This is a genomic window from Citricoccus sp. NPDC079358, assembly GCF_040702545.1.
Classification (GTDB): Bacteria; Actinomycetota; Actinomycetes; order Actinomycetales; family Micrococcaceae; genus Citricoccus.
In genome coordinates, this window is the sequence record NZ_JBFBLI010000005.1 from 227528 (window position 1) to 284224 (window position 56697).

53 protein-coding genes and 1 tRNA gene (2 of these 54 only partly in view) are annotated in these 56697 nt (G+C 70.2%); 26 read left to right on the plus strand and 28 right to left on the minus strand.

Annotation, left to right across the window (positions count from 1 at the left end; translation table 11 throughout):
* The 3 genes from purH to AB0333_RS08680 all read right to left on the minus strand — a co-directional run.
* Positions 1 to 1612: the 5' portion of a bifunctional phosphoribosylaminoimidazolecarboxamide formyltransferase/IMP cyclohydrolase gene (gene purH / locus AB0333_RS08670; RefSeq protein ID WP_366218280.1), read on the minus strand. The gene continues 92 nt to the left of window position 1, outside the view; the window shows 1612 of its 1704 coding nt (coding positions 1-1612); its start codon is at positions 1610 to 1612; the stop codon falls past the left edge of the window.
* Between the two features lie 147 nt (positions 1613 to 1759).
* Positions 1760 to 2470, minus strand: coding sequence for an FCD domain-containing protein (locus tag AB0333_RS08675; RefSeq protein WP_366218281.1), 711 nt, complete (start codon positions 2468 to 2470; stop codon positions 1760 to 1762).
* A gap of 54 nt (positions 2471 to 2524) precedes the next feature.
* Positions 2525 to 4195, minus strand: coding sequence for an L-lactate permease (locus tag AB0333_RS08680; protein ID WP_366218282.1), 1671 nt, complete (start codon positions 4193 to 4195; stop codon positions 2525 to 2527).
* 226 nt (positions 4196 to 4421) lie between these two features.
* On the opposite strand from AB0333_RS08680, the gene AB0333_RS08685 reads away from it, so the two are divergent.
* The 3 genes from AB0333_RS08685 to AB0333_RS08695 are packed head-to-tail and all read left to right on the plus strand — an operon-like array spanning position 4422 to position 7614.
* A complete protein-coding gene (locus AB0333_RS08685) occupies positions 4422 to 5297 on the plus strand; it encodes a (Fe-S)-binding protein (protein WP_366218283.1) in 876 nt (291 codons plus the stop codon).
* Positions 5297 to 6973 (plus strand): lactate utilization protein B, encoded by a 1677-nt coding sequence (locus AB0333_RS08690; protein ID WP_366218284.1) that lies wholly within the window; start codon positions 5297 to 5299, stop codon positions 6971 to 6973. The genes AB0333_RS08685 and AB0333_RS08690 overlap by 1 nt, the downstream gene beginning before the upstream one ends.
* On the plus strand, positions 6970 to 7614 hold the full coding sequence (locus tag AB0333_RS08695) for an LUD domain-containing protein (protein WP_366218285.1): 645 nt from the start codon (positions 6970 to 6972) through the stop codon (positions 7612 to 7614). The genes AB0333_RS08690 and AB0333_RS08695 overlap by 4 nt, the downstream gene beginning before the upstream one ends.
* Positions 7615 to 7662: 48 nt before the next feature.
* On the opposite strand, the gene AB0333_RS08700 is transcribed toward AB0333_RS08695, so the two are convergent.
* Entirely contained in the window at positions 7663 to 9342 is a 1680-nt protein-coding gene (locus AB0333_RS08700; protein ID WP_366218286.1) for a CYTH and CHAD domain-containing protein, read from the minus strand.
* A gap of 63 nt (positions 9343 to 9405) precedes the next feature.
* Between AB0333_RS08700 and AB0333_RS08705 the strand changes: the two genes are divergently transcribed.
* A complete protein-coding gene (locus AB0333_RS08705) occupies positions 9406 to 10800 on the plus strand; it encodes an MFS transporter (RefSeq protein ID WP_366218287.1) in 1395 nt (464 codons plus the stop codon).
* A 32-nt stretch (positions 10801 to 10832) separates the two neighbouring features.
* On the opposite strand, the gene AB0333_RS08710 is transcribed toward AB0333_RS08705, so the two are convergent.
* Together AB0333_RS08710 and purN are read right to left on the minus strand one after the other, a co-directional pair.
* Complete coding sequence (locus AB0333_RS08710) at positions 10833 to 12185, minus strand: MFS transporter (protein ID WP_366218288.1); 1353 nt, start codon at positions 12183 to 12185, stop codon at positions 10833 to 10835.
* 145 nt (positions 12186 to 12330) lie between these two features.
* On the minus strand, positions 12331 to 12933 hold the full coding sequence (gene purN / locus AB0333_RS08715; protein WP_366218289.1) for a phosphoribosylglycinamide formyltransferase: 603 nt from the start codon (positions 12931 to 12933) through the stop codon (positions 12331 to 12333).
* A gap of 53 nt (positions 12934 to 12986) precedes the next feature.
* On the opposite strand from purN, the gene AB0333_RS08720 reads away from it, so the two are divergent.
* The 5 genes from AB0333_RS08720 to AB0333_RS08740 are packed head-to-tail and all read left to right on the plus strand — an operon-like array spanning position 12987 to position 16634.
* A complete protein-coding gene (locus AB0333_RS08720; RefSeq protein ID WP_366218290.1) occupies positions 12987 to 13802 on the plus strand; it encodes an ATP-binding cassette domain-containing protein in 816 nt (271 codons plus the stop codon).
* Positions 13799 to 14533, plus strand: coding sequence for an ABC transporter permease subunit (locus AB0333_RS08725; RefSeq protein ID WP_366218291.1), 735 nt, complete (start codon positions 13799 to 13801; stop codon positions 14531 to 14533). Before AB0333_RS08720 ends, AB0333_RS08725 begins: the two co-directional genes overlap by 4 nt.
* Complete coding sequence (locus AB0333_RS08730) at positions 14530 to 15213, plus strand: ABC transporter permease (protein ID WP_366218292.1); 684 nt, start codon at positions 14530 to 14532, stop codon at positions 15211 to 15213. The genes AB0333_RS08725 and AB0333_RS08730 overlap by 4 nt, the downstream gene beginning before the upstream one ends.
* 10 nt (positions 15214 to 15223) lie before the next feature.
* Positions 15224 to 16183 (plus strand): ABC transporter substrate-binding protein, encoded by a 960-nt coding sequence (locus AB0333_RS08735; RefSeq protein WP_366218293.1) that lies wholly within the window; start codon positions 15224 to 15226, stop codon positions 16181 to 16183.
* A 19-nt stretch (positions 16184 to 16202) separates the two neighbouring features.
* On the plus strand, positions 16203 to 16634 hold the full coding sequence (locus AB0333_RS08740) for a hypothetical protein (protein ID WP_366218294.1): 432 nt from the start codon (positions 16203 to 16205) through the stop codon (positions 16632 to 16634).
* A 16-nt stretch (positions 16635 to 16650) separates the two neighbouring features.
* On the opposite strand, the gene AB0333_RS08745 is transcribed toward AB0333_RS08740, so the two are convergent.
* Positions 16651 to 18024 carry a DUF6350 family protein gene (locus AB0333_RS08745; RefSeq protein ID WP_366218295.1) on the minus strand — a complete coding sequence of 458 codons (1374 nt, stop codon included), beginning with the start codon at positions 18022 to 18024 and terminating at the stop codon, positions 16651 to 16653.
* Positions 18025 to 18170: 146 nt separating this feature from the next.
* On the opposite strand from AB0333_RS08745, the gene AB0333_RS08750 reads away from it, so the two are divergent.
* The 3 genes from AB0333_RS08750 (at position 18171) to gdhA (ending at position 21947) form a co-directional block, all read left to right on the plus strand.
* Positions 18171 to 19367, plus strand: coding sequence for a glycosyltransferase family 1 protein (locus AB0333_RS08750; RefSeq protein ID WP_366218296.1), 1197 nt, complete (start codon positions 18171 to 18173; stop codon positions 19365 to 19367).
* 27 nt (positions 19368 to 19394) lie between these two features.
* Complete coding sequence (locus AB0333_RS08755) at positions 19395 to 20432, plus strand: aldo/keto reductase (RefSeq protein WP_366218297.1); 1038 nt, start codon at positions 19395 to 19397, stop codon at positions 20430 to 20432.
* Positions 20433 to 20606: 174 nt separating this feature from the next.
* Positions 20607 to 21947: an NADP-specific glutamate dehydrogenase gene (gene gdhA, locus AB0333_RS08760; RefSeq protein ID WP_366218298.1), complete on the plus strand. Its 1341-nt coding sequence runs from the start codon at positions 20607 to 20609 to the stop codon at positions 21945 to 21947.
* On the opposite strand, the gene AB0333_RS08765 is transcribed toward gdhA, so the two are convergent.
* Together AB0333_RS08765 and AB0333_RS08770 are read right to left on the minus strand one after the other, a co-directional pair.
* Complete coding sequence (locus AB0333_RS08765) at positions 21940 to 22431, minus strand: thioesterase family protein (protein WP_366218299.1); 492 nt, start codon at positions 22429 to 22431, stop codon at positions 21940 to 21942. The genes gdhA and AB0333_RS08765 overlap by 8 nt on opposite strands.
* Positions 22421 to 23503, minus strand: coding sequence for a phosphatase domain-containing protein (locus AB0333_RS08770; protein ID WP_366218354.1), 1083 nt, complete (start codon positions 23501 to 23503; stop codon positions 22421 to 22423). Before AB0333_RS08770 ends, AB0333_RS08765 begins: the two co-directional genes overlap by 11 nt.
* 252 nt (positions 23504 to 23755) lie before the next feature.
* Between AB0333_RS08770 and AB0333_RS08775 the strand changes: the two genes are divergently transcribed.
* Both AB0333_RS08775 and AB0333_RS08780 read left to right on the plus strand, forming a co-directional pair.
* The gene (locus AB0333_RS08775; RefSeq protein WP_366218300.1) at positions 23756 to 24691 is read left to right on the plus strand and encodes an inositol monophosphatase; all 936 of its coding nucleotides are present in this window, start codon (positions 23756 to 23758) and stop codon (positions 24689 to 24691) included.
* A 126-nt stretch (positions 24692 to 24817) separates the two neighbouring features.
* Positions 24818 to 25252, plus strand: a complete 435-nt coding sequence (locus AB0333_RS08780) for a pyridoxamine 5'-phosphate oxidase family protein (protein WP_115933007.1) — start codon at positions 24818 to 24820, stop codon at positions 25250 to 25252.
* Positions 25253 to 25328: 76 nt separating this feature from the next.
* On the opposite strand, the gene AB0333_RS08785 is transcribed toward AB0333_RS08780, so the two are convergent.
* The 3 genes from AB0333_RS08785 to AB0333_RS08795 are packed head-to-tail and all read right to left on the minus strand — an operon-like array spanning position 25329 to position 28654.
* Positions 25329 to 27041, minus strand: a complete 1713-nt coding sequence (locus AB0333_RS08785) for a thiamine pyrophosphate-binding protein (RefSeq protein ID WP_366218301.1) — start codon at positions 27039 to 27041, stop codon at positions 25329 to 25331.
* Positions 27038 to 28018, minus strand: a complete 981-nt coding sequence (gene speB, locus AB0333_RS08790) for an agmatinase (protein WP_366218302.1) — start codon at positions 28016 to 28018, stop codon at positions 27038 to 27040. The genes AB0333_RS08785 and speB overlap by 4 nt, the downstream gene beginning before the upstream one ends.
* A 60-nt stretch (positions 28019 to 28078) precedes the next feature.
* Positions 28079 to 28654 carry a helix-turn-helix domain-containing protein gene (locus AB0333_RS08795; protein WP_366218303.1) on the minus strand — a complete coding sequence of 192 codons (576 nt, stop codon included), beginning with the start codon at positions 28652 to 28654 and terminating at the stop codon, positions 28079 to 28081.
* A gap of 106 nt (positions 28655 to 28760) precedes the next feature.
* Here AB0333_RS08795 and AB0333_RS08800 point away from each other — a divergent pair, with 106 nt between their 5' ends.
* The gene (locus tag AB0333_RS08800; RefSeq protein WP_366218304.1) at positions 28761 to 30335 is read left to right on the plus strand and encodes a sodium:solute symporter; all 1575 of its coding nucleotides are present in this window, start codon (positions 28761 to 28763) and stop codon (positions 30333 to 30335) included.
* 3 nt (positions 30336 to 30338) lie between these two features.
* On the opposite strand, the gene AB0333_RS08805 is transcribed toward AB0333_RS08800, so the two are convergent.
* Complete coding sequence (locus tag AB0333_RS08805; protein WP_366218305.1) at positions 30339 to 30686, minus strand: DUF202 domain-containing protein; 348 nt, start codon at positions 30684 to 30686, stop codon at positions 30339 to 30341.
* Between the two features lie 3 nt (positions 30687 to 30689).
* Positions 30690 to 31088: a DUF202 domain-containing protein gene (locus tag AB0333_RS08810; RefSeq protein WP_366218306.1), complete on the minus strand. Its 399-nt coding sequence runs from the start codon at positions 31086 to 31088 to the stop codon at positions 30690 to 30692.
* 304 nt (positions 31089 to 31392) lie between these two features.
* On the opposite strand from AB0333_RS08810, the gene AB0333_RS08815 reads away from it, so the two are divergent.
* Complete coding sequence (locus tag AB0333_RS08815) at positions 31393 to 32523, plus strand: VIT1/CCC1 transporter family protein (RefSeq protein ID WP_366218307.1); 1131 nt, start codon at positions 31393 to 31395, stop codon at positions 32521 to 32523.
* 276 nt (positions 32524 to 32799) lie between these two features.
* Here the strand turns inward: AB0333_RS08815 and sucD are convergent, their stop codons facing one another.
* The 6 genes from sucD to AB0333_RS08845 form a co-directional block, all read right to left on the minus strand.
* A complete protein-coding gene (sucD, locus tag AB0333_RS08820) occupies positions 32800 to 33714 on the minus strand; it encodes a succinate--CoA ligase subunit alpha (protein WP_366218308.1) in 915 nt (304 codons plus the stop codon).
* Positions 33715 to 33728: 14 nt separating this feature from the next.
* Positions 33729 to 34907 (minus strand): ADP-forming succinate--CoA ligase subunit beta, encoded by a 1179-nt coding sequence (sucC, locus tag AB0333_RS08825; RefSeq protein ID WP_366218309.1) that lies wholly within the window; start codon positions 34905 to 34907, stop codon positions 33729 to 33731.
* Between the two features lie 215 nt (positions 34908 to 35122).
* Positions 35123 to 37660, minus strand: coding sequence for a UvrD-helicase domain-containing protein (locus AB0333_RS08830; protein ID WP_366218310.1), 2538 nt, complete (start codon positions 37658 to 37660; stop codon positions 35123 to 35125).
* A gap of 87 nt (positions 37661 to 37747) precedes the next feature.
* Positions 37748 to 38467, minus strand: coding sequence for a sortase (locus tag AB0333_RS08835; protein ID WP_366218311.1), 720 nt, complete (start codon positions 38465 to 38467; stop codon positions 37748 to 37750).
* Positions 38468 to 38489: 22 nt separating this feature from the next.
* Positions 38490 to 38954 (minus strand): hypothetical protein, encoded by a 465-nt coding sequence (locus tag AB0333_RS08840; protein WP_366218312.1) that lies wholly within the window; start codon positions 38952 to 38954, stop codon positions 38490 to 38492.
* Positions 38951 to 39304, minus strand: a complete 354-nt coding sequence (locus tag AB0333_RS08845) for a hypothetical protein (protein ID WP_366218313.1) — start codon at positions 39302 to 39304, stop codon at positions 38951 to 38953. Before AB0333_RS08845 ends, AB0333_RS08840 begins: the two co-directional genes overlap by 4 nt.
* Before the next feature lie 150 nt (positions 39305 to 39454).
* On the opposite strand from AB0333_RS08845, the gene AB0333_RS08850 reads away from it, so the two are divergent.
* Both AB0333_RS08850 and AB0333_RS08855 read left to right on the plus strand, forming a co-directional pair.
* Positions 39455 to 40153 carry a hypothetical protein gene (locus AB0333_RS08850; RefSeq protein WP_366218314.1) on the plus strand — a complete coding sequence of 233 codons (699 nt, stop codon included), beginning with the start codon at positions 39455 to 39457 and terminating at the stop codon, positions 40151 to 40153.
* Positions 40154 to 40207: 54 nt separating this feature from the next.
* Positions 40208 to 40281: transfer RNA gene (locus tag AB0333_RS08855), tRNA-Arg, on the plus strand.
* A 5-nt stretch (positions 40282 to 40286) separates the two neighbouring features.
* Here the strand turns inward: AB0333_RS08855 and AB0333_RS08860 are convergent.
* The 5 genes from AB0333_RS08860 to AB0333_RS08880 form a co-directional block, all read right to left on the minus strand.
* Positions 40287 to 42170, minus strand: coding sequence for an ABC transporter ATP-binding protein (locus AB0333_RS08860; RefSeq protein WP_366218315.1), 1884 nt, complete (start codon positions 42168 to 42170; stop codon positions 40287 to 40289).
* Positions 42167 to 42466, minus strand: coding sequence for a DUF6457 domain-containing protein (locus AB0333_RS08865; RefSeq protein WP_366218316.1), 300 nt, complete (start codon positions 42464 to 42466; stop codon positions 42167 to 42169). Before AB0333_RS08865 ends, AB0333_RS08860 begins: the two co-directional genes overlap by 4 nt.
* A gap of 73 nt (positions 42467 to 42539) precedes the next feature.
* The gene (locus tag AB0333_RS08870; RefSeq protein ID WP_366218317.1) at positions 42540 to 43034 is read right to left on the minus strand and encodes an HNH endonuclease; all 495 of its coding nucleotides are present in this window, start codon (positions 43032 to 43034) and stop codon (positions 42540 to 42542) included.
* A 293-nt stretch (positions 43035 to 43327) separates the two neighbouring features.
* Positions 43328 to 44209: a C40 family peptidase gene (locus tag AB0333_RS08875; RefSeq protein WP_366218318.1), complete on the minus strand. Its 882-nt coding sequence runs from the start codon at positions 44207 to 44209 to the stop codon at positions 43328 to 43330.
* Between the two features lie 290 nt (positions 44210 to 44499).
* Positions 44500 to 45207 carry an iron dependent repressor, metal binding and dimerization domain protein gene (locus AB0333_RS08880; RefSeq protein ID WP_366218319.1) on the minus strand — a complete coding sequence of 236 codons (708 nt, stop codon included), beginning with the start codon at positions 45205 to 45207 and terminating at the stop codon, positions 44500 to 44502.
* A gap of 239 nt (positions 45208 to 45446) precedes the next feature.
* Between AB0333_RS08880 and serC the strand changes: the two genes are divergently transcribed.
* On the plus strand, positions 45447 to 46574 hold the full coding sequence (serC, locus tag AB0333_RS08885; protein WP_366218320.1) for a phosphoserine transaminase: 1128 nt from the start codon (positions 45447 to 45449) through the stop codon (positions 46572 to 46574).
* 97 nt (positions 46575 to 46671) lie between these two features.
* Here serC and AB0333_RS08890 read toward each other — a convergent pair whose 3' ends face one another.
* Both AB0333_RS08890 and AB0333_RS08895 read right to left on the minus strand, forming a co-directional pair.
* Complete coding sequence (locus AB0333_RS08890; RefSeq protein WP_366218321.1) at positions 46672 to 47196, minus strand: DUF3027 domain-containing protein; 525 nt, start codon at positions 47194 to 47196, stop codon at positions 46672 to 46674.
* Positions 47180 to 47563, minus strand: coding sequence for a cold shock domain-containing protein (locus AB0333_RS08895; RefSeq protein WP_366218322.1), 384 nt, complete (start codon positions 47561 to 47563; stop codon positions 47180 to 47182). Before AB0333_RS08895 ends, AB0333_RS08890 begins: the two co-directional genes overlap by 17 nt.
* Before the next feature lie 326 nt (positions 47564 to 47889).
* Here AB0333_RS08895 and AB0333_RS08900 point away from each other — a divergent pair, with 326 nt between their 5' ends.
* The 7 genes from AB0333_RS08900 (at position 47890) to AB0333_RS08930 (ending at position 56247) form a co-directional block, all read left to right on the plus strand.
* Positions 47890 to 48177 carry a hypothetical protein gene (locus tag AB0333_RS08900; protein ID WP_366218323.1) on the plus strand — a complete coding sequence of 96 codons (288 nt, stop codon included), beginning with the start codon at positions 47890 to 47892 and terminating at the stop codon, positions 48175 to 48177.
* 16 nt (positions 48178 to 48193) lie between these two features.
* A complete protein-coding gene (locus AB0333_RS08905) occupies positions 48194 to 50542 on the plus strand; it encodes a helicase-associated domain-containing protein (RefSeq protein WP_366218324.1) in 2349 nt (782 codons plus the stop codon).
* Between the two features lie 63 nt (positions 50543 to 50605).
* Positions 50606 to 52303, plus strand: coding sequence for a DNA repair helicase XPB (locus AB0333_RS08910; RefSeq protein ID WP_366218325.1), 1698 nt, complete (start codon positions 50606 to 50608; stop codon positions 52301 to 52303).
* 70 nt (positions 52304 to 52373) lie between these two features.
* Positions 52374 to 53081, plus strand: a complete 708-nt coding sequence (locus AB0333_RS08915) for a response regulator transcription factor (RefSeq protein WP_115932984.1) — start codon at positions 52374 to 52376, stop codon at positions 53079 to 53081.
* Between the two features lie 62 nt (positions 53082 to 53143).
* A complete protein-coding gene (locus AB0333_RS08920; RefSeq protein ID WP_366218326.1) occupies positions 53144 to 54856 on the plus strand; it encodes a HAMP domain-containing sensor histidine kinase in 1713 nt (570 codons plus the stop codon).
* A gap of 58 nt (positions 54857 to 54914) precedes the next feature.
* The gene (locus tag AB0333_RS08925) at positions 54915 to 55205 is read left to right on the plus strand and encodes a WXG100 family type VII secretion target (protein ID WP_366218327.1); all 291 of its coding nucleotides are present in this window, start codon (positions 54915 to 54917) and stop codon (positions 55203 to 55205) included.
* A gap of 109 nt (positions 55206 to 55314) precedes the next feature.
* A complete protein-coding gene (locus AB0333_RS08930; protein ID WP_366218328.1) occupies positions 55315 to 56247 on the plus strand; it encodes a DUF4031 domain-containing protein in 933 nt (310 codons plus the stop codon).
* Between the two features lie 134 nt (positions 56248 to 56381).
* Here the strand turns inward: AB0333_RS08930 and groL are convergent, their stop codons facing one another.
* A protein-coding gene (gene groL, locus AB0333_RS08935; RefSeq protein WP_366218329.1) for a chaperonin GroEL crosses the window boundary here: on the minus strand, positions 56382 to 56697 show its end. The gene runs 1322 nt beyond the window's last position; the window shows 316 of its 1638 coding nt (coding positions 1323-1638); its start codon lies off the right edge, out of view — the gene reads right to left on this strand; its stop codon occupies positions 56382 to 56384.

Genomic DNA, 56697 nt, shown 5'->3' on the forward strand with positions numbered 1-56697 from the left:
CACCCGGCTGCACGACGGCGCGCACGCCGGCGTCGATGAGGATCTGCAGGCCGTCTGCGAAGGGGAAGAAGGCGTCAGAGGCCGCGACGGCCCCGCGGGCCCGCTCCGGTGCACCGGTGCCGCTCACGTTCTCCGCGCCACCCGCCGTCGTGATCTCGGTGGTGATCTCCTGGGCGCCCGTGGAGGCGGCCCCCAGGGTGTTGGCCCGCTCCACGGCCAGGCGGCACGAGTCCAGGCGGTTGACCTGGCCCATGCCGATGCCGACCGTTGCCCCGCCGCTGGCCAGCAGCACGGCGTTGGACTTCGGCGCGCGCACGGCCCGCCACGCGAAGGCGAGGTCGGCCAGGGTCTCCGGGTCGGCGGCCGGGCCGGCCGCCAGGGTCCAGGTCTCGGGATCGTCACCGGCGGCGTCCACCGCGTCCCGGGCCTGCAGCAACATGCCGCCCGAGACCTGCTTGTACTCGATGCTCTCCCGTCCGGCGGCCCGGGCGAAGCCCTCCGGCAGGCGCAGCAGGCGGATGTTCTTCTTGGCCGAGAGGATCTCCAGGGCCTCGGCGGAGAAGGACGGAGCGATGACGACCTCGGTGAAGATGGCCTGGACGGTGTTCGCCATGCCGGCGGTGACCTCGCGGTTGGCGGCGATCACGCCACCGAAGGCGGAGACCGGGTCGCAGTCATGGGCCTTGCGGTGGGCCTCGGCGATCGCATCCTCCGCAGACTCGGCGGCGATGCCGACGCCGCAGGGATTGGCGTGCTTGACGATCGCCACGGCCGGCTGGCCAAAGTCGTAGGCCGCACGCACGGCTGCGTCAGCATCCGCGTAGTTGTTGTAGCTCATGGCCTTGCCGTGCAGGAGTTCGGCCTGGGCGATGCCAGGGGCGGCCCCGTCCTCGACGTAGAGGGCAGCCGCCTGATGCGGGTTCTCGCCATAGCGCAGGGTCTGCGCCCGCTGCAGGGTCACCCCGGCGTAGGGCGGGAAGAGGCTGGCTTCAGCGGTGTCATCGTCGGCCTCGAACTGGGCCGCCGTCCAGGCCGCCACCGCGTTGTCATACGCGGCGGTGTGGGCGAAGGCCAGGGCCGCGAGCCGGCGTCGTGCCGGGAGGTCGAAGCCACCCTGCTGGGCGGCGGAGACCACGTCGCCGTACTTCGCCGGGTCCACGACGACTGCCACGGACGGGTGGTTCTTGGCCGCGGCCCGCACCATGGAGGGTCCACCGATGTCGATTTGCTCGACGACCTCGTCCTGCCCAGCACCGGAGCGGACCGTGTCCACGAAGGGGTAGAGGTTCACCACGACCAGGTCGAAGGGCTGGACGTCCATCTGTTCGAGCTGCGCCACATGGTCCTCGCGGCGGCGGTCGGCGAGGATGCCGGCGTGGACCATCGGGTGGAGGGTCTTGACGCGGCCGTCCAGGCACTCCTGGAAACCGGTCACCTCGGACACCTCGGTGACGGGCACGCCAGCGCCCGCGATCCGCTGGGCCGTGGAGCCCGTGGAGACGATCTGCACGCCGGCGGCGTGCAGTCCGGCGGCCAGCTCCTCCAGACCGGTCTTGTCGTAGACGGAAATCAGGGCCCGCTTGAGCGGGACGCGGTCGAGCTGGATGGTCACGTCGGGAACTCCTGGGATCAGGTCGGGGCGGGGACGACGCCGGCCGGGCGCGTTGATCGTGCGGCCCGACGCCGGAACCAGTGTAGGCCGGTGGAGCGGCCCCGCGGTGGGGATGAACCGGAGGGGGCACCGAGGCGCCCCAGCGCCTCAGCGGTGGTCGCTCAACCCGTAGAACCAGGTGATGTGGTGGCGCAGCGCCTCCGCTGCGTCTTCCCCGCGCCGCTCTCGGACGGCCTGCAGGACCCCGCGGTGTTGTTCCTGGAGGGTACAGCTGACCTCCGGCCAGCGCTCGAGTCCGGACACGGTCTCCTGGACGTAGCCGATGGTGGCCTCACGCAGGGACGCCATCATGGTCTCCACCACCACATTGCCGGCCAAGGAGGTTAGCAGGATGTGAAACTGGGCATCGCTGGCGTGGAATCGGTCAGTCGGCAACCCGGGAGCGTCCATCTCGTCCAACAGCCGGGCGGCCTCCTCCAGGATCCGCCGCCGGTCCGGGGAGTCCGGTCGCTTCTCCGATTCCAGGGCCGCTTGGGTCTCCAGCAACAACCGCGCTTGAACGATGTCCCCGATCGGCAGGGCCTGCGTGGCGATGTGCATCCGCAACGCCCACGCGAGGGCCGTGGAGGGTTCGGAGATCACCACGGCCCCGGCTGACAGACCAGAGCCGGTGGTCGAGCGGACCAGGCCCATGGCATCCAGCACCCGGATCGCCTCACGCACCGAGGCCCGGGAGATCTCGAACTGTTCGGCTAGGTGGCGCTCGCCGGGGAGTTTCTCTCCCACGCTGATCACGCCCGTGCGCAGTTGGTCTTCAAGCCAGGCAAGGATCGCCGTATAGGCGCGGGGTGCGGGCACGGGGGTTCTTCTCCTGGGGTGACGGGGCTGCTGACCAGTCTAGGACTCAGGGACTCAGGCCCCGGGCAGCATCCACGCCAGCACATTGGACTGCAGGAACACGAGGGTGCACAGCAGCAGCAGGAGACCGACCGACCACCAGATCACGGACTTGAAGATGGCCGATTCCTTGCCCTCCATGCTCACCGCCGTGGCCGCGATGGCCAACGACTGCGGGGAGATCATCTTGCCGACCACGCCGCCGGAGGTGTTGGCCGCCGTCATCAGGTGCGGGTCCAAGCCTGCTTCAAGGGCCGCGGTCTTCTGCAGGTTGGCGAACAACGCATTGGCAGAGGTGTCCGAACCGGTCACAGCTGTGCCCATCCACCCCAGGACCGGAGAGAAGAAGGCGAACGCCGCACCGAGTCCGGCGACCCAGGTTCCCATGGCGATCGTCTGGCCGGAGAAGTTCATGACGTAGGCCAGAGACAGCACGGTCATGATGGTCAGGGCTGCGAACCGCATCTTCCAGAACGTCCGGCCGATCTCCATCACGGCGTTCCCCAAGGACAGCCGGAACCTGCCCTGGGCGTCGAAGACCGCATAGACCACGGCGACGATCAGACCGGCGATCAGCAGCAGCGTCCCCGGACTGGAGAGCCACTGGAAGTTGTAGACGGTGTTGGTGAGGGGCTCGCCCTCCGGGTTGAGCAGGCGGCCGTCCAGCCCGGGCCACGGGATCGCGACGTCCGTGTCCCCCAGGGCGGCCGGGATGTCCACGCCGGCCTTCCACAACTTGGCGATGCCGAAGACCGCGACCACCAGGATGTAGGGCAGGACCGCCATCCACACGCGGACCGGGGTCAGGTTCTCCGTTGCGGCGGGCTTCTCCACGCCCATGCGTTCGCGCACGGCATCGGCTCCCCGCGGCTTCCAGAAACGCAGGAGGACGACGGCGGCAGCCATTCCGGCCAACGCGGCGACGACGTCCGTCAGTTCATAGGAGAAATGTGTGGCGCTCCACCATTGGGCCAGGGCAAACGTGCCACCGATGGCCAGGGCAGCTGGCCAGGCCTCCCGCAGGCCACGGAATCCGTCGATGATGACGAGCAGGAAGAACGGGACCAGCAGGGCCAGGAACGGGGCCTGGTGTCCGACGACGGCTCCGATGTCGGCCGGGTCGAGGTTCGTCAGCACTCCAGCCGTGGTGATCGGGATGCCGATGGCACCGAAGGCCACGGGCGCGGTGTTCGCGATGAGCACCACGGTGGCGGTCTTCAGGGGCTTCAGGCCGAGGGCCAGGATCATGGTGGCGGTGATGGCCACGGGCGCTCCGAAGCCCGCCAACGCCTCCAGCAGGCCACCGAAGCAGAACGCGATGAGGATGGTCTGGATGCGCAGGTCTCCACCGCCGATCGTGTCGAAGATGGCGCGCATGTCCTCGAACCGCCCGCTGAGGACCGTCACCTGGTAGAACCACAGCGCCAGGACGACGATCCACACAATGGGGAACAGGCCGAAGACGGCACCCTGGGTGGCCGAGAGCAGAGTGAGGTCCCATGGCATGCCGAAGCCGATGACCGCGACGACGATGGCCACGGCCAGCGCGACGGCACCGGAGACGTGCGCCCGGGCCTTGGCCCCGAGCAGCATGACGAAGAAGGTGATGAGGGGCAGGGTGGCGACGAGTGCCGAGAGTGCCACGCTGCCTCCGATGGCATCGGTGGTCGCGGTGAAGGTGTCCACGCGTGTCTCCTGGAGTGGGCGGGTGCGGGAAGAGCCGCAGCAATGTGGTCTGACCACAGTGGTCAGGCCACAGAGGTTATATGGTGCACATCACAGTCGTCAATTCTTTCGAGCACACTTCCACCGGGCCTCACCACGCCGTTGTGTGACCCGCGTCATGGTGTTAGTGTGGTCTGACCACAGGCTCTCAGTCGTGCCTGCATACTCCCTCGTTCTCGGAGGTCCCATGAGAATCGCCCTGTTCGCCACCTGCATCGTGGATGCCCTGTATCCCAAGGTCGCCTTGGCCACCGTCCGCATCCTCGAACGGCTCGGCCACGAGGTGGTGTTCCCTTCCGGTCAGGGATGCTGTTCGCAGATGCACGTCAACAGCGGGTACCTGGATGACGCACTGCCGGTGGTCCGCAACCACGTCCGGGCCTTCACCGCCGCCGACTATGACGTCGCGGTGGCTCCGTCCGGTTCCTGCGTGGCGTCGCTAGGGCATCAGCAACCGATGGTCGCCCGGGCCGGTGGGGACGAGGACCTGGCACGGTTGGCCGAGTCCGTGGCCGGCAACACCTATGAGCTGTCCCAGCTGCTGGTGGACGTGCTCGGGGTGACCGATGCCGCCGGCCAGCTGGGCTCCTGGTTCCCCCACACCGTCACCTACCATCCCTCCTGTCATGGGATGCGATTGCTGCGTCTGGACGACCGGCAGAAGGACCTCGTCCGGAGTGTGGGAGGTCTGGAATTCATGGAGTTGCCGGACGCTGATGAGTGCTGCGGCTTTGGCGGCACCTTCTCGTTCAAGAACCCGGATGTCTCCGCCGCGATGGCCGAGGAGAAGATCGACAACATCGTGTCCACCGGTGCCGAGTTGTGCACGGGCGGCGATGCCTCGTGCCTGCTGCACCTGGGTGGGGCGATGTCACGGCGCGGCACGGAGGCGGCCACCGTGCACTTCGCCGAGATCCTAGCCTCCACGCAGCAGAACCCGTTGGAGATCTCCGGACCGGTGGAGTTGTCCATCCCGAACCCCTCGAGTCGGAGACGCTTCCTCCCGTCACGGACCTCCGCCCCGACCACCACCGCACCCACCGCCGATCAAGGAGTCCTCTGATGAGCCGGACCGCCCTGGGGATGCCCACCATTCGCCCCGTCCACGGACAGGGCAACCTGCACGCCGACGTCGATTTCCCCACCGCCGCCAAAGAGGAAATGGCCAACACCCAGATGCGGGCGAACATCCGCCATGCCACGCACACGATCCGCGGAAAACGGGCACGAGTGGTCGAGGAACTTCCGGACTGGCAGGAGCTGCGCACTGCCGGTTCCGTGCTCAAAGAGCAGGTCATGGCCAACCTGCCGGAGTTGCTGGAGCAGTTCGAGAAGAATTTCACCGCGCGCGGCGGGACCGTGCACTGGGCACGCGACGCCGCCGAGGCGAACCGGATCGTCACGGAACTGATCGAGGCCACCGGCAGCACCGAAGTCATCAAGGTCAAATCGATGGCCACGGCGGAGATCGACCTCGAGCGTCATCTCGCGGAGCACGGCATCACCGCCACCGAAACAGACTTGGCTGAGCTGATCGTGCAGTTGGGGCACGATCGGTCCTCGCACATCCTGGTCCCCGCGATCCACAAGAACCGCCACGAGATCCGGGACATCTTCCTGAGGGAGATGCCGGAGACCGACGACAGCCTGACTTCCGAGCCCCGCGACCTGGCCGAGGCCGCCCGGGCTCATCTGCGGGAGAAGTTCCTGTCCACTCGCGTGGCGGTGTCCGGAGCGAACTTCGGTGTGGCCGAGACCGGAACGCTGACCGTGGTCGAGTCCGAGGGCAACGGGCGGATGTGCCTGACCCTGCCGGACACCCTCATCACCGTCATGGGCATCGAGAAACTGGTCCCCACCTTTCAGGACCTGGAGGTGTACCTGCAGCTGCTGCCCCGCTCGTCCACGGGCGAGCGGATGAACCCCTACACCTCGATGTGGACGGGATCCACACCGGGAGACGGCCCGCAAGACGTGCACGTGGTCCTGCTGGACAACGGTCGCTCGGCCGTCCTGGCCGACCCCGCAGGCCGTTCGGCTTTGCACTGCATCCGCTGTTCTGCCTGCCTGAATGTCTGCCCGGTCTATGAGCAGGCGGGCGGCCACGCCTACGGTTCCACGTACCCGGGGCCGATCGGTGCGATCCTCTCCCCGCAGATGACCGGGATCACCGCCGCGGAGAACTCCTCCCTCCCGTACGCGTCCTCCCTGTGCGGGGCCTGCTATGACGTCTGCCCGGTGAAGATCAACATCCCGGAGATCCTGGTGCACCTGCGCGACGAAGACGTCCGCACCCGGCACGGGGAACGACCCGCCACAGAGGCGCAGTCCACGGATGAGGCCTCCACTGCTGCCCCGGAGACCTCCGCACAGAAGTCGTCCACCGGCCTCGCCGGGCGGCTCTTCCGGCGACTGCCGCGGGTGCCCTCCGAGATGGACGTGATGATGAAGGGAGCCTCCACCGTGATGTCGTCCGGCCGTCGCATGGCGCTGGCCGAGAAGGCCCTCCCCCTGGGCCGCGCCGTGGCCGGCCGGGACCGGGCCATCAGCTGGCTGCCGGGGATGGCCGGCGGCTGGACCGACGAACGGGACATCCCGGCCCCGCCCCGAGAGTCGTTCCGCAACTGGTGGGCCGACCACGCCGCGGAAACGGAGGATCGGGTCAACCAGGACGGCGGTTTCCGCGACGTTCCCGCGCCCGATCGGGCGGACGACACCGACGAGGAGGAGACCCCGTGAGCATCGAAGCGAAATCAGAGGTTCTGGCCCGGATCCGTGGGGCTCTACAGGACACCCCGGAGGCCCCGCAGGTCCGGAGGGCCTACCGCCGGACCTCGGGACGGCCGGCCGCCGAGATCCGGGAGATGTTCGAGGACCGGCTGGTCGACTACAAGGCCACCGTTCACCACGAGAACACCGCGACACTGCCCGAACGGATCGCGGAACTGCTGGGGACCTCGGCCCGCTATGTGATCCCCGAGGGGCTGGACCGGAGCTGGCTCCCCGGAGACACCACCGGGCGCCGGGTGCTGGTGGAATCCCAGACTGAACGTGCTGGGACGGTCCTGAGCGTCCGCGAACTCAACGAGGTGGATGCTGTGGTCACCTCGTCCACCGTGTCCTGCGCGGAGACGGGGACCATCTTCCTCAGCGGACGCCCCGAGGAGGGGCGCCGGGCGATCAGTCTGGTCCCCGACCACCACATCTGCGTCGTCCCCGCAGCATCGATCGTCGAGTTGATCCCGGAGGCGCTGGACCGGGTGGAACCCACCGCGCCGATCACCATGATCTCCGGGCCCTCGGCCACCTCGGACATCGAGCTCGAGCGCGTGGAGGGGGTCCACGGCCCCCGCCGGCTGGACGTCATCCTGCTCACCTAGAACCAACCTGCTCGCCTGGAACCTTGGGTGACCTGCGCAGCCGGTCGGTCAGGCCTCCGACGCGCCGTCTGCCGCGGCCTCAACGTCGCCCGCATGCCCGTGCGCCAGCTTCTCCACCAGACGCTCGGCCGCGGCCTCGGTGCGGGCCTGCAGGGCGAACTCGGCGGCGAACAGCAGCCCGTAGCCGAAGGTGTCCTCGCCCTTCCGGGCCGCGACCTTCGAGGTGGCCCGCACGTGCTCCTGGAACATCACCGAGTCCCGGTGGTCACCGAGGGCCTCCTGAAGCTTCTTGGCGGTCTTCATCCGGGCCACGAGCTCGGCGCCGAGATCCAGCCCGGTGGCGTCCTGGACCGCCTTGACGGCGTAACGCAGCCGCTTGGCCTCCTTACGCACCTCGTGCATGAGGTCGATGCGCCGTGCCCGATCCTGTTCACTGCCGACGGCGGCGGCGAGCGCCAGCACCGTCTCCACCTGATCCGTGGCCAGCGGCACCATCGCGGGCGCGGCAGCGGTGTCCCCCTCGGACCGCTCCGGATGCATCGGCAGGGTGAGCGCGAAGGCGTCGAGGCGGTCCAGCACCTCGAAGTACCAGCGGGTGCGCATGCGCTTGACCTGCTGGGCCTGCGCCGCTTCGTAGGCCCGGGCCTTCACGCCCCGCAGCCGCCGGACGGTCTTGCCCGGGATCATCCCGGCGATCGCGCCCTGGGCACCGCCGGGCAGCGCAGCGACCCTCTCCTCCACGTGGTCCCGCACCACCTCGGCGTCACGGGCCACGGACAGCAGCTTGCCGAGCTTCCTCAAGTCCCGGATCACGGCGTCGGTGGCATCCGCCTCCAAGAGTGGGGCGTACGTCTGGAGCAGGGACCGCAGGGTGCGGCAGGCCACGCGGTACTGGTGCACCGAATCTTCCACGTCGCGGCGGACCAGCGGATCCCAGCCCTTGAGGATCTTCAACTGGGTGCGCACCGTGGTGGCCAGGACCGCGCGGACCGTGGGGGCACCGCCGTCGTGCTCCTCCGCGGCGTTGCTCCCGGCCAGCGGGGCCCGGGGATCCAGCGGGTCCGCGGCCTTGCCGACCACCTTCTCCACTTTGGAGCCAACCGCGGAGGGCCGTGCCCCGGCCGGCTGGAGGACCTGCCCGACGGCGTCCAGGAAGACGTCCGTGCCGCCCGCCGAGACGGCGACCAGGCCGGCGTCGATGACTTCGACCTCCCATTCGCGCCAGTGTTGGACTCGGGACTCGGTACGGAAGCCCACGGCCATGGCCGCCACCTGGTCATCGCTGACCTCGGCCAGCCGGCGGCCCTGACCGTCTACGAGGTCCACCACGGACCGCAGGGTGTTCAGGCGGGCGATCGGCACCAGCTGCTTGCCACGGACGTGGACCTGGACGAGGTCCAGGATGCGGGCGGGCACGGAGACCGTCACCGGGCCGGCGGAGACATCCGCGGCCTCGTCCTGGCCCAGCGGGGAGTGGAGTTCGAGCCGTCGTTCGCCCCTGCCGATCTTCACGTGCCAGCCGGCGTCCGTGCCTCCGGTGCGCCGCCGCAGGGTGACGTGGTTGGCGGAGAGGTCCCTCGCAGCCGTGTCGAAGTAGACGGCTTCGAGGGCCATGGGCGGGCGGTACCGAACCTGGGCCACCCCGCCCACGCCGTTGAGCCGGGGCAGGGAGGCCTGCCCGTCTACGTCATACTTCCGCTCGATCTCGACCTGCACAGTTTCACCCATGGGTCCATGATCCCAGAGTCCCGATGAAACAAGCGGTGCAACAAGCGGTGGAACAATGGCCGGGTGAATCCAGAGACCAGATCAGATGCCCGCCGCGACCGGCCCTCGGCACTGCCCACGGGCGAGGAGATCGTCCAGAACCTGCCGTGGCGGTGGAACACCCAGGGGCGCGTCTTCATCATCGGCGGCCTCGGCTTCATGTTCGATGCCTGGGACGTCTCCCTCAACGGCGTGCTCATCCCGCTGCTGCGCGAGGAGTGGGGGCTCTCCGCGGGCCAGGCCGCCTGGATCGGGACGGCCAACCTGATCGGGATGGCCCTGGGCGCCTTCGTCTGGGGCACGGTGGCAGACCGGATCGGCCGCAAGAAGGCCTTCACCGCGACCCTGCTGATGTTCTCGCTCTTCACCCTGGCCGGCGCGTTGACCGGCGATATCGGCTGGTTCGTGCTGTTCCGCTTCCTGGCCGGCTTCGGCCTCGGCGGCTGTATCCCGGTGGACTACGCCCTGGTGGGCGAGTTCACCCCGCGGAAGCAGCGGGGCACCGTGCTCACCGCCATGGACGGCTGGTGGCCGATCGGTGCCGCCGCCTGCGGCTTCCTCTCCGCCTGGATGGTGGCCCAATGGGGCGACTGGCGGCTGCCGATGCTGGCGATGGTCCTGCCCGCGCTCTTGGTGTTCTTCGTGCGCCTGCATGTCCCGGAGTCACCGTTGTTCCTGATCCAGCAGGGACGGGAGAAAGAGGCGCGCGCCGTGATCGACGAGATGGTGCGCCGCACCGGCGCCGAGCAGCGGGCGTACGCGATGCCGGCCGTCCCGGAGCCGCGGCGGCTGACCCTCGCCTCCATGGGCCAGCAGCTGGCCGACCTGTGGCGGTACTCGTGGCGCATCACCACGGTCGCCTGGGCCCTGTTCTTCACCCTCATGCTCGTCTACTACATCGCCCTGCAGTGGCTGCCGACGTTCCTGATCGAGGCCGGCTACGAGCAGTCCCGCGCCTTCATCATGACCGGCGCCATGGCCGCCGTCGGGCTCCTGGGCGTGGTGGTGGCCGCCTGGCTCGTGGAGAAGACCGGGCGCAAATGGCTGCTGGCGCTCACGGCCGTGGTCTCCTCATTCCTGCTGGTCGTGCTGGCCGCCCTCCTGGAGGTCCCGACGGCGGTGCTCCCCCTGGTGCTCGCGTTCGGCTTCGTGGTGCAGGTGGCCATCCCGGTGCTCTACACCTACGTCTCCGAGATGTACCCGACCGAGCTGCGGGGATCCGGCTTCGGCTGGGCCTCGGCCGTCTCCCGCCTCGCCGCCGGGGTGGGGCCACTGGTGTTCGTGGCCTACCTGGTGCCGGCCGTGGGCCTGGCCTGGTCCTTCGTGGTCACCGGCGTGCTGGTGCTGGCCGCCTGCGTGCTGATGCTGGTCCTGGCCCCGGAGACCAAAGGCCGCGAGCTGGAGGTGACGGAGGCGTGAGCCTTGAGGTTCTCCTGCGTTCCTGACCGTCCTCAGGCGGAGCGCTGCGGAGCCCGGTTCGCCTCGATGTCCGCCGACTTCAGGAAGCCCAGCGCCACGGTGGCGATGAGCACCACGCCCGCCACGCCGATGTAGATCGCCTGCGGCGTCCACCCGATGTCGAGCAGGCCTCCGGTGGCCATCGGCGCGAGGATGGCGCCCGCCCGGCCGATGCCGATCGCCCAGCCGGCACCGGTGCTGCGGACCGAGGCCTGGTACGACTGCGGCGTGAGCACGTATAGCCCGGCGATGCAGCCGTTGATCAGCATGCCGACCACGACCCCGAGAGCGAACACGGCCCAGACGATCGAGGCCGAGGAGATGAACAGGACGATCGCCGCCGAGGAGCCGATCGTGAACCAGAACAGGGTCGCCCGGGTGGACCACCGGGCCGTCAGCACCCCGAAGAGCAGCGAGCCGATGGTCCCGCCGATGGTCAGCATGATGCCGGCGATCACGCCTTGGTTCTGCGTCAGCCCGGACTCGTTCAGCAACCGCGGGGTCCAGGAGTTCACGAAGTAGAAGCCGAACATCACGGCGAAGAAGGCGACCCACACCAGGATCGTGATGTTCCGGTTGCGCCGGCTGAACAGCGCGCCGATGCCCGTCTCGGATGCACCGTCACCGTCCGTACCCGACGCCGGCCCGGCGGCCCGGTCTGTCCCCTCCGGCAGTGCCTGGACCGGCGGCTGGCCGACCTTGCGGGCGATGGCGTTGACCTTCTCCAGGGCCCGGGCCGGGCGCCGGTCATAGAGGTAGGCGGCCGACTCGGGCATCAGGGCCACCACCAGGATCAGGGCCACCACGGTCAGGACGCCGCCGAGCGTGAAGACCGAGCGCCACCCGAACTGGTCCATCATCCACACCGCGGTGGTCCCGCCCAGGGACGCGCCGACGCCGTAGCCGGCCGCGTAGATGCTGACGGCCAGGCCACGCCGGGCCCGGTTGGCGTACTCGGAGGAGATGACGTTCGTGCCCACCAGGATCCCGCCGATACCGAGGCCGGTGACCACGCGCCAGAGGCCCAGTTCCCCGGCACTGTTGGCGGTGGCCGAGAGGAACAGGCCGGCTGCGTTGACCACCACGGCGAGGATGGTCATGTTGCGCCGGCCGATGCGGTCGGCCACCGGGCCCAGGGTCAGGGAGCCGACGGCCATGCCGAGCAACCCGGCGCTGAGCAGGAACCCCAGCTCGGTTCCGCTGAGCCCGAACTCCTCGGTCACCGGGGTGGCGGTGAAGGCCATGGCCAGCACGTCATAGCCGTCCAGCGCGTTGAGGAAGGTGCAGATGCCGATGATGAGCCACTGATACGCGCCCATGGGCGCCTGTTCAATGCGGTCCCTCAAGTCGTTGCCTGTACCGGGCGCCGCCGGTGGAGTCGCTTGCCGTGCCATGACTGGTCCCATACCTATGCTCATAGTGAGTGTGTCTTGGGGCACACGCTATCCGTGATGGCGGGCACATGCCAACAGCGGCGAGCTGGGCGAGCTGTCAGGCCAGAGGAGCGCGGGAGACGTAGTCCTGCGGGGTCCGTCCGGCGGCCAGCTCGCCGAGAACCGTGAGCAGCAGCTGACGCTCCTGGACCTTGATCCGCTCGTGCAGGGCCTCCTCGGTGTCCGTGTCGAGCACCGGCACGGCCGCCTGGGCCAGGATCGGACCGGTGTCCACGCCGGCGTCGGCGAGGTGGACGGTGCAGCCGGTGACCTTGACGCCGTAGCGGAGCGCGTCCCGCACGCCGTGGGCGCCGGGGAAGGCCGGCAACAGGGCGGGGTGCGTGTTCAGGTACCGGCCCTCGAACGCGGTGGTGAACTCCTCCCCCGCGATCCGCATGAAGCCGCTGGACAGGACGTAGTCCGGCGCATAGGCCGCGGTGGTGGCGGTCAGCGCGTGATTCCACTCGGCCCGGTCGGCGTATTCCTTGAAGTCCACGACGAACGTCTCCAGGCCCGCCGCCGCGGCGCGGGCCAGGGCGCCGGCGCCGGGATGATCCGCGCCCACCGCGGCGATCTCGACGTCCAGGGTGCCCGCCACCACGGCGTCGATGACCGTCTGGAGGTTGGAACCGGAACCGGAGGCGAGGGCCACAATGCGCATGGATTCCATCCTAGGGCGGCACCGGGCGGCCACCGTCCCAGTAGTGTTGGCGCATGATCTCCTACGGATCCGTCACCAAACGCTTCCGTGACGGCACAGTGGCCGTCAACAACTTCAGTCTCTCCGTCCCGCGGGGCTCGCTGACCGTCCTGGCCGGTTCCTCGGGGTGCGGCAAGACGACGCTGATGCGGATGGTCAACCGGATGGTCGATCCCAGCGAGGGACAGGTTGCCGTGGACGGGCAGGACGTGGCCGGGCAGGACCCGGTGGCCCTGCGCCGGCGGATCGGCTACGTCATGCAGAACTCCGGGCTGCTCCCCCACCGCACGGTGGGCCAAAACATCGCCACCGTTCCCCGCCTGACCGGCATGGACCGCTCCGCCGCCCGGAGGAAGGCGGCCGACATGATGGACCTGGTCGGGCTCGCCCCGGAGCTCGCGAACCGCTACCCCGCCCAGCTCTCCGGCGGGCAGCAACAACGCGTGGGCGTGGCCCGCGGGCTGGCCGCCGATCCGGAGATCCTGCTCATGGACGAACCCTTCGGGGCGGTGGACCCGCTGGTGCGCGCCGACCTGCAGCGTCAACTCGTGGACCTGCACCACCAGCTGGGCACCACCATCCTGTTCGTCACTCATGACATGGACGAGGCCTTGACCCTCGGCGACCACATCGTGCTCTTGCAGGCCGGCGCCCGGATCGCCCAACAGGGCACCCCCAAGGACTTCGTCTCCGCCCCCGCCAGCGACTTCGTCCGGGACTTCCTGGGCCTGGACCGCGGCCAGCGCACCCTGCACCGCGAGACCGCCGCGGACGGCTCGGTCCTGTTGCTGGACCCGCACGGCCGGCCCGCCGGGGTGCTCGCCGAGTGAGGTGGATCCTCGACAACCTGCCGCTGATCGCCGATCGGCTGTGGGCCCACGTGGCCACCTCCCTGCCGGCGATCGTCCTGGCCCTGCTCATCTCCCTGCCCCTGGGGTGGCTCGCCCACCGGTACCGGCCCCTCAACGGTCCCCTGCTCACCGGCGCCGGGCTGATGTACGCCCTGCCCTCCCTGCCGCTATTCATCGTGCTGCCGGTGCTGATCGGGACGGGCGTGCGGGACGCGGTCAACGTGGTCGTCGCCCTGACGCTCTACGGGGTGGCCCTGATGGTGCGCAGCGTGGCTGACGGCCTGGACGGGATTCCGCCCGAGGCCCGCAACGCCGCCACCGCCCTGGGCTACCGGCCCCTGCGGCGGTTCCTGGCGGTGGACCTGCCGCTGGCCGGGCCGGTGATCCTCTCGGGACTGCGCGTGGTCGCCGTCTCCACCGTGTCCCTGTGCACCGTGGGGGCCGTGCTCGGTATCCCCTCGCTCGGCATGCTCTTCACGGACGGCTTCCAACGCGGCATCCTCGCGCAGATCCTCACCGGCATCGTCCTCACGGTGGCCCTGGCCCTGGCCCTGGACCGCCTCCTCGTCCTGGCGGGCCGGCTGCTCATGCCCTGGGCTCGCACCCCGTCCCGCCGGGCCGTCCGCCGGTCGCATCGGCCTGGCCGATCTGACCAGACCGACCAGACCGACCAGACCGACCAGGCCGGTCAGTCGGTGATGCCCTCATGAATCAGCTCTGGGACGCCGTCCTCTGGTGCCTGGACCCGTCCAACTGGCAGGGTCCCTCCGGCATCGGGGCCCGCTCGCTCGAGCACCTCGGCTACACGGCGCTGGCCCTCGTCATCGCCTCGGTGATCGCCGTCCCCGTCGGCTGGTGGGTGGGGCACACGGGCCGGGGCCGCGGGATCGCCGTGGCGGTCTCCGGTGCCGCTCGCGCCCTGCCGACCCTCGGCGTCGTGACGCTGATGGGACTGATGCTCGGCATCGGGCTCGCCGCCCCCATGACCGCCTTCGTGGTGCTCGCCGTGCCCTCGATCCTGGCTGCTGCCTATGCCGGTTTCGAAGCCGTCGACCACCAGGTGATCGACGCCGCCCGGGCCCAGGGCCTCACCGAGGCCCAAGTGCTGTGGCGGGTCGAGGTGCCCCTGGGGCTGCCCCTGCTGATCAGCGGATTGCGTTCGGCCGCGCTGCAGGTCATCGCCACGGCCACCCTCGCCGCCTACGTGGGGGCCGGTGGATTGGGCCGCTACCTCTTCCTCGGGCTCAAGACGCAGGATTACGCGATGATGCTCGGCGGCTCCCTCATCGTCGTCCTGCTCGCGATCGTGCTGGATCTGCTGTTCGCCGCCGCCGGCCGGGCCGCCGTCCCCCGCGGGGTTCGGGTGGCGCGGCAGGGTCTGGCCCAGTAGGTTCATGTCCATGACTCCGAAGCCTCGCCGTTCGCCCCTCACTCACCGGTCCCTGATCACCCTGGCCGCCGTTTCCGCCCTGGCCCTGACGGGCTGCGGCAGTTCGGACCCGCTCGGCGGCGGGGCCTCCGGTTCTGCCGGTGGGGACTCCGGCGACGGCGGCGGTGCGGGTGAGGCGATCGTCATCGGCTCCCAGCAGTACTACTCGAACGAGATCATCGCCGAACTCTATGCCCAGGCCCTGGAGGCCGAGGGGTTCACCGTGGAACGCGAGTACCAGATCGGCCAGCGTGAGGTGTACCTGCCTGAACTCGAGTCCGGGGCGATCGACGTGTTGCCCGAGTACTCCGGCAACCTGCTCCAGTACTACGACGCGGAGTCGACGGCCAGCACACCCGAGGACATCCACGCCGCCCTGGCCGAGGTCCTGCCCGAGAATCTACGGGCTCTGGAGCCGGCCGAGGCCACGGACCAGGACTCGTACAACGTCACCCGCGAGTTCGCCGAGGAGCATTCGCTCACCACGCTGGCCGACCTGCAAAACGTGGACGAGCCGTTGACGGTGGCGGCGAACTCCGAGTTCGAGACCCGCCCCTATGGTCCGGAGGGGCTCCGGGAGGTCTACGGGGTGGACGTCAGCCTGGTGCCGGTCGAGGACTCGGGCGGCCCGCTGACGGTGAAGGCCCTCGTGGACGGAGACGTCCAGCTGGCCGACATCTACTCGGCCGACCCGTCGATCCAGACCCAGGACCTGGTCACCCTTGAGGACCCGGAGAACCTGATCCTGCCGCAGAACGTCACACCGATCGTCTCCGAGGCCGTGAACGAGGACGCGGCCGCCGTGATCGAGGAGGTCAACGCCCAGCTCTCCGCCGAGGAGCTCATCGACCTCAACCGCCAGTCCGTGGAGGACCAGGCCTCGAGCGCCGACCTGGCCACCGCCTGGCTGGCGGAGCAGGGACTCGCCTGAACCCCAGTAGGGTGGGACGGTGAGCCAGACCGATCCCGCCAGCACTGACCCAGAACTGAAGAAGTACCGCTCCCTCCGGGATGCGCTGCTCTGGGTGGCCGGGATGCTGCTGCTCACCTACCTGTCCTCGGTGCTGACGTTGCCGTGGAAGGCCGTCTCCCTGGCCTTTGCCCTGGCTGGACTCGTCTGGGGCGTGGTGGCGCTCGTACGCACCGCCCACGTGAAGTCCCCCTGGGTCCTGCGCTTCGCCACTGCGGCCGCGATGGCCGGCTGCGCCATGTTCGGCTTCGTGGCCTCGGCGCAGATCATCTTCTGGGACGCCACCGCACAGTTCGAGGAGTGCACCTCCTCCGCCCTGACGGACCGCGCCCTGGAGAACTGCAGCAGCACCTACACGGAACAGCTGGGCGGAACGACCCTGCCGGGTGCGGGGATCTCCCGCCACCAGTAGACGTGGGACAGACGGGCTACCGCCGTCGTCCGGAGTCCCCGCCGGCGTTCGGCTCCTCGTCATCTTCTGGGTCCTCGTCATCGTCGTCGTCCCAGTCCTCCGGCACCACGTACTGGTACTTCTCCCAGGCAGGCGAGACGAGGTAGCCGAACATGGTGCCCAGCCCCACGAGGCCACCGAGCATCACCGAGGCGAGCCACGCGGTGGGGCCGAGATCGGTCAGCCGGCCCACGCCCAGCGATCCGGTGGAGAGCCAGAAGGGCAGGAGGGCGAGCGCCGCCGTCGCCAGCGCCACGAACAGGCCCATCGCGAGGGTGGACAGGGTCAGTGAGGCCCAGCGTTGGGTGATCTTCAGGGAGAGCCACTCGTCGAAGTGGTTCTCCCCCGCCCGCAGCAACCACCAGCCGGCCAGGAAACCGCCGGCCACGGGCAGGAGCAGGAACAGCCAGGACCACGCGGGGTCCAACCCCACGGGCAGTGCGGTGAGCACGGGGACGGCGGGCTGCGGCCCGACCAGGGTCTGCAGGGGTGCCACCACGGAACCGGTCCCGAGGCTGAACCCGGCCCCGGCGGTCCACGCCAAGGTCCACATCGCCAGGTTCGGCATGATGCCGAGCTGAGCCACGGTGACGACGGCACCGCCCCAGATCCCGGCGTTCAACTCCTGGTAGACCTGGGCGATGTCCGCCCAGTGCAGTCCGATCTGGACGGCCATCAGGGCCGCGGCGAGTCCGAAGGAGGCGATCAGTCCCACGGCTCCGGCACTGACCACGGACCACACGTAGGAGCCGGCCCACCGAGAGTGCTGGGACAGCTGTTCGATCCGGTCGGCCAGGTTCACGCCGATCAGCCGCGCCCAGGAGCCGGCCTCCCGGCGGGCGCCCGCCAGCAGGGCGAGCACCATGACGGCCGTGGGGATCAGCGTCCCCCAGGCGGGGTTGATCGCCACGGCGGCGTTGGGCACCAGCAGCGAGGTGGCCAGGGCGACGGCGGCGTAGGCCACCGCACCACCGGCGAGCGCCTGCCAGATCTGGTCGCGGTAGGAGGCCCGGGCCAGCCGGCGCCCGGCCCGCCATCCGAGGAAGAACGGCAACAGCACCAGTCCCCAGGGCAGGAACCAGAAGGTACCGGTCAACAGCGCGTCCGAGGTGGTCCCCGCTTCCAGGCTCAGGTGCAACGGCACCCCGTGGATGGCCAGCCAGGCCTGCCCTCCCAGCCGGGCGATGAATTCGATGCCGGTGGCGGAGAATCCACCGCCGGACCAGATGACCACGAGCGGGATCAGCACGAGCATCGCGGAGATCACGGCAGCGATGAGTGCCTCGATGACCCCCTGGATCCACAGGGGCAGGGGCAGGGGTTTCAGGGCGCGACTGGTTCGAGCGTTCATGTCACCGTCCATGGTGCCACCCGGCTGACGGCCGGTACCGGAATCACCCCCGGGTCGGCGCGGCTCACCGAGAGTTCACCGGACCGCCACCTCGGTTCCACCGCACCGCGGGCCTCCCGTCGGCGGCGGGCGGTCATCATGGGACCGTGAGAGTCGCTGTGGTCGCAGAATCCTTCCTGCCGCACATGAACGGTGTCACCCACTCCATCCTCCAGGTGCTCCGCCACCTGCGGGAACGGGGTGACGATGTCCTGGTGATCGCCCCGTCCAGCTCGTGGATGGAAGACGAGGCCCCGGCCGAGGTGGAGGGGTTTCCGGTGCACCGCCTGCCCTCCATCCCCCTGCAGGGCTACACCAGCGTCCGGGTGGCCGCCGGGACCGTCAACCGGGTCCGCCGCGTCCTCGCGGACTTCGCCCCCGACGTCGTCCACATCGCCTCCCCCTTCGTCCTCGGCTGGCGCGCGGTCCAGGCGGCCCACGCCCTCGGACTGCCCAGCGTGTGCGTGTATCAGACCGAGGTGCCCAATTACGCGGCCCGCTACGGATTCCCCTGGCTCGAGGAGGTCCTCTGGCAGCAGGTGGAGCGCATCCACGATCTCGCCACACTCACCGTGGCCCCCTCCAGCTTCTGCCTGAACCAGCTGCACGGCCGGGGCATCCAGCGGGTGCACCTGTGGCGCCGTGGCGTGGACACCCACCGATTCCACCCCGCCAAGCGGGATGAGGGGCTGCACGCCGCGCTGGCCCCGAACGGGGAGCGGCTCATCGGCTTCGTCGGCCGCCTGGCCGCCGAGAAACAGGTCGAGGACCTCGCCGCACTCCACGACCTGCCGGGCACCCGCCTGGTGATCGTGGGTTCCGGACCCCTCAAGGACTCGCTCCGGAAGAAGCTGCCCGGCGCGCACTTCGCCGGCTTCCAGGGAGGTGAGGACCTGGCCCGCCACGTGGCCTGTTTCGACCTGTTCGTGCACCCCGGCGAGTCCGAGACCTTCTGCCAGACCATCCAGGAGGCCATGGCCTCCGGCGTGCCCGTGGTCGCGGTGGGCCGGGGTGGGCCGCTCGACCTCGTGGACGCGTCCCGCACCGGCTGGCTGTACCGGCCCGGGAACCTGGACGAGCTCCGCGAGCGGGTCCGGGATCTGGCCTACGACGACGTCAAACGTGGCGCCTTCGCCGAGGCCGCCTTCCGCTCGGTGCAAGGGCGGACCTGGCCGGTGCTCTGCGAACAGCTCGTGGGCTACTACGAGCGCGCCATCCGCGTACGGCGCCGCCAGAACGACGTCTACGTGCGCACCTACCTGGAGCAGAGCTCCGGGTGGGACGGCTGGCTGCTGCCGCGCTGAGCCGGCCGGACACTCTAGGGTGTCCCCATGACCGTTGCCCCCACCCTCACCACCGATCTGGCCTCCCCGCGCGCACTGGCCGGGCGCACCGTCCGGCCCGTCGGGCTGGGCTGTATGAACCTCAACCACGGGTACTCCGGGTTCCTCACGGACGAGGACGCCGTCACGATGGTCCGCACCGCCCTGGACGCCGGGGTGGACCACTTCGACACGGCCACTCTCTACGGTGCCGGCCACAACGAGGAGGTGGTGGGACGCGCCCTGGGAGCGCGCCGCCAGGACGTCTTCCTCGCCTCCAAGGGTGGGCTGACCGGCGGGAGGGACGGCGGGATCGACGGCCGCCCGGAGACCCTCCGCGGCCAGGTCGAGGACTCCCTGCGCCGCCTGGGCACCGAGTACATCGACCTCTACTACCTGCACCGGCTCGATCCAGACATACCGGTGGAGGAGAGCGCCGGTGCCCTGGCCGAGATGGTCCGGGCCGGGATGATCGGCGCCTACGGCCTCTCCGAGGTCTCCGGTGCCACCCTGGAGCGGGCCCACGCCGTGCACCCGGTGGCCGCCGTGCAGAACGAGTACTCCTTGTGGACCCGCAACCCGGAGTGGGGGCTGCTGGACGCCTGCCACCGCACCGGTGCCGCCCTCGTGGCCTTCTCCCCCGTGGGACGCGGGTTCCTCACCGGTACGGTGCTGGACCCCGCGATCCTCCCTCAGGGGGACATGCGGCACCGGATGCCGCGATTCTCGGCGGAGCACTACCCGGCCAACCTCGCCCTGCTGGAGCCCTTCCGCGCCGAGGCCGAGCGACTGGGCACCACCATCGCGGCCCTGTCCATCGCCTGGGTGCTGGCCCAGGGACCGGGCGTCCTGGCCATCCCGGGGACGACGTCGGTGGCGCACCTGGCGGAGGACGGCTCCGCCGAGCAGGTGGTCCTGACGGCCGAGGATGTGGTCCGGATCGACGCGATCATCAACCATGACACCGTGCACGGACACCGCTATGCCGTGCAGCAGCGGTCGAGTATCGACACGGAGGACGAACCCGCCACCCCGCCAGAAGCCTGATCGGACCCCAGCCCCGGGGCAACCGCCGGTATCGCGCGCGGCCGACCGGCCGGCGTCGGGCCCTCGTCACGCTTTCCGCAGGCCGCGTACCTGCCGGTACAGTGGTCCCGGCCGCTCCCTGCCAGGGGATGCCCTCCCATCACAGGGACGCCACCGAGGAAAGCGAGGACGGACATGGAACAGGGTCTGGAAAACCTGCGGAACGAAGTGTTCCGCCGCAACCCCGGCGAAAGCGAATTCCACCAAGCTGTGACCGAGGTGTTCGAAGCCCTCGGCCCCGTGGTCAACCGCCATCCCGAGTACGTCGAATCGGGCATCCTTCGCCGCATGTGCGAGCCCGAGCGCCAGATCATCTTCCGCGTCCCCTGGGTGGACGACAACGGCTCCGTGCAGATCAACCGGGGCTTCCGCGTGGAGTTCAACTCCGCGCTCGGCCCGTACAAGGGCGGACTGCGGTTCCACCCCTCCGTCTACCTGGGCATCATCAAGTTCCTGGGCTTCGAACAGATCTTCAAGAACGCCCTGACCGGAATGCCGATCGGCGGCGGCAAGGGCGGCTCGGACTTCAACCCGGCCGGCCGGTCCGATGCCGAGATCATGCGCTTCTGCCAGTCCTTCATGACCGAGCTCTACCGCCACATCGGCGAGTACACCGACGTGCCCGCCGGTGACATCGGCGTGGGCTCCCGGGAGATCGGCTACCTGTTCGGCCAGTACAAGCGCATCACCAACCGCTTCGAGTCCGGTGTGCTCACCGGCAAGGGCATGTCATGGGGCGGTTCGCTGGTCCGCCCGGAGGCCACCGGCTACGGCGCCGTGATGTTCGCGGACCAGATGCTGCGCACGCAGGGCCAGTCCATGGACGGCCAGACCGTGATCGTCTCCGGTTCCGGCAACGTGGCCCTCAACGCCATCGCCAAGTCCCAGCAACTCGGGGCCACGGCCATCACCGCCTCGGACTCCTCCGGCTACGTGGTGGATGAGGCCGGCATCGATCTGGACCTGCTCCGCGAGATCAAGGAGGTCCAGCGCGGCCGGATCTCCGAGTACGCCGAGCAGCGCGGCGGCAACACCCGCTTCGTGGCCGACGGCAGCGTGTGGGACGTCCCCGGCACCGTGGCCCTGCCCTCGGCCACCCAGAACGAGCTGGATGACAAGGCTGCGCAGATTCTCATCAAGAACGGCCTGGTCGCCGTGGCGGAGGGCGCCAACATGCCCTCCACCCAGAAGGCCACCGAGCTGTTCATCGAGGCCGGCGTGCTGTTCGGCCCGGGCAAGGCCGCCAACGCCGGCGGCGTGGCCACCTCCGCCCTGGAGATGCAGCAGAACGCCAGCCGGGACACCTGGAGCTTCGAGTACACGCATGACAAGCTCGAGCAGATCATGACGGACCTGCACGACCGCTGCCTCGAGACCGCCGATCGCTACGGTGCCCCGGGCAACTACGTGGTGGGCGCCAACATCGCCGGCTTCGTCAAGGTCGCGGACGCCATGCTGGCCCAGGGCGTCATCTGAGGCCCGTCAGCGCCTCCCGCTGCTCCTGGGTCAACCGCACGGGGCGGCCCGAGACGGAGTCCACGAACACCATGGTGGTTCCCGCGGTGACGCACTCGGTGCCGTCCACGCCGTCCCGGATGGAGTAGGCCACCTCGATCGAGGCACCCTTCGCCGCGGCCACCCACACCCACACCCGCGCCGGGACGGTACGGTACTCGAGGGGCCGCCGGTATCGGATCCGGTGCTCGGAGATCAGCGCCTGCACGGTGTCCGGCACCCCGTCCAGCAGGGACACCGGCGCTCCGAGTCCGGCGGCCCCCGTGCCCGCCGGCACGCCGAAGGCGTGGATGCGGGCCTCCTCGAGGATGGAGGCGATCCGCACATTGTTCACGTGGCCGTAGGCGTCCATGTCTCCCCAGCGCAGGGCGACGTCCACCCGGACACCGGGGCCGCCGCCGTCGGGCCGTGGTTCGACCGTGCCGGTCAGGGGCTCAGCGTCCATGGCCTGCTTCCGGGGCCACCACGGACAGCTGGGCGGTCATCGGCCAGGTCTGCGGCCGGGCCTCGGACCGGCCGCCGTCCAGGATGCCGAGGTCCTCGAGCTGGCGGGACAGTGTGGCGCCGTCCGGCCCGTAGCACCACGGCACGCCCGGGGTGGTGTCACGGGGGTCGTCGGCACGGCCGCCGGCCAGGACCGCCTGCGAGGGCGTGAGCTGCCGGATCACGATGGCCCGTACCCTGTCCGGGTGCCGGCGGGCGAAGTCGGCATAGATCTCCGGGTCATGCTGGCCGTCGTCGCCGATCAGCAGCCAGCGTACGCCGGGGTAGTCCCGCGCCAACCGGTCCAGCTGGGAGACCTTGTGCTCCATCCCGGACCGGAACCAGCGATCCTCCGTGGGGCCCCAGCTGGTCAGCAGCAGCGGTCCGAAGGGGTAGAGGTTGCGGGAGAGGAAACGGGACAGGGTCTGGGCCACGTTCCACGCGCCAGTGGACAGGTAGATCACCGGGGACGCGGGCTGCGCCTCCAGCAACCGGTGCAGCATCACGGCCATCCCCGGGGTTGGCGTGCGGGCATGCTCATCCAGGACGAAGGAGTTCCAGGCGGCCAGGAAGGGCCGCGGCAGGTACGTGACCACCACGGTGTCATCCACATCCGAGACCACGCCGGTGACCACGTGGTCGTCCACGATGTAGACGTCGCTCGTGGCGGGTTCACTGCCGTTGGACTGCAGCGTGACGGTCTGCCAGCCGGGCTCCAGCTCAGCCTCGACGACGGCGTCCACCAGGCCGCCGCGGTCCGCGCGGACGGTGAAGCTCTGGCCGCCGGCGGTGATCTGCACGAGAGCATAGGCCACGGGGGGTGAGGTGAAGTTGTGCCAGCCGCGCATGCCGTCCTCGACCATCTTGGCCAGGCGGCGCCCGTTCTCGAACGCCTCGTCCGGGGCCATCACCACGCGCGAGAGGATCCGGATCCATCCGGTGGTCCCGTAGCCGGTGAAGGACATGACGGTGGGCATCAGGCCCCGCCGGATGGCTGACTTGCGGCGGAAGGCATGCCACCGGTCCTGGAGCATGGTGGCCACGTGCTCGGTGATGAGGGGTTCCCGTTCTTCCACCAGGGGGGACGGCGGTGCGTCCACGGCAGCAGCGTGCGGTGCGGGAATCCGGTCGGCCATACTCCCAGTATTCACCACGTCACGGGCGGAACTCACACCGGGTCCCGCAGTGTCCGCTCCCGGCGCAGTCGGCGCAGTCGGCGCAGTCGGCGCAGACCCCCGGGGCTGACGGCGGAACTGACGGCGGAACCCGGCGGATAGGCTGGGCCCATGTCGAGCGTCCTTCCAGCACCCGGCGAACTGCGCCGCATCGCCCTGACCGCGGCGGCCGCCTGCGCCCCCCGCCTGGTCCGCGCGTTCCGCTCCCTCCCCGCCGATCTCCACCTCTCCACCAAGCGCTCCTCGCATGACCTGGTCACGGTGCATGACCGCGCCACCGAGGACGAACTGGTCCGGCTGCTCGGCGACGCCGTGCCCGGCAGCCGCTTCATCGGCGAGGAGGGCGGCGCCCGGGGCACCGGGCCCGAGCCCGCCGCCGGCACGGCCCCCGTTGCCCTCGCCGACGCGCACCGACTCGAGTGGATCGTCGACCCGATCGACGGCACCGCCAACTTCGCCCACGGCTTCGCCATGTTCTCCATCTCGATCGCGGCGGCCGTGGACGGCGAGGTGGTGGCCGGCGTGGTGCTGGACCCCGTGAACGGGCTCGAGTTCTCCGCCGATGACACCGGGGCGTACCTCAACGGCGTTCGCTTCGGTGCCGAGGCCGCGGGCGTGGAGGCGGCCCACGCGGTGCACGCTGATCCTCCCGCCGAGGCCGCGATGAACCTCGTGACCTCCTATCCCTCCGCGGAGGCCCTCGACCTGGACGGCCCCGTGGCGCTGGAACGCTTCGGGCGCCTGGTCGACTCCTATGCCACCGTCCGCCGGACCGTCTCCGGTGCTTTGGAGTTGGCCTTCACGGCCATCGGCTGGGCGGACGCGACCCTCGGGGTGGACACCAACCCGTGGGATGTGGGCGCCGGCCAGTTGCTGGTGCGCCGGGCCGGTGGGCGCTACCTGGCCCTGTTCTACGACACGGACGGCCCCGAACGCCGCCCCGCCCACCTGGCCCCCTGCTACGTGGCCGTGGCTCCGGGTCGGGTAGCGCCGACGGCGGTCCGCGTGCTGGAGGAGACCGTGGCCGCCCGGCGCGGCGGAATCTAAACCACCCCTAGCCGGAACCACCCCGGCACGGGATACTGGAAGTGCCCGCTGACCGGGACTTCCGCGTTCCGCCCCACGGTCCCGTTCCGGGCACGGCACCCCACAGGGGATGAAGGAGGACGGGCCATGATGTTCGAGCACCCGGATGACGAGGCGATCCTCGTCCTGGACGAGGACCAGTGCTGGCAGTTGCTGGAGAACACCCGCCACGGGCGGTTGGGCCTGCGGGTGAACGACGAGCTGGACCTGGTGCCGGTGAACTTCAAGGCCGCGGACCGCAAGGTCTACTTCCGCACGGCGCCCGGCAACAAGCTGGCCGAGCTGACCATCAACCCCAAGGTCATCTTCGAGGCGGACGGCATCCTCTCGGACCAGGCGTGGTCCGTGTTGGCCCGCGGCACCGCCCGGGTGCTGGAACTGGAGGATGAGATCGAATTTGCCGAATCACTGGCTATTGACCCCTGGGTCCCCACGTATAAGGATTTCTTTGTAGAGGTCACGGTCAACCGGGTCACCGGTCGGCACTTCATCTTCGGTGAGCATCCCGAGCGCTTCGACTAGCAGCAGGACGCACACCACACCATCTGATCCCCGGCAGCTGACGCATCGCCGGGGATCAGTTGCGTCGGCCGGTCGGCTACGCCAGGTGACTCGGCGCCCACATCCTCAACAGCGTCCGGACCACGACGACGGCCGGCCCCGGCCGCTCGAACGCCCGGGTGAGTGCCGGGCCGACCTCCTCCACGGGCACCTCCTCGGCCGGGACCCCGAAGGATCGGGCCAGGGCCACGAAATCCGGCCGGTACAGTTCCGTGGCCGTGGCCTGGCCGAAGGCTCCCTCCATGTAGTCGCGCAGGATCCCGTAGCCGCCGTCGTCCACGATCAACCAGGTCACGTTCGCCCCGTGCTGTTGCGCCGAGGCCAGCTCGGCGATCGAGTACATGGCCGAGCCGTCCCCGGCGACGGCCAGCACCCGGGGTGCGCCGTCCTCGGCTCCGGCCTCCGGCGCGTCCGCCAGGCCGGCCAGCCCCACCGCACCGCCGATCGCGGCCGGGAAGGCGTAGCCGAGGCCCCCGGCGCCCTGGGCGGAGTGGAACTCGCCCGACCGTGCGTCCCAGCAGTTCCACCCCCAGTACGCCGCGATCGTCATGTCCCAGTACGTCTGCATCCCCGCGGGGACGGCGGCTCGGATATCCGCCAGGAACCTCCGCTCGCGGGACAGCCCCTGCCCGTCCAGCCGGGCCTCGACCCGGCGGCGGGTCTCGGCCACCAGCTCGGCGGTGCTGCGCCCGTGCCAGTCAGCGCGCACCGGGTCCTCGGCCCCGGCCTGCGCGGCGGAGAGCGCGGCGGAGACCGCGGCCAGGGCCTGGCCGGCGTCGGCCCTCACGCCGAGCGTGGGGAAATTGGACTCGAGGACCCGGGGCTCGGCGTCGACCTGGATGAGCCGGCCGCGCGGTTCGAGGGTGAAGTAGTTGGAGGTGACCTCCCCCAGCGAGGAGCCGACGACGAGCAGCACCTCGGCGTCCTCGAGCAGATCCGTGACGTGGCGGTCCTCCACCCAGGAGCCGAGGGAGAGCCGGTGGTCGTGGGGAAAGGCCGAATTGCCGCCGGGAGTGCAGACCACGGGGGCGTCCAGCAGCTCGGCCACGCGCAGCAGGTGGCGGCGGGCGTCCCGGGTGGAGCGCCGCACCCCTCCCCCGGCGACGATCGCGGTCCGTCGGGAGGCGGCCAGCCACCGCACGGCCTCCTCGATCAGCTCCTGCCGGGGCGGGTGGTCATAGGGCACGGCCAGGGCGTCCTGCACGGGCGGGACCAGGACCTCGCCGAGCAGCACGTCCTGGGGGATCTCCACCCACACGGGGCCCTGCGGCACCGTGATGGCCGCGGCCCAGGCATCCTGGATGGCGGACGGGATGCCGGAGGGGTGATGCACGCTGAACTGCGTCTTGGTCACGTTCTGGGCTGAGGCCTTCTGGTCATCCAGCTGGTGCAGCATCCCCTTGCGGCGGGCCCCCAGCCCGGAGAGCGGGATCTGGGACGCGACGACGACCATCGGCACCGCGGTGGCGTACGCCTCCTGCAGCCCGGACAGGGAGGTGAGCGCCCCGGGTCCGGTCGAGAGGAACAGCACCCCGACCTCGCCGATGGCCCGGGCATAGCCGTCCGCGGCGAAGGCCGCGTTGTTCTCCACCCGGGAGGAGACATAGCGCAGCTCCGAGCGGGAGAGGGCGTCGAAGAGACCAAGCGCGTGCTGGCCCGGGATCCCGAAGACGGTGCGGGCCCCCAGGGCCTGCAGGGTCTCGATCACGAGGTCGCCGCCGTTGCGGCGGGAGCGCTCGCGGGCGGTCATGCCCGCTCCCCCAGCAGGCCGATCAGGTCATAGGCCACGTGGGCGGCGGCGATCCCGGTCAGCTCCGCGTGGTCGTAGGCCGGGGACACCTCCACGACGTCGGCGCCCACCACGTCGAGGCCGCGCAGGCCGCGCAGGATCTCCAGCAGCTCCCGGCTGGTCATGCCCCCGGCCTCGGGGGTGCCGGTGCCCGGCGCGTGGGCCGGGTCCAGGACGTCGATGTCCACGGAGATGTACAGGGGCCGGCCCGCCACGCGGTCACGCAGCCGGGCGACGACCTCGTCCACACCGAGGCGGTACACGTCCGAACTGGTCATGATGCCGAAGCCGAAGCGCCGGTCCTCCTCCAGGTCCTTCCTCCCGTACAACGGGCCGCGGGTGCCCACGTGGCTGATGGCCTCGGTGTCGAGGATCCCCTCCTCCACGGCTCGCCGGAAGGGCGTTCCGTGCGTGTACTCGGCACCGAAGTAGGTGTCCCAGGTGTCCAGGTGCGCGTCGAAGTGCAGCAGGGCCACCGGGGTTCCGGCGCGTTCGGCGGCCGCCCGTAGCAACGGCAGGGCGATCGTGTGGTCCCCGCCGAGCGTCATCAGCGAGGCCCCGTCCCCGGTCAGCTCCAGCGCGTCCGCCTCGATGGCCTCGATCGCCTCGTGGATGTGGAAGGGGTTGACCGCCAGGTCCCCCGCGTCGGCCACCTGCACCTGGGCGAAGGGAGAGGTGTCGGTGGCGGGGTTGTAGGGCCGGAGCAGGCGGGAGGACTGCCGCACGTGCCCCGGGCCGAACCGGGCACCGGGCCGGTAGGAGACGCCGGAGTCGAAGGGCACCCCGACGACCTTGACGTCGGCCGTCCGGCCGGTTCCCTCGACCTCGTCGAGTCGCGGCAGCAGGGCGAAGGTCGGAGCGCCGCTGTAGCGGGGCACCACGGCCGAGTTCACCGGTCCGAGATGGCCGTTCTCCGTCACGCGGGGGATGTTGAGCATGTCAGGTCCTTTCGTAGCGATGGTGGTGCCCCAGGGCACCGTGTCCAGGTGCTGGCGGGATCAGCGCACCTCCCGCCCGACCAGCGTCCAGAGGACCACGGCCTCCTGGCGGCCGGGATTGGTCCAGCTGTGCGGCTCGGCGCCCGGGAACGTGGCGGTGTCTCCCGCCTCCAGGGGCAGCTCTCCGTCCGAGGTGACCAGCACGAAGGTCCCGGCGACCACATGCAGCGCCTCCACGGCGCAGTCCATGGTGTACAGCTCCGCCTCACCGCGACCGCCGGGAGCGATCACCGCACGGATGATCTGCAGCGAGCGGCGTCCGGGCGGGGTGAGCAGCTGTTCGGTGATGCCGTTCCCGCCCAGGTTCACGTGCGGGGCGGCGGCCAGGCGGACGACTCCGGTCTCGGGGGCATCGAGCACGTCCCCGGGCGCCACGCCCAGGACCTGGCAGATGTCCACCAGGCTGGAGACGGATGGACTGGTCAGGTCCCGCTCCACCCGGGAGAGGAATCCCTTGGTGAGGCCGGCGAACTCGGCCACCTGATCCATGGTCAGCCGCCGCTGCTGGCGCAGGGCCCGCAGGCGCCGGCCGATCGCCGGATCGGCGGCGGCGGGTCGGATGGGAAGTGATTTCACGCTTCGGCCTCCTGGGGCGGTCACAGGCACCGAGGTTGTCTAGCGGTAAACACAGGTTTACCGTATACCGCAACGAAGGTGACCAACAACACGTGCGGGGTCCGTCATGCAGACGTTGAACATCGTGATCATCGCCCTCTATCTCGCTGGCATGCTCCTGTTCGGCTGGTGGGGCCGGCGCCGGACCAGCGGCACCTCCGACTACCTGGTCGCGGGGCGGCGCTTGGGCCCCTTCCTGTACACCGGGACCATGAGCGCGCTCGTCCTCGGGGGCGCCTCCACGGTCGGCGGCGTCGGCCTGGGCTACGAGTACGGGATCTCCGGGCTGTGGCTGGTGACGGCCATCGGCGTCGGCGTCCTGCTGCTCAGCCTGCTGTTCGCCCCGACCCTGCAGCGCCTGAAGATCTTCACGGTCTCGCAGATGCTGACCCTGCGGTACGGATCCGAGGCCACGCAGGTGTCCTCGATCGTCATGCTCGCCTACACCCTGATGCTGGCGGCCACCTCCACCGGTGCCTACGCGTCCATCTTCGTGGTGCTCTTCGGGTGGGACCGCTGGCTGTCCATCGTGGTGGGTGGTGGCATCGTCCTCGTCTACGCCGTGGTCGGCGGCATGTGGTCCATCACGCTGGCGGACATGGCCCAGTTCCTCATCATGACCGTGGGCCTGTTCGCCCTGATGCTGCCCCTGTCCCTGGCGCAGGCCGGTGGCTGGAGTGGACTCGGGCAGCGTCTGGATGCCGAGTTCTTCGACCTCGGCGGCATGGGCCTGCAGTCGATCCTCACGTACTTCGTCGTCTACACGCTCGGACTGCTGATCGGCCAGGACATCTGGCAGCGGGTGTTCACCGCCCGCTCGCCGCAGGTCGCCCGCTGGGGCGGCAGCACGGCCGGCGTCTACTGCATCCTCTACGGCGTGGCCGGCGCGATCATCGGCATGGCCGCCGCGGTCTCGCTCCCGCAGATCGAGGTGCGTGACGACGTCTTCGCCACCGTGGCCTCACAGCTGCTGCCCATCGGTCTGGGCGGGCTGGCCCTGGCCGCCGCCGTGGCGGCCATGATGTCCACCGCGTCCGGCGCCCTCATCGCCGCCGCCACCGTCGCCCGGGCCGACGTCGTGCCCCTGGTCCGTGGACTGCTCGCCGGCCGGCGGACCCACCGTCTGGACGCCGCCGCCGCGTCGTCGCAGGCCGAGGCCGATGCGGCCGAGGCCGATGCGGCCGAGGCGAAGAATTTCGAGGAGGACGTGGACACCAACCGGTGGTGGGTACTGGGACTGGGCCTGTTCGTGCTGGGCCTGGCCATCGCGGTCCCGGATGTGGTGGCCGCGCTGACGATCGCCTACGACATCCTCGTCGGAGGCCTGCTGGTGGCCATCCTCGGCGGCCTGGTGTGGTCCCGCGGCACCGGGGCGGGGGCGGCGTGGTCCATGGCTGCCGGCACGCTGGGCACCCTCGCCACCATGATCACCCTGGAGATCCAGGCGGAGGAGCGGTTCGCCGGCGTCTACGCCAACGAGCCGATCTACGTGGGCCTGGCCGCCTCGGCGCTGGTGTACATCGTGGTCAGCCTCCTGACCACGCCCACGCATCCCTCCGTGCTGGCGGCCTGGCGCCGCCGCACCGTGGAGGGAGCTCCCGAGGAGTTCGTGCGGGGCCGCCGGGTGGTGGACCACCGCTGAGGGTCAGATCACCCAGATCGCCAGGGCCCCGAGAACGGCGAGGGCCACCACGAGGACCACCATCCACAGCACGGAGAAGACATCGGCCTCCACCCGTTCCCGGGCCACGCCGAGGGACTGGAGCCCATACCGCCGGCGCTGGGTGAGGTGGATGGCCATCGCCGCCAGTCCGCACAGCCCGGCCGGTGCCAGCGCCGCGAGGCCGACCGTGGCGTACCAGCGCAGGAACATCGCTGCCGCCACGAACAGGGCGAGCAGGGTGCGGTCCCAACTCATCACGGTCCGCTCGGGCTGCAGCCCGGGGTCCTGGTGCAGGGCCGTGGCGGGCGGCAGGACGGGAGGCCGGCGCACGGCTCAGGCCGGCCGGAGGAGCAGGAACACCAGCAGCACGACGGCGGCCGCCGCGCCCCCGGTCGCCAGCACCGGCACGATGAGCGGCAGGGGCAGCGGCCGGCCGTGCCTCATGGCGCGCTCCACGCGGACCCAGCGGAATCCGGCGGTCAGGGCCAGGAGGGCGGCCAGGCCCAGCAGCACCGAACCGAGCACCGTGCGTGTCAGCGGGTCGAAGACGGACCCGGTGAACGCCTCCACCGCGATGCCCCCGGCCAGCAGCGCCAGGGAGGTCCGGATCCAGGCCAAGAAGGTGCGCTCGTTCGCCAGGGTGAATCGGGGGTCGGGTTCCCGGCCGCCGGCGAGCACGGTGGTGGCGAGCCGGCTGCGGGCCGGCGGGCCCTCCTGATCTGGTGTCGTCATGCACCCAGCGTAAACGTGTCCGAGCCCGTCATCGATCTCAGACAGAGGGTTCGCCTCTCGTTCCCGACTTTGTCACAGCTGTGGCAAGCCAGTAGACTAGACACGTCGAAGGGGAGTAGTTCCCACCCGCCCTTGGGGCGAATGCAGCGGTGCGTCGACATACTGGCTTCCTCCGACGGGGGGCCCGGCGCCCCACCCAGATGCCAACGGTGTCTGGGCGAGCGAGACCTTCGGCCAGACTCCGCGCTGGCCGAACGAACCCTGTCAGGGTGACGCCGGTCAGTGCCTTGCTCCGAGGAACTCGATGAACCACTCGCAGGACAACACCACGCCCGCCATTGCCGAGCCCAGCCGGGACCAGATCCGGCGGTGGCGCCGCTACCTGGCGGACGAGATCGCCGAGGCGGAGATCTACCGGGTCATCGCCCGGCGCAAGGAGAGTCCGGAGCGGGAGATCCTCCTGGGGCTGGCCACGGCCGAGAAGCGCCACGAGGACCACTGGCGGCTGCTGCTCGGCGAGCACGCCCAGAACCCGCCCCGCCCGTCCCCGCACCGGATCCTGTTGCGGTGGCTGGCCAAGGTCTTCGGCTCCGTGTTCATCCTCGCCCTGGCCCAGCGCGCCGAGTCCGATTCGCCCTATGCCAAGGACCAGCACGCCACGCCCGCCATGGTGGCGGACGAGGCCATCCACGAGGAGGTCGTCCGCGGGCTGGCGTCCCGGGGCCGCGAGCAGCTCGCCGGGAACTTCCGCGCCGCTGTCTTCGGCGCCAATGACGGCCTGGTGTCCAACCTCGCCCTGGTGATGGGCATCGGGGCCACCGGCGTGGCGACCTCGGTGGTGCTGTTCACCGGCATCGCCGGTCTGCTGGCCGGGGCCCTGTCCATGGCCGCCGGCGAGTTCGTGTCCGTGCGGTCCCAGCGTGAACTGCTCGAGGCGTCCTCCCCCACCCAGGTGACCCTCGAGGCGGCCGAACACCTGGACCTGGACCAGAACGAGCTGGTCCTCGTCTACCGCGCCCGCGGCATGAACGAGGAGGACGCCGTCCACCGCGCCCAGGAACGGCTCGGGTACTTCAGCTGCGACTGCAATCCATCCTTCTCCGCCCACCCGGACGGCTCCCAGGGCCCGGTGGACTACTCCGGCGACCATGAGGCCATCGGCAGCCCGTGGAGTGCCGCCTTCTCCAGTTTCTGCTTCTTCGCCTCCGGCGCCATCATCCCGGTCATCCCCTACCTGTTCGGGATGTCCGGGCTCCCCGCCGTGGCCCTGTCCGCGGTGCTCGTGGGCCTGGCCCTGCTGTGCACCGGCGGTGTGGTCGGCCTGCTCTCCGGGGCCTCGCCCTTCAAACGTGGCCTGCGCCAGTTACTCATCGGCTTCGGCGCCGCCGCCGTCACCTATCTGCTGGGCCTGCTGTTCGGTGCCAACCTCGCCTAGCCCCGCCCTCTCCAACCTCCGTCACCGCACTGTCGCTCCAATGTTTGACCTGGGCGCTTCCCGTGCAAGGATGAAAGAGAAGGATCTACAAGAAATGGAGGTAGCAACATGCGTGGAAGCAACCTTGTCTGGACCATCGTGGGCATCCTGGTCGCGATCGCCCTGATCATCTGGATCGTCTCGGCTCTCTGAGCGCCAGGCCGTTTCAGTAGAACGGCGCCGGCCCCCTCCTTCCACTGGAAGGAGGGGGCCGGCGTCGTTGAGAGGGGTGGCGGTTCAGCCGTTCAGGAGCTGCCGCATCAGGTCGGCGGTCTCGGACGGGGTCTTGCCCACCTTGACGCCGGCGGCCTCCAGGGCCTCCTTCTTGGCCTGGGCGGTGCCGGAGGAACCGGAGACGATGGCGCCGGCGTGGCCCATGGTCTTGCCCTCCGGGGCGGTGAAGCCGGCCACGTAGCCGACGACCGGCTTGGTGACGTTGGCCTTGATGAAGTCGGCCGCACGCTCCTCGGCGTCGCCGCCGATCTCGCCGATCATCACGATGGCCTTGGTCTCCGGGTCCGCCTCGAACGCCGCGAGGGCATCGATGTGGGTGGTCCCGATGACCGGATCGCCGCCGATGCCGATGGCGGTGGAGAAGCCGAGGTCACGCAGCTCGTACATCATCTGGTAGGTCAGCGTGCCGGACTTGGAGACCAGCCCGATCGGGCCCTTGGAGGTGATGTTGGCCGGGGTAATGCCGGCCAGCGCCTCGCCGGGGGTGATGACGCCGGGGCAGTTCGGGCCGATGATCGTGGTGGTCGGCTTGCCGTTGGCGTCGGTGCGGGACTCGGCCAGAGCGTAGAACTCGGCGGTGTCCTGCACCGGGATGCCCTCGGTGATGACCACGAGCAGCGGCATCTTGGCCTCGACGGCCTCGATGGCGGCATCCTTGGCGAACTTCGGCGGCACGAAGGCCACGGACACATCGGCGCCGGTGGCCTCCATGGCCTCGGCCACGGAAGCGAAGACCGGCAGTTCGACCTCGGAGCCGTCCGCACGGCTGTGCGTCACGGTGGTGCCGGCCTTGCGGGCGTTCACGCCGCCGACGATGTTGGTGCCGGCCTTGAGCATCAGGGCGGTGTGCTTGGTGCCTTCGCCGCCGGTGATGCCCTGGACGATGACCTTGGAATCCTTGTTCAGGTAGATCGACATGAGTTGAGGGGTCCTTACTTGTCAGCCGACGCGGTGTTGGCGAGTTCAGCGGCCTTGTCGGCGCCTTCGTCCATGGTGGTGGCGAGGGTCACCAGCGGGTGGTTGGCCTCGGAGAGGATCCGGCGGCCTTCCTCGACGTTGTTGCCGTCCAGGCGCACCACGAGGGGCTTGGTGGCGGCGTCGCCCAGGATCTCGAGGGCCTTGACGATGCCGTGGGCCACCGCGTCACAGGACGTGATGCCGCCGAAGACGTTCACGAACACGGACTGGACCTGCTCATCGTTCAGGATGACGTCCAGGCCGTTGGCCATGACCTCGGCCGAGGCGCCACCGCCGATGTCCAGGAAGTTGGCGGGCTTGACGTTGCCGTGGTTCTCACCGGCGTAGGCGACCACGTCCAGCGTGGACATCACGAGGCCGGCGCCGTTGCCGATGATGCCGACCTGGCCATCGAGCTTGACGTAGTTGAGGTCGTTGGCCTTGGCCTTGGCCTCCAGCGGGTCCTCGGTGCGCTTGTCCACCAGAGCCGCGTGGCCGTCCTGGCGGAACTCGGCGTTCTCGTCCAGGGTGACCTTGCCGTCGAGGGCGACGATGTCACCGGCACCGGTCTTGACCAGCGGGTTGACCTCCACGAGGGTGGCGTCTTCCTTCTCGAAGACATCCCACAGCTTGACCAGGACGTCCGCGACCTTGCCGCGCAGCTCCTCGGGGAAGTTGGCCTCGGCCACGATGGCGGCGGCGGTCTCGGCATCGATGCCGGTCAGCGCGGAGACGGGGACCTTCGCCAGGGCCTCGGGGCGCTCGACGGCGAGCTGCTCGATCTCCATGCCACCCTCGACCGAGCACATGGCCAGGTAGGTGCGGTTGGAGCGGTCCAGCAGCACGGAGAAGTAGTACTCCTCGGCGATGTCGGCGCCCTGGGCGATCATGACCTGGTGGACCGTGTGGCCCTTGATGTCCATGCCCAGGATGTCCTTGGCGTACTGGAAGGCCTCATCGGCGGTCTTGGCGACCTTCACGCCGCCGGCCTTTCCGCGGCCACCGACCTTTACCTGGGCCTTGACGACGGTGACGCCGCCAATCTTCTCAGCGGCCGCCTTGGCCTCTTCCGGGGTCTGCGCCACGATGCCAGCCAGCACGGGAACACCGTGTGCCTCGAACAGATCGCGCGCCTGGTATTCATACAGGTCCACGGGTTGCAGTCCTTCTACGTCGAAAACGGGGACGGTCGGATTCCGCGAGCGGTATCAGGCACACCACAGTGCAGTGACGAAGGGCGTTTCCACCCCTGACATCGACCGGAGCATGTCCGGCACGGCGGAAGCCGGCCGGAAGCCCAGGGATTCCCTGGGCGTTCCATCCCATACCTTAGTCCACGGGGGGCCAGGTCGGTTATTCCACCGGGTGGTTACTCGACCTTGCTCAGCGGGGCGTACCGCAGCAGCAGCCGTTTCTCGGTGCCGTCGAAGCTCACCTTGGCCACGACCTTGTCGCCCTGGCCCTCGAGGCTCAGAACCGTGCCGCGGCCGAAGGTCCCGTGCTCCACGTGGTCGCCGGGACTCAGCGCGATCATCTCCTTCTGCGGCTGCACCCGGGTGCGGGCGGCCCCACGCGGGGGGACCTTCAGCTCCGCGTCCTCCGCGTAGCTGCCCGACGCGCGGGCCGGCCGGTTGGTCGTCGGCCCGCCGGCCCCCCAGTGGGAGCCGGAGAACCGCTGCGGATAGCGGGACTGCGAGCCGTACTGGCCGTTCTGGCCACCGTGGCCGCCGATGGAGCCCCCGCCCCATCCCCCGGACGCCCCTCCGGCGAAACCGGCGGGGCGCGCGGAGCCCTCCCGCTCCCAGTCCAGCAGGGCCTCGGGGATCTCCCCCAGGAACTGGCTGGGCGGGTTGAACTGATGCTGACCCCACAGGGACCGGGCCTCCGCACGCGAGACGAACAGGCGTTTCCGCGCCCGGGTCAGGCCCACGTAGGCCAGCCGGCGCTCCTCGGCCAGCTCCTTCTCGTCCGTCATGGACCGCGAGTGCGGGAACACGCCGTGCTCCATGCCGGTCAGGAACACCACCGGGAACTCCAGGCCCTTGGCCGTGTGCAGGGTCATGAGCGTGACCTGGCCGAGCTGTTCGGCCAGCTCCGCGCCCTCCTCGTCCGAGGCAGCCTGCAGCTGGTCGGCATCGGCCACCAGGGCCACCTGTTCCAGGAAGTCCCCCAGCGTGCCGCCGGGGTTGTTCTTCTCGAATTCCCGGACCACGGCCACCAGCTCGCCGAGGTTGTCCGCCCGGGACTCGTCCTGCAGGTCCTCGGAGGAGCGCAGGGCGGTCAGCATGCCGGTCTGCTCCAGCACCGCCTCCAGCACGGTGGCGGCACTCGAGGCCGCGGCCACCTGGGCCAGGTCGCCCATCATCTGGACGAAGCCGTTGACCGCCTTCACCGAGCGGCTGGCCATCGCGGGCGCCTGGTCCGCCTGCCGGAGGGCCTCGAAGAAGGTCGACCGGTGGCGCGCCTGCAGGGCCGCCACCGCGCCCTCGGCGCGATCCCCGATCCCGCGCTTGGGTTCGTTGAGGATGCGGCGCAGGTTCACGTCGTCGTCGGGATTCTCCAGCACGCGCAGGTAGGCGAGCGCGTCCTTGATCTCCTTGCGGTCGTAGAACCGCGTGCCGCCGATGACCCGGTACGGGATTCCCTTGGTGACGAGGCGCTCCTCCAGCGACCGGGACTGCGCGTTGGTCCGGTAGAACACGGCCACGTCGGCCGGCCGGATCCCGTCCTCGTCCTGCAGCCGGTCAATGGTCGTGGCGATCCACTCGGCCTCGGCGGACTCGTTCTCGGCCGCGTAGCCGATGATCTTCTCCCCCACCCCTTCCGCGGTCCACAGGTTCTTGGGCCGGCGCTTCGGGTTCTTGGAGATCACCGCGTTGGCGGCGTCCAGGATGGTCTGCGAGGAACGGTAGTTCTGCTCGAGCTTGATGGTGGTGGCCTGGGTGTAGTCCTGTTCGAACTCCACGATGTTGCGGATGTCCGCGCCGCGGAACGCGTAGATGGACTGGTCCGAGTCGCCCACCACGGTCAGCTCACCGCCGGCCGTCTCGACCCCCTCCGGCTCGTGGGCCGGTCCCGTCAGGAGACGGACGAGGCGGTACTGAGCATGGTTGGTGTCCTGGTACTCGTCCACCAGCACGTGCCGGAAGCGGCGGCGGTAGTTGTCCAGCACGGCGGGGAACGCCTCGAAGATGTTGACCGTCATGCCGATGAGGTCGTCGAAGTCCATGGCGTTGGCCTGGCGCAGCCGTTGGGTGTACTCGAGATACACGGTGGAGACCGCCTGGGCGAACGGGTCCGACTCGGAGACGGTCGAGGAGTGGTCCTCGGCATCCACGAGTTCGTTCTTCAGCGCACTGATCTTGTGGAGCAGCGACTTGGGCGTGAATTTCTTGGGGTCCAGGTCGTGGGCCTTGACGATCGAGGTGACCAGGCGGAGGGAGTCCGCCGAGTCGTAGATCGAGAAATTGGACTTCAGCCCCACCGAGGTGGCCTCCCGGCGCAGGATGAGCACGCTCGACGAGTGGAAGGTGGAGATCCACATCTTCTGGGCCGCCGGGCCGATCAGGGCGGAGATGCGTTCACGCATCTCCGCGGCGGCCTTGTTGGTGAAGGTGATCGCCAGGATCTCGTGCGGCCGGGCCCGGCCGGTGGCCAGGGCGTAGGCGATGCGGTGCGTCAGCACCCGCGTCTTGCCCGAGCCGGCGCCGGCGACGATCAGCAACGGGCCGCCGGTATGGACCACGGCCTGCTTCTGCTGTTCGTTCAGCCCCTCCAGCAGCTCGTCGGCCGTGGGGGCGCGGTGTGCCGGGGCGGCAAGGGTGAAGGCCTCCGGATCCGCGCCGGATGGCTCGGTGGTGCGGGAGGTGAACAGGCCGGGCAGGGACGTCTGGAAATTCTGGGGCATGGTGGCGTCCAGTCTACCGAGCGGGCCGGACGCCCGAAGGGGACGTCCACAGCACCGGCCGGGCCTCGGCAGTCCTCCGCCGGCGCCTCAGGTGTCCAGGGTCGCGTAGACGATGAAGTTGTCCTCCAGCATGCCCGTCTCCTGATTCAGCCCGTCGCAGGTGATCAGCCGGATCTCCGGCCCCTCGGTGTTGCCGTAGACCTCCAGGGTGGGGAATCCCTCGTCCTTGCGGAACAGCTCCGTGCGATAGACGGTGAAGCTGGCGACGGAGCCGTCCTGCCGGGTGACCTCGATGGAGTCCCCCACCTCGGTCTGGGGGAGGTCGGCGAAGATCCCCGGACCGCCCTCGATGCCGTTGCGGTGTCCCAGGATGACGGAGGGCCCCACCTCTCCGGGGGTCGGCGAGTGGATGAACCACCCGGCCGGGGAGCCCAGGTTGTAGGGCGGGACCTCGATCACCCCGTTCTCCTGCAGTCCGAGCTGCATCACCTCGGATTCGACGTTGATCCCCGGCACGGAGAGCGTGGCCGGCTCCGAGGCGGGCAGGGCCTCCGGCTGAGGCTCCGGTGGGTCCGTGGTGGCCGCGGAACCGCTGGCGGCAGCCGAGGGCGACGTCGTCGGAGCCGGCGTCTGCGTCGGGGACACCGTCGCGGAAGGTCCGGCCACAGCGCTCGCTGAGGATTCGCTCGGCCCAGCAGATTCTGCACCTGCCGGGCCCTGCGGTGCCGCGCAGGAGGCGAGGAGCACCAGGACGGTCGCCGCGCAGCCCGCCAGGACTGCGCGGCGGCCGGTAGTAGGGGACGTCATGGTGTGAACTGCCTCCGGTCGCTCAGGCCCGGCTCGAACGGCGGTTCAGGGCCCAGGCGCCGCCGCCCAGTGCCGCGACCGCGAGGGCGCCGGCGCCCACGAGCATGCCGGAGTTGTCCTCCTGCTGTACCGGGGAACCGGTGTCCGCGCCGCCCTCGGGCATCTCACCCATCTGCGATGCGGTCACGGTGCCGCAAGCCGCCGGCAGGGTGGCCGCCAGCGGCAGCTCCGGGTTCAACTCGCTCATCTTCTCTTGCGCCTCAGCGCTCAGCAGGGTCGGATCCACGCCATGGACCACCACGACGGCGGTGCCGTCCGCCAAGGAGGCGGCAGTGTCATCGTTGAGCTCGAACGTGCGCTCGTAGGTGTACGAGCTGCCGCCGGGGAAGCGCTCGATGGCCAAGGCCGAATCGACGCCGGTATCGCCCTCAGTGGTCAGCGAGGTGCCGATCATGCCGTAGAACGGCTGACCCTCGGGGGTGCTCACCGCACCGTCGCCGTCGGTGTCGGCCTCCGGAGGGGGCAGACGCCGTCGGCGCCGATGTGGATGTGCTGGGCGTGCGGGAAGGGCCCGTCCATGAAGGTCTCGGCCGCCCCGGAGACGTTGAGCGTCACCGTGGCCTCATTTCCGTTCATCTCGATCATGGCATCACCGGTGGTGCCGCTGTCATTCAGCGACTCCAGGCCTGCCTGGCCCGACCAGGCGTCGGTTCCTTGCGCCAGGGCAGGGGACGCCGTCAAGGTCAGGGCACCCAGTGCGATCACGGGGGCCAAGAGCATTTTCTTACGGATGACAATCTCCTCGTTGTTGTTCCGGTACAGGGTGTTTGGAGTCACACGGGGTTCGGATAGGTCGGAGAGGAAAAAACCTTCCTGGAGCCGGGAAAAGGCCTCAGGGAGGGGTTGGCAGCCCGTGCCACCGGGAGCTGGCAGATGTTGGCCGCGGACAGCCCGGACACCTGGGACAATGGAGGCTGGAGGTTCCACGTGTCGCAGAAGAAGTACCAGAAGAAGGGCCCCGTCGGCCATCCGGCCCGGACCCGGGCCGACGCCCAGCGCCAGACGAAGGGGCAGGACGGGCGTCCGGCCGACGTCGGGCCCGTCCGGCACCCCGGAGTGTCCGTGCACCAGGTGAGGCAGGACCTGCAGGCCTCCGGCCAGCAGCAGGGCAGCCCCGGCATGCTCGTCATCGCGCTGATCGGCGCGACGCTGTTCATGTTCTTCTACCTGCACATCATGGTGTTGCCGCAGATGTCAGCCCTCTCCGGCGGGCTGCCGATGCCGGACCACCGCTTCACCTATGACGCCGCGGCGCTCGCGCAGCTCGACGGGGCGATGGACGAGGCCGCGCACGGCCAGCTGAACTGGGTGCACAAGACCGCCGGGGTGATCTTCCCGCTGTTCGTCTTCCTCTGCGTGTCCGCCGTGGCCGCCTGGTGCCTGCCGCGCGGCTGGGGCCGCTGGCTCTCGTACGCCGCGGGCGCCGTCTTCGCCGTGATGGACATCGCGGAGAACATGCTCATCGAGTCGGCCCTGGACGCCGGTGGAGAGGGGGCCGGGTTGGCCTCCGTGTTCACCTCGGTCCGGTGGGTGCTGCTGGTGGCGATCGCCCTCTGGGTGGTACTGATGCTCCTCGGCAAGGTCCGGCGCGCGGTCGCCGAGCGCAAGGCGCAGATCGTTCAGTAGGATGTTCTGGTGGACCGGCGCCCCGGGCTGATCGCTCAGCGTCCATGGTCCCTGGCCCCCGTAGCTCAGCAGGATAGAGCGGCCCTCTCCTAAAGGGCAGGTCGCTGGTTCGAATCCAGTCGGGGGCACCCCTTCACCGCGGTGCGCCCGTGGACGGATCGTCGAACTGCGTCCGGTACAGCTCCGCGTACCGCCCGCCGGCGGCCAGCAGCGCCTCGTGCGGCCCCTCCTCCACCACGCGCCCGCCCTCCACGACCAGGATGCGGTCGGCGGAGCGGATGGTGGAGAGCCGGTGAGCGATCACCACGGCGGTGCGCCCCTGCAAAGCCTCTGCCAGGGCGGCCTGCACGGCCTTCTCCGACGTGGAGTCCAGGGCCGCGGTGGCCTCGTCCAGCAGCACGACGCGCGGAGCGGCCAGCAGCAGGCGGGCGATGGTCATGCGCTGGCGCTCGCCGCCGGAGAGCCGGTAGCCGCGCTCCCCCACCACGGTGTCCAGCCCGTCCGGCAGGCCCTCCACGACCCCGCGCAACCGGGCCCGGTCGATCGCGTCCCAGATCTCGGGGTCACCGACCTCGGGCCGGGCCAGGGTGAGGTTCCCGCGGATCGTGTCATGGAAGAGGTGTCCATCCTGGGTGACCATCCCGACCGTCTCCTTCAGGGACGCGAACGTGGTGTCCCTGAGGTCGGTGCCGTTGTAGCGGATGGTGCCGGAGCCGGCGTCGTACAGCCGCGCGAGCAGGGACGCGATAGTGGACTTGCCCGCTCCGGAGGTGCCGACCAGCGCGTAGGTCTGGCCGGGCTGCACGGTGAAGGAGATGCCGTGCAGGACCTCGGAGCCGCCCCGGCGGTCCAGGACCGCGACGTCCTCGAGGGAGGCCAGGGACACCTGGTCCGCGCTCGGGTAGGCGAAGCGGACGTCCTGCACCTCGAGGGTGACGGGTCCGTCCGGGATGACCCGTGCGTCGGGCTTCTCCCGGAGGAGTGGTTCCAGGTCGAGGACCTCGAAGATCCGGTCGAAGGAGACCAGGGCGCCCATGATCTCCACCCGCGCACTGGCCAGGCCGGTCAGCGGGCCGTACAGCCGGGTCAGCAGCAGGGCGAGGGTGACCACGTCACCGGCGTTGAGCTGGCCCGCCAGGGCCTGCAGCCCGCCGACGCCGTACACGGCGGCCAGGGCCAGGGCCGAGACCAGGGTCAGGGCGGTCATGAACACGGACTGGCGCACGGAGATCCCCACGCCGGTGGCCCGTACCCGGTCCGCCCGTGCCGCGAACTCGGCTGATTCGCGGTGCGGCTGGCCGAAGAGCTTGACCAGCGTGGCGCCGGGGGCGGAGAAGCGCTCGGTCATCTGGTCGCCCATCGCCGCGTTGCGGTGCGCCTGGCTGCGGCTGAGCTCGGCGATCTTGCCGCCCATCACGCGGGCGGGGATGAAGAACAGAGGCAGCAGCACCAGCGAGACGAGGGTGATCTGCCACGAGGTGGTCAGCATGACGATCAGGGTGAGCACCACGGAGACGACGTTCATCACCACGCCGGACAGGGTCCTCGAGATCGCCGTCTGGGCACCGATCACATCGTTGTTGAGCCGGGAGACCAGCGCACCGGTCCGGGTCCGCATGAAGAACGCGATCGGCATCTGCTGCACGTGGTCGAACACCGCCGTGCGCAGGTCGTAGATGATCCGCTCGCCCAGATCAGAGGACAGCCAGCGGGTCACCACCGCCAGGGCGGCGTCCAGGACCGCCACCATGGCGATCAGCAGGGCCAGCTGGACGATGCGGTCGGCGTTCCCGCCGCCCACGATCGCGTCCACCACGTCACCGGCCAGGATCGGCGACGCCACGCCCAGGACTGCCCCGACCACGGAGAGCATCAGGTAGAAGACCAGCTTGCCCTTGTACCGGCGGACGAAGTCCAGGGTGCGCCGGATGGTGCCCGGTTGGAGCCGCCGACCGTCAGAGGGGTCGCCGTGGCTGGCCCGGCGCATGGCCTGCATGGCCGCACGTTCCATGCTCATAGGGCGGGCCGGTCCAGCAGTCGCTCGATTCCCCGGAGCGACGCGCGGTGGGCCCGGTCGAAACCGGCCTGGCCCGATCCCTCGGCCAGTCCCGCGGCGTAGCCGGCGATGAACGCGGTGGCCGCCGCGTCGTCGTCGTTCCCCGACGCGGCCGCGGCGTTCCGGGCGAGGCGCGCCAGCCGGGTGAAGTCCGGGTGGGCACCGTCCAGCTCGAGTGCGGTCATCAGCTCGGCTGGCCACCCGGTGGCCGGGGGCAGGATGGCTGGCTTGGGCGCGGCACGTGGGGTCTCGGACACCGCACCAGTCTAGGTCCGGGAGCCCTCGCGGCCCGGTGTGGACAGCCTTACCAACGATCCGGTGTCCTCCGGATCAGGCCACGGCAGCGAGGAAGTCCGTCCACTGCTCGGCGGGCTTCTCCAGCTCGCGGATCCTCCACTGGGCGCCGCGCGGGCGGGCCGGGGTGACACGCAGGACCCAGCCGATCTGCGCCAGGGTGCGGTCCCCCTTCGCGTTGTTGCAGGCGAGGCAGCACGCCACGAGGTTCTCCCAGGAGTCCTCACCACCGCGGGACCGCGGGTGGACGTGGTCCACCGTGGTGGCGGTCCGCCCGCAGTAGGCGCACAGATGACCGTCGCGGCGCAGGACCCCGCGGCGGGACACCGGTGTCGAATCGGAGTGCGGGATGCGGACGTACCGGGTGAGCAGGATGACCGCGGGCCGGCGCACGGTGGTGGAGGGTCCGACGACGGGATCCCCGCCGTCGGCGAGCACGCTCGCCTTGCCGGTGCCCACCAGCAGGATGGCGCGCCGGTAGCTGACAACGGACAGCGGCTCGTAGCCGGCATTCAGGACCAGAGTGCGCATGGGACGTACCTCGCGGCTTCGTCTGTGCCGCGGGCGCCGGATCGTCCGCCGGGTACCGACCCGGCCATCCGGCGTCTGCGGGGATGAATCGGGTTGACGATCAGACTCAGGATACGCGCCACCTGGGCACCCCACGGTTCCGGCACCCCACCGACCTGGCGTGTCGCCGGGAGTGTTCACGGGGCCTTCACGCCCGATTCATGGTGGAGACGACCGAGGACCCCTCCGTGCGGAGGGGTCCTCGTAGCAGTCGTCATTCACCGGCGCTCAGGGCCGGGTCATGCAGTCGGTGGTCAGCCGACGTAGGTGTAGTACCCCATCAACGGGTTCCGGGTCACGGGGTGCTGGAAGGTGTCCACGGAGGGGTTCTGGGCGCCGATCATCTGGCCGTTGCCGACGTAGATGCCGACGTGGCTGCCGCCGTTCTGGTACACCAGGTCCCCGGGCTTGGGATCGGATGTAGGGACAAACTTCCCCGAGAAGCGGATTGCCGACGTCTGTGAAGGGATGCTGATCCCGGCCTGGGCGTAGGCCCAGGCCACGAAGCCCGAGCAGTCCCAGCCCGAGGTGGTCTTGCCGCCGTAGACGTACGGCACGCCCACGCCGGCATAGGCGGCACCCACGACGCCGCCCATGCTGGAACTCTGCGCGGCCGGAGCCGGCTCTGCGGCGGCCTCCTGGGTCTCGGAGGACTCCCGGGAGGACTCCTGGGACTCATCCGAAGACGAGGACGATGAAGTGGAAGAAGACTCCGAGGTGGTGGACCGATCGGTCTGCTCAGTGGACTCGCTCTGCTCGCTCTGCGAGGCAGCGGTGTACTCCGGCTCGGGCTCCGGAGCCGGCTCGGGCTCGGGCTCGGGGGCCGGCTTGGAGGTGACCGGGGCACGGTCGAGCTCGACCGGTGCGTCCTTGGCGGCGGCGACGTTGACGGTGGTCACCGCGGCGCGCTCGATGTCCAGGCCCGGGGCCGGAATGCTGGTGGTCTCGCGGACGGCCGGAGCCGCACCCTGGGCCGGCATGCCGATCGACAGCACGAGCCCGGAGGCAGCGGCCACGACGGCGGCCTGGCGACCGACGGTCCCGGCGTTCGACGAGACGGCCTTGGAGATGGCCTCCAGCGGGTTGGAGTTCGCCGGAACGGCGCGATGGCGTGCTGCGGAGCTGCGCTTCGACACGTAAATACCTCTCTCACGTGCCTCCGGACAGAGTCCGCCCCCGCCATGATTGACGACTGCTGAGTGCACCGTGGTCGCGGGGGGAATGGCAAACCACCGGTCGGCCGCTTCGATCAGGACTGTCCGAAGCGCTGGATCCAAGGTATATCAAAAGTTTATGAATGTCACGCTGAGGTCACGGGGCCTGGGGAAAACTTGGCAGAGTGCGCCGAAACCCGCGTGATTCCGCGGATTATTCGATCAATGATGGATCACGAATCGGTGCAAAACTCGTAACGCCGGCGCATTCTTCAGAGCTGGCGACGCTCCACGATGATGTGCGAGGCGGTCTCCCCGTTCACCTCGAGCGCCACCCCGCCTTCAACGGCCTCCGCGGGCCGGACGGTGACATATCCGTCACTGGCCATGATCTCAATGTCCTGGTTGGGGCGGACGCCGGCCAGGGCCAGCTCTCCCAGCAGCTCAGGATCCGTCTGGATGGCCTCGGTCAGGCGCACCACGGTGTAGCGGCCGGGCTGGCCGGACACGACCGAGAGCCGTTCGCCCCGGTCGAACGGGGACCCGCTGCCCGGCGCCGGAGCCTGGAGATGGCCCAGGCCCGGGATCGGGTTGCCGTAGGGCGATTCCGCCGGGTTGTGGAGCAGCTCGAGCAGACGCAGTTCGACCTGCTCGCTCATGACGTGCTCCCAGCGGCAGGCCTCCTCATGCACATAGGCCCAGTCCAGGCCGATGACGTCCGCCAGCAGGCGCTCGGCGAGGCGGTGCTTGCGCATCACGCCCACGGCCTTCTCCCGGCCGTCCTCGGTCAGCTCCAGGTGCCGGTCGTTGCGGACGTGCACCAGGCCGTCACGTTCCATGCGCGCGACGGTCTGGGACACGGTGGGGCCGGAATGGTCCAGGCGTTCGGCGATGCGGGCCCGCAGCGGGACGATGCTCTCCTCCTCGAGTTCGAGGATGGTGCGCAGATACATCTCGGTGGTATCGATCAGGTCCGTCACGGCTGATGTTCCTCTCCAGGTCCCCAACGTTGCGTCGTGTCCGTCCCTGCCCTCCGGTCGTGGCGGGCGCGGACACGGGAAGTCCACCATCCATCCTAGTCGTGCGGCCGGGATCGGGGGGCGAGTTCCGCCACCGGCCGAGCGGAGCCGGCCCGACACGTGGCGCTCCCGGGCCCCACGGTGCGGGAGAATGGCCTTTCGCGGCCCGGCCGAGACCTACCCAGACGTCAGGAGATCCCATGAGCACACCCGAGGTGACCATCCCCCAGAACCTGCTGCCGCAGGATGGACGGTTCGGTGCCGGACCGTCCAAGGTGCGCGCGGACCAGGTGCAGGCCCTGGTGGCCGCCGGCTCGAAGCTGCTCGGCACCTCCCATCGCCAGGCGCCGGTCAAGAACCTGGTCGGCAGCGTCCGTCAGGGTCTGACACAGCTGTTCTCCGCCCCGGAAGGCTACGAGGTCATCCTCGGCGTCGGCGGCTCCACCGCCTTCTGGGATGCCGCCAGCTTCGGCCTGGTGCGCAGCAAGGCCCAGCACCTGTCCTTCGGTGAGTTCGGCTCCAAGTTCGCCAAGGCCACGGACCAGGCCCCGTTCCTGGAGGCCTCCTCCATCCTCACCGCCGAGCCGGGCACCCGCCCCGAGCCGCAGGCCGAGGCCGGCGTGGACGTCTACGCCTGGCCGCAGAACGAGACCTCGACCGGAGTGGCCGCTCCCGTGCGGCGCGTGTCCGGTGCCGCTGACGACGCCCTGGTGCTCGTGGACGCGACGTCCGCCGCCGGAGGACTGCCGGTGGACGTGTCCCAGGCCGACGCCTACTACTTCGCCCCGCAGAAGAATTTCGCCTCGGACGGCGGCCTCTGGCTGGCGCTCTTCTCCCCCGCGGCGCTGGCCCGGGTGGAGGAGATCAAGGCCTCCGGTCGCTGGATCCCGGACTTCCTGGACCTGAAGACCGCCGTGGACAACTCCGTCAAAAACCAGACCTACAACACCCCGGCCCTGGCCACCCTGGTGATGCTGGACAACCAGATCCAGTGGATGAACTCCAACGGCGGCCTGGACTTCGCCACCGCCCGGACCGCCGACTCCTCCAACCGGGTCTACACGTGGGCGGAGTCCTCAAGCTTCGCCACCCCGTTCGTCACCCGCCCCGAGGACCGGTCCGCCGTGATCACCACGGTCGACTTCGACGACCGCGTCGATGCCGCCACCGTGGCCACCGTCCTGCGGGCCAACGGCGTGGTGGATGTGGAGCCGTATCGCAAGCTCGGCCGCAACCAGTTGCGCATCGCTACGTTCGCCGCCATCGATCCGGACGACGTCACGGCCCTGCTGGCCTGCATCGACCACGTCGTGGAACGCCTCTCCTGAGCGCCCTCGGACCGAGCCACACCTGAGAAGAGCACGACGGCGGCGCACCCACCCGGGTGCGCCGCCGTCGTTGTCCTTCGGGCCGGTTCTCCGGCCCTCAGCCCTGCTGGTCTTGCTCGTCCTGTTGCTCGCCCTGGGCGCGGGCCACGGCCTTCTCGGGGTCCTCCCCGGCGGCGATCGCGTCCAGACGGATCTTCTCCTCCTGGCTCACGCGCTCCGACCACGGCAGCCAGTCGGGGGCCAGGATCGCCGTCGCCCCGGGCAGCAGCCCGGTCTCGCACACGGTGACGACCTTGCTGCGGGGTGCCCGGGACAGGGTGGCGAACCACTCCCAGCCGCCGTAGCCGGGCAGGGTCGCGGCAAAGCGGTGGGTGACCAGGCGGTCGTCGTCCGCCTCGGTGCCCACGTGCTCACCGATGTCCCCGTCCTCGGCCAGGCCTTCCAGCGCCGCCCGGGCCTCGGCCACGGCCGCGGCCAGCAGGTCGTCCAGCTTGGGTGTGCGCTTGCGCGGCGCCCGCGTCGGCTTCGGCGGGATCCGCACGGAGCGGCCCGCGGACTGCACGGTCTCGGCAGGAGCGTCCCCCAGACCTTCAGGGGCGGTGGGCTCAGGCTTCAAGTTCATCGGCCACCTTGCGCAGGGCCATGGCGATCTTCTCGGCCTGGGCCTTCTGCGGGTACTTGCCCTTGCGCAGGCTGTTGGAGGCCATGTCCATCCACTTGATGAGGTCCTCGACCACCACGGCCATGTCCTGCGGCTTGCGGCGGGTCGCCCGGACCACGGAGGGGCCGTCGCTGAGGATGCGGGCGCTCAGGGCCTGGGGGCCGCGGCGGCCCTCGGCCACCCCGAACTCCAGTCGGGTGCCGGCCCGGACCTCGGTCACGCCCTCGGGCAGTGCGGAGGCGGGCAGATGGACCTCCTGGCCCTCATCCGTGTGGATGAAGCCGAAGCCCTTGGTCGAATCGTAGAACTTTACTTTGCCGGTCGGCATTCTTGATGTCCTTATCTCTCCTCGGTGCCCCTTCCGGCCCTGTCGGCGTGCCGTGGCCGCCCGGTCGGATCATCGCCCCGGGCCCGTTCGGTGGCCGCGGACACTCATGGTCCGGCAGGCTCCCGGGCCCTGGCTGCGCCGCCGGCCCGCGGGGTGGTCCTGTCCTCGGACATCGTGGTCCGGGCGGCCCTGCTCCACTGTGCCGCGGCCCGTGCCGGTCGGAAGGGAAAGTCTGTAACCCCCACAGGATACCCTCTCACCCCCGGTTTTCTCCCGTGGCGTCCCCACCGAGGGCCCCGGCGCGCACCCGGCGTAGACTGGGGGCCATGTCCGTTCGCCCCTTCGTCTCCTCCGACGCCCGTGTCCACGGTTCCCCCGACCCCACGGCCCCGTCCACCCCGGAGACCTCGCTCTGGCTAAGAGCCCTGCTCATCGTGGGCGCCACCCTGACCGCGGTCTCCTTCGCGGCCACGGTGTTGCTGCTGGTCTCCTACTTCCTCACGGTCACGGCCTGGCCGCTCTTCTACTGGTTCGGCCTCTACGGCCTCCCCCTCAGTTTCGTCCTGATGCTCACCTACGTGGTGGCCAAGGCCGTCCTGAGACGCCGCGCCTGACCCGGCGCCGGTGCGCATGAGGGCCGCCACCCTGACGGACCACCTCTCCGGGTGGCCGGACCATCGCCTGGAGCGGCTGTTCTCGCTGCGCCCGGACCTGTGCCACCCTCCGGTCCCCGATTTCGCCGCCCTCGCGGCCCGCGCCAGTACACAGATGTCCGTCCTGCGAGCGCTGGACGGCCTGGACCGCGCCCATCTGGACGTCCTCGAAGGCCTGGCCGTCCTGGCGATCCTGGACCAGCTGCCACCCACCAGGCCCGACGCCGGCCCCTCCGTCACGCTCTCCCGGCTCGCCTCGTTCCTGACGGACGGCACCGCACCGTCCCTCCCCGGCACAGCACCGGACGAAGCGCACCTCGCGGCGATCAAGGCGCTGGTGCTCGATCTCGTCGAGGCGGCCCTCGTGGTGGAGCATGACGCCGGCTGGCGGGTTCCGGTTCCGGTCGCCGCCGCGCTGGGGCCCCACCCGTTGTCCTTCGGTCGGACCGCCGCCGCCCTCGGCTCCGAGATCGTCCTGCCCGCGGACCGTGAGGGGGTGCTGACCCTGCTCGCCCGCGAGGCCGTCCGGGGCGAGCTCCTGGCCCGCACCACCGCGGCCCTGGAGGCGCTGCAGTCCTCGCCCGTGGCCCGCGTCCCCGAGCCCCCCGGCCCCGTCCACGAGGTGCTCCTGCGGACCGGTCTGCTGGTGCCGCTGGGCGCGGACCGGTCCGGCTCCGAGGGCTCCGTGGCCGAGCACCCACTGGAGGCCGGGCTGGCCTGGCGTCGCGGCACCGCCGGTCGCACCGTGCATCCGGAGCCGCCGGCTCCGTCCGGCCGCGCCGTCAACCCGGCCCTGTCCCGCAATGCCGCCCTGGCCGCTATCGGCGACCTATTGCGCGGCGCCGCCGACCTCCTGGAGGCGCTGGCCGGCGGGCTGCCGACCCTGCGCTCCGGCGGGGTGGGGGTGCGGGATCTGAAGCGGCTGGCCGGCACCGCGGGCGGCACCCCCGAGGACGTCTCCTGGCTGCTGGAGTTGCTGGCCTCCGCCGGCCTCGTGGTCCTGGACCCGGACACCTCCACCTGGGTCCCGGCCGCCACGGTCCCGGCCTGGCGGCGCAGCGAACGCCAGGTGCAGTGGGAGGCCCTCGTCGCCGGATGGCTGTCCAGCGGCCGCGCACCGATGCTCGGCCCCGTGCCGCCGGGGACCTCCGGTCTCGGCCCGGGCGGCCCCTCCTCGGGACGGGCCCTGGCTCCGGACCGCAACCGCCCGGACGCGCCCCGTCTCCGCGCGGCCGTGCTCGAGGCGGCCCTGGAGGTCTCGGATGAGCAGCCGGGCACCCGGTTGGACGAGGCTGTCCCGGACCGCCAACGGTGGCGCGGGCCCCGGCAGCAGGCCCGCAGCTCCGCCTTCACCCTCCCGTTGCTGGCGGAGGCCGATCGCCTGGGGCTGGTCGGTGCCGGGGCCCTGACCGCCGCCGGGGCACTGGTAGCGGCGGGGCGGCTCGACGAGGCCGCCGCCGCGGTCGGGGCGGCGCTGCCGGCCGCGCTCACCCGGGTGCGCCTGCAGGGCGACCTGACGGCCGTGGCCCCGGGGTACCTGGATCCGGACGTGGCCGGACGGCTGGCGGCGATGGCCGAGGTGGAGGGCGACGGCGCCGCCCGGGTCTACCGGTTCTCCGATGCCTCAGTGCACCGGGCCCTGGAGTCGGGGTCGAACGCCGAGGAACTCGAGGCCTTCCTCGAGGACCACTCCGAGGACGCGATCCCGCAGTCGCTGCGATACCTGATCCGGGACGTGGCCCGGCGCCATGGAACGCTCACCCTCGGGGACGCGGGTGCCTGGCTGCGTTCGGACGACGAGGATCTGCTGGATGTCATCGTCGCCGATCCGGCCCTGGCCACGGCCCAGCTGGAACGGCTGGCCCCCACCGTGGTGGTGGCCGGCGTCGGCCCGGCGGTTCTGCACCGGATGCTGGCGGAGGCCGGGCACCGGTCCGCGTCCGCCCGGCGGGGACCAACCCGCGGCCCCGCCGCCGAGGGGGGACGGCGCACGCACGCCGGGGACGGAGTCTTCCCGGAGCCGGTCCGGGCCGTGCGCTGGTCGCCGTCCGAGGAGGAGCTGGCCGCGCAGATCGCCCGGCTGCGGTCTGCCCCGCAGCCGGCCCCGAGCGGCGCGGGGACCGAGGAGGCGGTGGCCGTGCTGCATCAGGCCGCGCGGCAGCGGACCGAGGTCGATCTCGTCACCGTGGACCAACGGGGCCAGCGGCAGTCCCGCCGCGTGGTGCCCCTGGCCGTCGCCGGCGGACGGGTCCGCTGCCTCGTTCCGGACCGTGAGGCCGAGACGGTGGTGCCGCTGCACCGGATCGTCTCGGCCACCACCGTGTGATTCACTGGCGCAGTCGACGCCGCACCTGAACGTCAGTATCCCCGCCGTACCGAAGGAGGACCCGTGGCCGATGGCCCGTTGATAGTCCAGTCGGACAAGACCGTGCTGCTCGAGGTGGATCACCCCCAGGCCACCGAGGCCCGGCACGCCCTGGCGTCCTTCGCCGAGCTGGAGCGCGCCCCGGAGCATGTGCACACCTACCGCATCAGCAATCTCGGCCTGTGGAACGCGCGGGCCGCGGGGGTGGACGCCGAGCGCGTGCTGGACGTGCTGCTGACCTACTCCCGGTACCCGGTCCCGCATGCGCTACTGCTGGACATCGACGACACGATGTCCCGCTACGGCCGGCTGCGCCTGGAGAACGACCCGGTCCACGGCCTCGTGATGCGCACCGACGACTACCCCGTGCTCGAGGAGGTCCTGCACGCGAAGAAGACCGCGGAGATGTTCGGTCCGCGCCTCAACGGGGAGACCGTGGTGGTGCACACCGCCAGCCGCGGCCAGCTCAAGCAGCAGCTGCTCAAGCTCGGCTGGCCCGCCGAGGACCTCGCCGGCTACGTGGACGGCACCCCCTATCCCATCGGCCTCACCGAGGTGCCGGAGACCGGGGAGGTGCCCGACGACGGCCCGGCCGGCGCCGTGCCGGCGGAGCCCTGGCGATTGCGCCCCTACCAGCGCCTGGCGGTGGAGAACTTCTGGGCCGGCGGGTCCGGCGTCGTGGTCCTGCCGTGCGGGGCGGGCAAGACCCTGGTGGGCGCCGGCGCCATGGCCACCGCGAACGCGACCACGCTGATCCTGGTGACCAACACCGTCTCCGCGCGGCAGTGGAAGGCGGAGCTGCTGAAGCGCACCACGCTGACGGAGGCGGAGATCGGCGAGTACTCGGGCGCCGTCAAGGAGGTGCGCCCCGTGACCATTGCGACCTACCAGGTGCTGACCTTGAAGCGCGGCGGCCTCTACCCGCATCTGGAGCTGGTGAACGGTCATGACTGGGGGCTGATCATCTACGACGAGGTGCACCTGCTGCCGGCTCCCATCTTCCGGATGACTGCGGACCTGCAGGCCCGGCGCCGGCTCGGGCTCACCGCCACCCTGGTCCGGGAGGACGGGCGGGAGTCCGAGGTGTTCTCCCTCATCGGGCCCAAGCGCTACGACGCGCCGTGGAGGGACATCGAGGCCCAGGGCCACATCGCCCCGGCCGAGTGCATCGAGGTCCGCGTGGAGCTGCCGCGGGATGAGCGGATCGCCTACGCGATGGCCGAGGACGCGGACAAGTACCGGCTGTGCTCCTCCTCGGACATCAAGCTGCCGGTGGTGAGGTCACTGGTGGACCGGCACCCCGGCGAGCAGGTGCTGGTGATCGGGCAGTACCTGGACCAGCTGGCCGAGCTGGGCGAGCTGCTGGCGGCGCCGGTGCTGACCGGGGCCACCTCCGTGGCCGAACGGCAGCGGCTGTTCGGCGAGTTCCGCGAGGGCCGGCTCCGCGTGCTGGTGGTGTCCAAGGTCGCAAACTTCTCGATCGACCTGCCCGAGGCCTCCGTGGCGGTCCAGGTCTCCGGCTCCTATGGGTCCCGGCAGGAGGAGGCCCAGCGGCTGGGACGGCTGCTGCGGCCCAAGGAGGACGGCAAGTCAGCCCACTTCTACACCGTGGTCTCCCGGGACACCCTGGACCAGGAGTATGCGCAGAAGCGTCAGCGGTTCCTGGCCGAGCAGGGCTACGCCTACACGATCTTGGATGCCGGGGACCTGGCAGCGAGTTGAGCCGGCGGCCGGGCCGCCGCATCCAGCAGGCATTCAGGGAACGTCCAGCGAACGGGTGGACGATGGAGACATGAAGTCAAAGGAACCCGAAGCCAAGCTCCTGGTCGTGGATGACGAGCCGAACATCCGCGAGCTCCTCTCCACGTCCCTGCGGTTCGCCGGATTCGAGGTGGTCGCGGCCGCCAACGGACGCGACGCCCTGGCCGCTGCCGAGAAGGAGCAACCGGACCTCGCCGTGCTGGACGTCATGCTGCCGGACATGGACGGTTTCACCGTGACCCGCAAGCTCCGCGCCGCCGGCCGTCACTTCCCCGTACTGTTCCTGACTGCCCGAGACGACACCGAGGACAAGGTCACGGGCCTGACCGTCGGTGGCGACGACTACGTCACCAAGCCCTTCTCCCTGGACGAGGTGGTGGCCCGCATCCGCGCCGTGCTGCGCCGCACCGCGCCCGCCGAGGGCGACGAGGCCATCCTGCGCGTGGACGATCTGGAATTGGACGACGACGCGCACGAGGTCCGTCGCGCCGGCGAGGTGGTGGAGCTCTCCCCCACCGAGTTCAAGCTGCTGCGCTACCTGATGATGAACCCGAACCGGGTGCTGTCCAAGTCGCAGATCCTGGACCACGTCTGGGAGTACGACTTCAACGGCGACGCCTCCATCGTGGAGTCCTACATCTCCTACCTGCGCCGCAAGATCGACCGCGCCGACCTGCCGGACATGATCCAGACCAAGCGCGGCGTCGGCTACCTGCTGCGGTCCGCGGACAAGCGCTGACCCGGTCTGTCCCGACTGGTGGCCAGGGATAACCGGTCCCGGGGATCCGTATCCTTGAACGCATGCCTGCAACCGTGAACCGCCCCGGGCGCTTCCGGCCGTTCCACGAGCTCGCGCGGCTCTGGAAGACCTCCTCCCTGCGGACGCAACTGGTGGTCATGACCTCCGGTCTGATGCTGCTGGCCGTGATCGTCACCGCCGCCCTGACCGCCTCCCTGTTCCGGCAGGAACTCGTCCGCCAGATCGACGACGACCTCCACGCCAACCGCAATAACGTCTCGGTCTATCTGACGAGCCTGGGCACGGACACCGGGTACTTCTCCTCGCCGCAGTCCATCCTGCGCTTCTACGGTGAACTGCAGGACAATGCGGGCACCACCACCACCAACTCCTCCTTCACCGGGGCCAACGAGGACCGTCCAGTGGTCCCGTCCCTGTCCGCCGAGGAGGTCGTGGCCCGCAACAACGAGGCCTTCGATGTCTCCGGCACCACGGAGGCCTCCGGCGGCTGGCGGGTGGTGATGTACCGGCTGGCCTCCGGCGAGGGTTCTCTGGCGATCGCCCTGCCGCTGGAACCCGTCCACGACTCCGTGGACCGGGTGACCTCCCTCGTGGTCACCATCGGCCTGCTGGCCACCGCCGGTGCCTCGCTCATCGCCTACGCCGTGACCACGCGCGCCTTCAAGCCCCTGTTGCGGGTGGAGCGGACCGCCGCGCAGATCGCCGCCGGGGACCTGTCCCGGCGTGTGGAGATGGGCGCCCCGGACACCGAGGTCGGCCGCCTGTCCCGGTCCCTCAACGCCATGCTCGCCCACATCGAGACGGCCTTCCGGTCCAAGGAGCGGTCCGAGGAGCGGATGCGCCGGTTCATCCAGGACGCCTCACACGAGCTGCGCACCCCGCTGGTGACGATCCGCGGCTTCTCCGAGCTCTACCGCCACGGCGGGATCAGCGACCCGGACGACGTCGGCGCCGCCATGGGGCGGATCGAGGGTGAGGCCAAGCGCATGGGCCAGCTGGTGGAGGACCTCCTCACGCTCGCGCGCCTGGACGAGCAGCGCCCGCTCGAGCACCGGCCGGTGGACCTCATGCTCCTGGCCCACGACGCCGTCCTGGATGCCCGGGTGAACGCCCCGGACCGTGAGATCAGCCTCGAGGGGCTCGACGGCGGCCGCGCCGGTACCGCGCCCACCCTCGGCGACGAGGGCAAGATCCGCCAGGTGGTCACCAACCTGGTGACCAACGCGCTGCGCTACTCCCCGCCGGGAACGCCGCTGGAGATCGCCGTGGGCACCGTGGACGTGCTCCCCGGATCCGTCCACGCCGATGGCCGGCAGGTGCACGGATCCCGCGATTCCGTGATCGAGATCCGGGATCACGGCCCGGGCATCGACGAGCAGGACGCCTCTCGCGTCTTCGAGCGCTTCTACCGGGCCGATTCCTCCCGCCAGCGCGAGACCGGCGGCACCGGCCTGGGACTGGCGATCGTGGCGGCCATCGTGGCCCAGCACGACGGCACCGTGAGGTTGGAACAGACCCCCGGCGGCGGGGCCACCATGTCGGTGCGGATGCCCTGGGTGGACCCCTCGGCGGACGAGGATGACCTGCCTCAGGAGGGGGAGGTCCCCGACACCGAGACCGAGGCCGCTGACGTTCCGGAGGGTACGTCGACCGGCGCGCTCGACATCCCGCCACGTCCTCCACAGCCGCCCGGCTCCGGCCGGCCCTCCACATCCGATGAGCCGCCGCCCCCACCGGGGCGCGGGCCTGCCTAACGTGGGATCAGCCGGGACAACACCGTTCCGTGCAGGCCCCAGCCCCGCAGGAGAGAACATGGCACTCGTCCAGATCGACACCGAAGACCTCATGGCCAAGAGCCAGGCCGTGGAGTCCTCCATCGGCCGCCTCCAGACCGAGGTCAATGCCATGGAGGCCCACCTCCGCCAGCTCCAAGACACGTGGCGGGGTCAGGCCGCGAACAACTTCCAGTCCATCCTCACGGAGTGGCGTGCCACCCAGGCCCGGGTGGAGGAGTCCCTGGTGTCCATCCGCGGCGCCATGACCCATGCGGCCCAGCAGTACCTGGACGCGGAGACGGCCAACGCCTCCATGTTCCGCGGCTGACCCACCACCCCTCCACCTCCCCTCCGCTTTCCCCTCGCTTTCCGTCGATTCGGGGTGGGTGTTTGCCGCAAACACCCACCCCACCTCAACGGAAAACTAGGATGGGTGCATGACGGTGTTGATCGATCCGGCGCGGTGGCCGGCCCACGGCACCGTGTTCTCCCATCTGGTCTCGGACCGCTCCCTCGAGGAACTGCACTCCTTCGCGGCAGCGGCCGGCATCTCCCGGCGTGCCTTCGACGGGGACCACTATGACGTCCCCGTGGATCGCTATGCGGAACTGGTGGCGCGTGGCGCAGAGGAGGTCAGCGGCGCGGACCTGGTCCGCCGGCTCGTGGCCTCCGGGCTGCGCATCCCCGCAGCCCAGCGGGCCGGCAAGCTGGATAAGATCCTCACCCAACGGTTCAACCGGCTGTTCCCCGGGGCCTCGCCCCTGGAGCGGGAACCGGTGGTGACGGACCTGCTGGCCCGGTGGTCCGAGCCGCACCGGCACTATCACGACCGCTCGCACCTGCTGGCGGTGCTCAAGGCCATCGACGTGCTGGTCCGTCACGGCGAGGACTGCGGCCGGTGGACCCGCAGTGTTAAGCTGGCCGCCTGGTTCCACGATGCCGTCTACCGTGGCGACCCGGCCCTGCCGCCGGGCCAGGACGAGGAGGACTCCGCCGTGCTGGCCGAACAAACCCTGTCCGAGGTGGGCCTGCCGGATCCGGAGATCGAGGAGACCGCGCGGCTGGTGCGGATGACCGCCACGCACGATCCGGCCCCCGGCGACCGGACGGGGGCGGTGTTCAGTGACGCCGACCTGGAGGTGCTGGGCCGCTCCCGGGGCGACTACGCCCGCTACCTGGCGGCCGTCCGCCAGGATTTCACGCACGTGCCGGACACTGACTTCGCCACCGGCCGGGCCGGCGTCGTCCACTCCCTACTGGCCCTGGACCCCCTGTACCGGACCGCCACCGGAGCGAGGCTCTGGGAGCGCAACGCCCGGCGCAACCTCGCTGCCGAGCTGCATCCCACCTCCCGGCACTGGACCCGCTGATCCACTGCCCCCTTCAGACCCCTCGTTGTCAGTCGAGGTGGCGTGGGTGTGAAACGCCAGAACCCCCACCACCTCGACTGACATCGAGAGGGTGGGGCTTCTGTGAGAGCTGGGCGCTCCGGGTGATCAGATGATCACATCATGCCGCCCATACCGCCCATGCCGCCCATGTCGTCGCCGCCCGGCATGGCCGCAGCCGGCTCGGGCTTGTCGGCCACGACGGCCTCGGTGGTGAGGAACAGACCGGCGATCGAGGCGGCGTTCTGCAGGGCAGAGCGGGTCACCTTGACCGGATCGTTGATGCCGGCGGCCAGCAGGTCCTCGTACTCGCCGGTGGCGGCGTTGAGACCGTGACCGTCGGGCAGGGAGCGGACCTTGGCCGCCACCACGCCCGGCTCCAGGCCGGCGTTGAAGGCGATCTGCTTCATCGGGGCCTCGATGGCGACCTTG

Excerpts from the sequence above, each read along its gene's own strand:
- AB0333_RS08685 (WP_366218283.1), top strand. The coding sequence starts at position 4,422 with ATGAGAATCGCCCTGTTCGCCACCTGCATCGTGGATGCCCTGTATCCC.
- AB0333_RS08690 (WP_366218284.1), top strand. The coding sequence starts at position 5,297 with ATGAGCCGGACCGCCCTGGGGATGCCCACCATTCGCCCCGTCCACGGA.
- AB0333_RS08700 (WP_366218286.1), bottom strand. The coding sequence starts at position 9,342 with ATGGGTGAAACTGTGCAGGTCGAGATCGAGCGGAAGTATGACGTAGAC.
- purN (WP_366218289.1), bottom strand. The coding sequence starts at position 12,933 with ATGCGCATTGTGGCCCTCGCCTCCGGTTCCGGTTCCAACCTCCAGACG.
- AB0333_RS08720 (WP_366218290.1), top strand. The coding sequence starts at position 12,987 with ATGATCTCCTACGGATCCGTCACCAAACGCTTCCGTGACGGCACAGTG.
- AB0333_RS08730 (WP_366218292.1), top strand. The coding sequence starts at position 14,530 with ATGAATCAGCTCTGGGACGCCGTCCTCTGGTGCCTGGACCCGTCCAAC.
- AB0333_RS08735 (WP_366218293.1), top strand. The coding sequence starts at position 15,224 with ATGACTCCGAAGCCTCGCCGTTCGCCCCTCACTCACCGGTCCCTGATC.
- AB0333_RS08745 (WP_366218295.1), bottom strand. The coding sequence starts at position 18,024 with ATGAACGCTCGAACCAGTCGCGCCCTGAAACCCCTGCCCCTGCCCCTG.
- AB0333_RS08755 (WP_366218297.1), top strand. The coding sequence starts at position 19,395 with ATGACCGTTGCCCCCACCCTCACCACCGATCTGGCCTCCCCGCGCGCA.
- gdhA (WP_366218298.1), top strand. The coding sequence starts at position 20,607 with ATGGAACAGGGTCTGGAAAACCTGCGGAACGAAGTGTTCCGCCGCAAC.
- AB0333_RS08765 (WP_366218299.1), bottom strand. The coding sequence starts at position 22,431 with ATGGACGCTGAGCCCCTGACCGGCACGGTCGAACCACGGCCCGACGGC.
- AB0333_RS08770 (WP_366218354.1), bottom strand. The coding sequence starts at position 23,503 with ATGCTCCAGGACCGGTGGCATGCCTTCCGCCGCAAGTCAGCCATCCGG.
- AB0333_RS08775 (WP_366218300.1), top strand. The coding sequence starts at position 23,756 with ATGTCGAGCGTCCTTCCAGCACCCGGCGAACTGCGCCGCATCGCCCTG.
- AB0333_RS08780 (WP_115933007.1), top strand. The coding sequence starts at position 24,818 with ATGATGTTCGAGCACCCGGATGACGAGGCGATCCTCGTCCTGGACGAG.
- AB0333_RS08785 (WP_366218301.1), bottom strand. The coding sequence starts at position 27,041 with ATGACCGCCCGCGAGCGCTCCCGCCGCAACGGCGGCGACCTCGTGATC.
- speB (WP_366218302.1), bottom strand. The coding sequence starts at position 28,018 with ATGCTCAACATCCCCCGCGTGACGGAGAACGGCCATCTCGGACCGGTG.
- AB0333_RS08800 (WP_366218304.1), top strand. The coding sequence starts at position 28,761 with ATGCAGACGTTGAACATCGTGATCATCGCCCTCTATCTCGCTGGCATG.
- AB0333_RS08810 (WP_366218306.1), bottom strand. The coding sequence starts at position 31,088 with ATGACGACACCAGATCAGGAGGGCCCGCCGGCCCGCAGCCGGCTCGCC.
- AB0333_RS08815 (WP_366218307.1), top strand. The coding sequence starts at position 31,393 with ATGAACCACTCGCAGGACAACACCACGCCCGCCATTGCCGAGCCCAGC.
- sucD (WP_366218308.1), bottom strand. The coding sequence starts at position 33,714 with ATGTCGATCTACCTGAACAAGGATTCCAAGGTCATCGTCCAGGGCATC.
- AB0333_RS08830 (WP_366218310.1), bottom strand. The coding sequence starts at position 37,660 with ATGCCCCAGAATTTCCAGACGTCCCTGCCCGGCCTGTTCACCTCCCGC.
- AB0333_RS08835 (WP_366218311.1), bottom strand. The coding sequence starts at position 38,467 with ATGACGTCCCCTACTACCGGCCGCCGCGCAGTCCTGGCGGGCTGCGCG.
- AB0333_RS08860 (WP_366218315.1), bottom strand. The coding sequence starts at position 42,170 with ATGAGCATGGAACGTGCGGCCATGCAGGCCATGCGCCGGGCCAGCCAC.
- AB0333_RS08870 (WP_366218317.1), bottom strand. The coding sequence starts at position 43,034 with ATGCGCACTCTGGTCCTGAATGCCGGCTACGAGCCGCTGTCCGTTGTC.
- serC (WP_366218320.1), top strand. The coding sequence starts at position 45,447 with ATGAGCACACCCGAGGTGACCATCCCCCAGAACCTGCTGCCGCAGGAT.
- AB0333_RS08890 (WP_366218321.1), bottom strand. The coding sequence starts at position 47,196 with ATGAACTTGAAGCCTGAGCCCACCGCCCCTGAAGGTCTGGGGGACGCT.
- AB0333_RS08895 (WP_366218322.1), bottom strand. The coding sequence starts at position 47,563 with ATGCCGACCGGCAAAGTAAAGTTCTACGATTCGACCAAGGGCTTCGGC.
- AB0333_RS08900 (WP_366218323.1), top strand. The coding sequence starts at position 47,890 with ATGTCCGTTCGCCCCTTCGTCTCCTCCGACGCCCGTGTCCACGGTTCC.
- AB0333_RS08905 (WP_366218324.1), top strand. The coding sequence starts at position 48,194 with ATGAGGGCCGCCACCCTGACGGACCACCTCTCCGGGTGGCCGGACCAT.
- AB0333_RS08915 (WP_115932984.1), top strand. The coding sequence starts at position 52,374 with ATGAAGTCAAAGGAACCCGAAGCCAAGCTCCTGGTCGTGGATGACGAG.
- AB0333_RS08920 (WP_366218326.1), top strand. The coding sequence starts at position 53,144 with ATGCCTGCAACCGTGAACCGCCCCGGGCGCTTCCGGCCGTTCCACGAG.
- AB0333_RS08925 (WP_366218327.1), top strand. The coding sequence starts at position 54,915 with ATGGCACTCGTCCAGATCGACACCGAAGACCTCATGGCCAAGAGCCAG.
- AB0333_RS08930 (WP_366218328.1), top strand. The coding sequence starts at position 55,315 with ATGACGGTGTTGATCGATCCGGCGCGGTGGCCGGCCCACGGCACCGTG.